This window comes from Streptomyces sp. NPDC021224 (assembly GCF_044332905.1).
In the GTDB taxonomy this organism is placed as follows: domain Bacteria; phylum Actinomycetota; class Actinomycetes; order Streptomycetales; family Streptomycetaceae; genus Actinacidiphila.
In genome coordinates this window covers 226,960-284,630 of the sequence record NZ_JBIRPW010000004.1, presented here as the reverse complement: position 1 = coordinate 284,630, position 57,671 = coordinate 226,960, and the positions used below count along the sequence as shown (strand labels likewise).

The 57,671-nt window shown below is 72.9% G+C and carries 41 protein-coding genes (2 of these 41 only partly in view); 16 read left to right on the top strand and 25 right to left on the bottom strand.

From position 1 onward, the window contains the following. The 4 genes from ACH4PY_RS12890 to ACH4PY_RS12875 all read right to left on the bottom strand — a co-directional run. Window positions 1–119, bottom strand: partial view of an SDR family NAD(P)-dependent oxidoreductase gene (locus ACH4PY_RS12890; protein ID WP_398180031.1) — the 5' end (the start) only. The gene continues 883 nt to the left of window position 1, outside the view; only the first 119 of its 1,002 coding nucleotides appear in the window; the start codon lies at window positions 117–119; its stop codon lies beyond the left edge, outside the window. A 59-nt stretch (window positions 120–178) separates the two neighbouring features. After that, complete coding sequence (locus tag ACH4PY_RS12885; RefSeq protein ID WP_398180028.1) at window positions 179–1,684, bottom strand: hypothetical protein; 1,506 nt, start codon at window positions 1,682–1,684, stop codon at window positions 179–181. Beyond that, window positions 1,681–3,228 carry a GT4 family glycosyltransferase PelF gene (pelF, locus tag ACH4PY_RS12880; RefSeq protein WP_398180025.1) on the bottom strand — a complete coding sequence of 516 codons (1,548 nt, stop codon included), beginning with the start codon at window positions 3,226–3,228 and terminating at the stop codon, window positions 1,681–1,683. Before pelF ends, ACH4PY_RS12885 begins: the two co-directional genes overlap by 4 nt. Before the next feature lie 184 nt (window positions 3,229–3,412). Further along, window positions 3,413–5,596, bottom strand: a complete 2,184-nt coding sequence (locus ACH4PY_RS12875) for a hypothetical protein (RefSeq protein WP_398180022.1) — start codon at window positions 5,594–5,596, stop codon at window positions 3,413–3,415. Window positions 5,597–6,404: 808 nt separating this feature from the next. On the opposite strand from ACH4PY_RS12875, the gene ACH4PY_RS12870 reads away from it, so the two are divergent. Then, on the top strand, window positions 6,405–6,656 hold the full coding sequence (locus ACH4PY_RS12870; RefSeq protein ID WP_398180019.1) for a hypothetical protein: 252 nt from the start codon (window positions 6,405–6,407) through the stop codon (window positions 6,654–6,656). A gap of 90 nt (window positions 6,657–6,746) precedes the next feature. Continuing rightward, complete coding sequence (locus ACH4PY_RS12865) at window positions 6,747–8,960, top strand: SpoIIE family protein phosphatase (protein ID WP_398180016.1); 2,214 nt, start codon at window positions 6,747–6,749, stop codon at window positions 8,958–8,960. 30 nt (window positions 8,961–8,990) lie between these two features. Here the strand turns inward: ACH4PY_RS12865 and ACH4PY_RS12860 are convergent, their stop codons facing one another. After that, on the bottom strand, window positions 8,991–10,493 hold the full coding sequence (locus tag ACH4PY_RS12860) for a hydrolase (protein WP_398180014.1): 1,503 nt from the start codon (window positions 10,491–10,493) through the stop codon (window positions 8,991–8,993). Window positions 10,494–10,859: 366 nt separating this feature from the next. Here ACH4PY_RS12860 and ACH4PY_RS12855 point away from each other — a divergent pair, with 366 nt between their 5' ends. Next, window positions 10,860–12,251, top strand: a complete 1,392-nt coding sequence (locus ACH4PY_RS12855; protein WP_398180011.1) for an NADP-dependent succinic semialdehyde dehydrogenase — start codon at window positions 10,860–10,862, stop codon at window positions 12,249–12,251. 146 nt (window positions 12,252–12,397) lie between these two features. Here the strand turns inward: ACH4PY_RS12855 and ACH4PY_RS12850 are convergent, their stop codons facing one another. Together ACH4PY_RS12850 and ACH4PY_RS12845 are read right to left on the bottom strand one after the other, a co-directional pair. Then, window positions 12,398–15,739, bottom strand: a complete 3,342-nt coding sequence (locus ACH4PY_RS12850) for a glycoside hydrolase family 3 C-terminal domain-containing protein (protein ID WP_398180008.1) — start codon at window positions 15,737–15,739, stop codon at window positions 12,398–12,400. A 106-nt stretch (window positions 15,740–15,845) separates the two neighbouring features. Continuing rightward, window positions 15,846–17,945 (bottom strand): discoidin domain-containing protein, encoded by a 2,100-nt coding sequence (locus ACH4PY_RS12845; RefSeq protein ID WP_398180835.1) that lies wholly within the window; start codon window positions 17,943–17,945, stop codon window positions 15,846–15,848. 477 nt (window positions 17,946–18,422) lie between these two features. Between ACH4PY_RS12845 and ACH4PY_RS12840 the strand changes: the two genes are divergently transcribed. The 6 genes from ACH4PY_RS12840 to ACH4PY_RS12815 all read left to right on the top strand — a co-directional run bounded on the left by ACH4PY_RS12840 (window position 18,423) and on the right by ACH4PY_RS12815 (window position 29,172). Continuing rightward, window positions 18,423–19,661 (top strand): FUSC family protein, encoded by a 1,239-nt coding sequence (locus tag ACH4PY_RS12840; protein ID WP_398180832.1) that lies wholly within the window; start codon window positions 18,423–18,425, stop codon window positions 19,659–19,661. A 361-nt stretch (window positions 19,662–20,022) separates the two neighbouring features. Further along, a complete protein-coding gene (locus tag ACH4PY_RS12835) occupies window positions 20,023–24,321 on the top strand; it encodes a discoidin domain-containing protein (RefSeq protein WP_398180005.1) in 4,299 nt (1,432 codons plus the stop codon). 229 nt (window positions 24,322–24,550) lie between these two features. Further along, a complete protein-coding gene (locus ACH4PY_RS12830) occupies window positions 24,551–26,020 on the top strand; it encodes an RICIN domain-containing protein (RefSeq protein WP_398180002.1) in 1,470 nt (489 codons plus the stop codon). A 252-nt stretch (window positions 26,021–26,272) separates the two neighbouring features. After that, the gene (locus ACH4PY_RS12825) at window positions 26,273–26,788 is read left to right on the top strand and encodes a DinB family protein (RefSeq protein WP_398179999.1); all 516 of its coding nucleotides are present in this window, start codon (window positions 26,273–26,275) and stop codon (window positions 26,786–26,788) included. 147 nt (window positions 26,789–26,935) lie between these two features. Beyond that, the gene (locus tag ACH4PY_RS12820) at window positions 26,936–28,645 is read left to right on the top strand and encodes an MFS transporter (RefSeq protein WP_398179996.1); all 1,710 of its coding nucleotides are present in this window, start codon (window positions 26,936–26,938) and stop codon (window positions 28,643–28,645) included. A 29-nt stretch (window positions 28,646–28,674) separates the two neighbouring features. Next, complete coding sequence (locus ACH4PY_RS12815; protein ID WP_398179993.1) at window positions 28,675–29,172, top strand: MarR family transcriptional regulator; 498 nt, start codon at window positions 28,675–28,677, stop codon at window positions 29,170–29,172. A 69-nt stretch (window positions 29,173–29,241) separates the two neighbouring features. Here ACH4PY_RS12815 and ACH4PY_RS12810 read toward each other — a convergent pair whose 3' ends face one another. Then, on the bottom strand, window positions 29,242–30,756 hold the full coding sequence (locus ACH4PY_RS12810; protein WP_398179990.1) for an MFS transporter: 1,515 nt from the start codon (window positions 30,754–30,756) through the stop codon (window positions 29,242–29,244). A 140-nt stretch (window positions 30,757–30,896) separates the two neighbouring features. Here ACH4PY_RS12810 and pgm point away from each other — a divergent pair, with 140 nt between their 5' ends. Then, window positions 30,897–32,537: a phosphoglucomutase (alpha-D-glucose-1,6-bisphosphate-dependent) gene (gene pgm, locus ACH4PY_RS12805; protein WP_398179986.1), complete on the top strand. Its 1,641-nt coding sequence runs from the start codon at window positions 30,897–30,899 to the stop codon at window positions 32,535–32,537. A gap of 48 nt (window positions 32,538–32,585) precedes the next feature. On the opposite strand, the gene ACH4PY_RS12800 is transcribed toward pgm, so the two are convergent. The 5 genes from ACH4PY_RS12800 to ACH4PY_RS12780 all read right to left on the bottom strand — a co-directional run bounded on the left by ACH4PY_RS12800 (window position 32,586) and on the right by ACH4PY_RS12780 (window position 36,995). Further along, window positions 32,586–34,352: an ABC transporter ATP-binding protein gene (locus tag ACH4PY_RS12800; RefSeq protein WP_398179983.1), complete on the bottom strand. Its 1,767-nt coding sequence runs from the start codon at window positions 34,350–34,352 to the stop codon at window positions 32,586–32,588. Window positions 34,353–34,536: 184 nt separating this feature from the next. Further along, window positions 34,537–35,622, bottom strand: coding sequence for an S-(hydroxymethyl)mycothiol dehydrogenase (locus ACH4PY_RS12795; RefSeq protein ID WP_398179980.1), 1,086 nt, complete (start codon window positions 35,620–35,622; stop codon window positions 34,537–34,539). Window positions 35,623–35,776: 154 nt separating this feature from the next. After that, window positions 35,777–36,193: a chaplin gene (locus tag ACH4PY_RS12790; RefSeq protein WP_398179977.1), complete on the bottom strand. Its 417-nt coding sequence runs from the start codon at window positions 36,191–36,193 to the stop codon at window positions 35,777–35,779. Between the two features lie 153 nt (window positions 36,194–36,346). Then, on the bottom strand, window positions 36,347–36,553 hold the full coding sequence (locus tag ACH4PY_RS12785) for a DUF5133 domain-containing protein (RefSeq protein ID WP_398179974.1): 207 nt from the start codon (window positions 36,551–36,553) through the stop codon (window positions 36,347–36,349). 259 nt (window positions 36,554–36,812) lie between these two features. Beyond that, window positions 36,813–36,995, bottom strand: coding sequence for a hypothetical protein (locus tag ACH4PY_RS12780; RefSeq protein ID WP_398179971.1), 183 nt, complete (start codon window positions 36,993–36,995; stop codon window positions 36,813–36,815). A gap of 435 nt (window positions 36,996–37,430) precedes the next feature. Here ACH4PY_RS12780 and ACH4PY_RS12775 point away from each other — a divergent pair, with 435 nt between their 5' ends. Further along, complete coding sequence (locus ACH4PY_RS12775) at window positions 37,431–38,645, top strand: MFS transporter (RefSeq protein ID WP_398180828.1); 1,215 nt, start codon at window positions 37,431–37,433, stop codon at window positions 38,643–38,645. Between the two features lie 288 nt (window positions 38,646–38,933). On the opposite strand, the gene ACH4PY_RS12770 is transcribed toward ACH4PY_RS12775, so the two are convergent. Together ACH4PY_RS12770 and ACH4PY_RS12765 are read right to left on the bottom strand one after the other, a co-directional pair. Next, window positions 38,934–39,578, bottom strand: a complete 645-nt coding sequence (locus tag ACH4PY_RS12770) for a hypothetical protein (RefSeq protein ID WP_398179968.1) — start codon at window positions 39,576–39,578, stop codon at window positions 38,934–38,936. Continuing rightward, the gene (locus ACH4PY_RS12765) at window positions 39,575–39,985 is read right to left on the bottom strand and encodes a YchJ family protein (RefSeq protein ID WP_398179965.1); all 411 of its coding nucleotides are present in this window, start codon (window positions 39,983–39,985) and stop codon (window positions 39,575–39,577) included. The genes ACH4PY_RS12770 and ACH4PY_RS12765 overlap by 4 nt, the downstream gene beginning before the upstream one ends. Before the next feature lie 116 nt (window positions 39,986–40,101). Here ACH4PY_RS12765 and ACH4PY_RS12760 point away from each other — a divergent pair, with 116 nt between their 5' ends. Beyond that, on the top strand, window positions 40,102–40,485 hold the full coding sequence (locus tag ACH4PY_RS12760) for a hypothetical protein (RefSeq protein WP_398179963.1): 384 nt from the start codon (window positions 40,102–40,104) through the stop codon (window positions 40,483–40,485). A 391-nt stretch (window positions 40,486–40,876) separates the two neighbouring features. On the opposite strand, the gene ACH4PY_RS12755 is transcribed toward ACH4PY_RS12760, so the two are convergent. Further along, window positions 40,877–42,418, bottom strand: a complete 1,542-nt coding sequence (locus tag ACH4PY_RS12755) for an ATP-dependent DNA ligase (protein WP_398179960.1) — start codon at window positions 42,416–42,418, stop codon at window positions 40,877–40,879. 159 nt (window positions 42,419–42,577) lie between these two features. On the opposite strand from ACH4PY_RS12755, the gene ACH4PY_RS12750 reads away from it, so the two are divergent. The 3 genes from ACH4PY_RS12750 to ACH4PY_RS12740 all read left to right on the top strand — a co-directional run bounded on the left by ACH4PY_RS12750 (window position 42,578) and on the right by ACH4PY_RS12740 (window position 44,774). Further along, window positions 42,578–43,201: an alpha-ketoglutarate-dependent dioxygenase AlkB gene (locus tag ACH4PY_RS12750; protein ID WP_398179957.1), complete on the top strand. Its 624-nt coding sequence runs from the start codon at window positions 42,578–42,580 to the stop codon at window positions 43,199–43,201. Window positions 43,202–43,678: 477 nt separating this feature from the next. After that, window positions 43,679–44,167, top strand: coding sequence for a DUF5709 domain-containing protein (locus tag ACH4PY_RS12745; RefSeq protein ID WP_398179954.1), 489 nt, complete (start codon window positions 43,679–43,681; stop codon window positions 44,165–44,167). 40 nt (window positions 44,168–44,207) lie between these two features. Then, window positions 44,208–44,774, top strand: coding sequence for a hypothetical protein (locus tag ACH4PY_RS12740; RefSeq protein ID WP_398179951.1), 567 nt, complete (start codon window positions 44,208–44,210; stop codon window positions 44,772–44,774). A gap of 93 nt (window positions 44,775–44,867) precedes the next feature. Here the strand turns inward: ACH4PY_RS12740 and ACH4PY_RS12735 are convergent, their stop codons facing one another. The 6 genes from ACH4PY_RS12735 to ACH4PY_RS12710 all read right to left on the bottom strand — a co-directional run bounded on the left by ACH4PY_RS12735 (window position 44,868) and on the right by ACH4PY_RS12710 (window position 54,657). After that, a complete protein-coding gene (locus tag ACH4PY_RS12735) occupies window positions 44,868–45,290 on the bottom strand; it encodes a hypothetical protein (protein WP_398179948.1) in 423 nt (140 codons plus the stop codon). A gap of 547 nt (window positions 45,291–45,837) precedes the next feature. Continuing rightward, window positions 45,838–48,474, bottom strand: a complete 2,637-nt coding sequence (locus tag ACH4PY_RS12730) for a discoidin domain-containing protein (RefSeq protein ID WP_398179945.1) — start codon at window positions 48,472–48,474, stop codon at window positions 45,838–45,840. Window positions 48,475–48,931: 457 nt separating this feature from the next. Then, on the bottom strand, window positions 48,932–49,630 hold the full coding sequence (locus ACH4PY_RS12725) for a maleylpyruvate isomerase family mycothiol-dependent enzyme (protein WP_398179942.1): 699 nt from the start codon (window positions 49,628–49,630) through the stop codon (window positions 48,932–48,934). A gap of 348 nt (window positions 49,631–49,978) precedes the next feature. Then, window positions 49,979–51,916, bottom strand: a complete 1,938-nt coding sequence (locus ACH4PY_RS12720) for an alkaline phosphatase family protein (RefSeq protein WP_398179939.1) — start codon at window positions 51,914–51,916, stop codon at window positions 49,979–49,981. Between the two features lie 219 nt (window positions 51,917–52,135). Further along, a complete protein-coding gene (gene efeB, locus ACH4PY_RS12715) occupies window positions 52,136–53,389 on the bottom strand; it encodes an iron uptake transporter deferrochelatase/peroxidase subunit (RefSeq protein WP_398179937.1) in 1,254 nt (417 codons plus the stop codon). Continuing rightward, entirely contained in the window at window positions 53,386–54,657 is a 1,272-nt protein-coding gene (locus ACH4PY_RS12710; RefSeq protein WP_398179934.1) for an EfeM/EfeO family lipoprotein, read from the bottom strand. The genes efeB and ACH4PY_RS12710 overlap by 4 nt, the downstream gene beginning before the upstream one ends. 225 nt (window positions 54,658–54,882) lie before the next feature. Between ACH4PY_RS12710 and ACH4PY_RS12705 the strand changes: the two genes are divergently transcribed. Continuing rightward, window positions 54,883–55,332 carry an RNA-binding S4 domain-containing protein gene (locus tag ACH4PY_RS12705; protein WP_398179931.1) on the top strand — a complete coding sequence of 150 codons (450 nt, stop codon included), beginning with the start codon at window positions 54,883–54,885 and terminating at the stop codon, window positions 55,330–55,332. A 29-nt stretch (window positions 55,333–55,361) separates the two neighbouring features. Here ACH4PY_RS12705 and narI read toward each other — a convergent pair whose 3' ends face one another. The 3 genes in view from narI to narH are tightly spaced (at most 5 nt apart) and all read right to left on the bottom strand, a layout consistent with a single transcriptional unit that may run on beyond the window. Next, window positions 55,362–56,081, bottom strand: coding sequence for a respiratory nitrate reductase subunit gamma (gene narI / locus ACH4PY_RS12700; protein WP_398179929.1), 720 nt, complete (start codon window positions 56,079–56,081; stop codon window positions 55,362–55,364). Next, complete coding sequence (gene narJ / locus ACH4PY_RS12695; RefSeq protein ID WP_398180825.1) at window positions 56,078–56,773, bottom strand: nitrate reductase molybdenum cofactor assembly chaperone; 696 nt, start codon at window positions 56,771–56,773, stop codon at window positions 56,078–56,080. Before narJ ends, narI begins: the two co-directional genes overlap by 4 nt. Window positions 56,774–56,778: 5 nt before the next feature. Continuing rightward, on the bottom strand, window positions 56,779–57,671 hold the 3' portion of the coding sequence (gene narH, locus ACH4PY_RS12690; RefSeq protein ID WP_398179926.1) for a nitrate reductase subunit beta. 778 nt of this gene lie beyond the right edge of the window; the window shows 893 of its 1,671 coding nt (coding positions 779–1,671); its start codon lies off the right edge, out of view; the stop codon is at window positions 56,779–56,781.

The window sequence follows — 57,671 nt, the reverse complement described above, 5'->3', positions numbered from 1 at the left end:
AAGGAGTTGTACTGCACCATCGCCCGCACCGGGCGGCCGGCGGCGACGAGCGCCTCGACCAGGTGCGAGCCGATGAAGCCCTCGGCGCCGGTGACGGCGACGGGAGTTGCGGTGGACACGGTGGATCTCCTCGGTGGGGTCAGGGGGATTGGGCAACGGGTGGGAACAGAGGGGAGGTTCAGCGGTGGGTGGTCACGCGCGCGGTGACCGTCGTGGCGGCGGCGAGCAGGACGGCCGCGGCGCCCGCGCTCACCACGCCGAACACCGCGCCCGGCGTGCCGATGTGCGCGGCCCGCAGCGCGATCGCCGCCGCGGCGGACGCCGACAGGGTGGCGGCGGCCGTCCACGGCCGCCCGCAGGACTGCAGCAGCAGGGCCAGCCACAGCGCGCAGCCCAGCGCGAGCAGGACGCCCAGATGCGGCGCGTCCCACGCGGCCGCCCCCGGGAGCACCGCGGACTCGACGCCCGCGAGCACGGCGAGCGCGGCCGCGTAACCGCCCAGGCAGCGCGCCAGCACCCGCCACGACCTGGCGAGCAGCCGCTCGGCCACCCCGGTCGCCCGCAGCGCGCCCAGGCAGCGGCTGCGGAAGCGGAAGAGCAGCCACTCGGCCACGCCCATGCTCACGGTGAGCGCCCCCACCAGCTCCCCGGCGAGCGCCGCGCCCACCACGAGCACCCCGGCGGCCAGCCCGCCGAGCCCGAGCGGCACCGACCGCAGCAGCGGCACGGGCGCCGCGTCCCGGTCCGTGCGTGAGGGTGCGCCGTCCACGCGGCCCGCGCGCGGCCCCGCCCACCAGGCCGCCGCCACCGCCGCGGCGACCGTCGCCGACAGCAGCGCGGCCGGTACGGCGGAGGGGAGACCGGCGGTGCCGAGGGCGGCGGCCGGGAGGAGCGGCGCGAGGACGTACAGCAGCAGCCGCTCGCGGTCCAGGACGAGCAGGGCGGTCGCGGCCGCCATGTACAGCGCCTGGCCGAGCGCGAAGAGCGGCGCGGCCGGGCGGGCGGTGCCGGTCAGGGCGAGGGCCGCGCCCGCGGCGGGAAGGACGCCGAGGGCCCCGCCGGTGAGCAGGCAGCGGGCGGCGGCGCGCGGGCGGCGGGCGAGCAGCAGCAGGCCCGCCCGGTGCGCGAGGGCCTGGTTCCAGCCCCAGCTGACCAGCGCCGCGGCGGCCCAGCCCGCGACCGCCGCGCTCACCCCGAAGGGGCCCGCGGGGCCGCCCGCCCAGCGCCCGCCGAGCAGGTAGGCCACGCCGGGCAGCGCGAAGGTCAGGCCGCGCAGCACGCAGCGCGCCAGGCCCGTACGCCACGGGTCGGGCAGCGGCTCCGGCTCGGGGTAGGCGCGCGGCACCCGGGTGAAGAGGGCCTCGGCGAGGGAGAAGAGGTCGCGGTGCCCGTAGCGGCCGGTGATCTGCTCGTCCGTCAGCCCCTCGGACTCCAGCAGCGCGGCGATCTCCTCGGCGTGCGCGGCGGCGGCGCAGCCCTCGCCGAGACGCTCGGCCAGTTCCGCGAGTTCGACCTCGGCGTCACCCGCCGCCCACCCGGGCGCGGCCCGCAACCGCACGGCCCGGCCGGGAAGCTGGCCCGTGTGCAGCCGTACGGCGCCGTCGGGGGCGTCCGCGGGGGCCCGGCCCGCGTCCGGCCGTGCGCCCAGGGCCTGGGCCTCGCCCAGACGTACCGCGCCGCTCATGCCGTGCCCTCCGCGGCGGAGGGGGACGTGGGGGCGGCGGTCGGGCGCCACAGGCGCGGCAGCCAGGTCACACCGGCGTAGCTGCGGGCCGAGCGCGGCTCCGTGTCGGACAGGCCCGTGTAGATGGCGCGGAAGGACTCGACGGTCCTGCGCAGCGTGAAGCGGTCGATGACCCGGATCCGTGCCGCCTCGCCGAGCGCGGCGCGCCGGGCCGGGTCGCGCAGCAGGGCGAGGGCGGCGAGCGCCATCGCGGCCGGGTCGCGCGGCGGCACGACCAGGCCGGTGTCGCCGACCGCCTCGCGCACTCCGCCGACGTCCGTCGAGACGGTGCAGCGTCCGCAGGACATCGCCTCGATGAGGGTGAAGGGGAAGCCCTCGCTGATGCTGGAGAGCATCACCACCTGCCCGGCCGCGTACGCGGTGCGGATGTCGTCGACGCGGCCCTCGAAGCTCACCGCGCCGCCCGCGCCCAGCTCCCGCGCCAGCTCCTCGCAGCGCGCCCGGTAGTCCTCACCGCCGCGCGGCGTGCCGCCGAAGACGCGCAGCCGCGCCTCGGGTATCTCCTCGCGGACCAGCGCGAAGGCGCGGATCAGCGTCTCCAGGTCCTTGATCGGGTCGATCCGCCCGGCCCAGCTGAGCGTCGGCACCTCCGGTTCGGGCCCGGCGACGGGGAAGGCCGAGGGATCGACGCCGTTGTAGACGGTGCGGATACGGTCCGGCGCGGCGCCGCCGTGCTCCTCCCAGCGCCGGTTGTAGCGGTTGCCGGGGGTGACGAGCGCGCTGTGCCGGTAGGCCTCGCGGGCGAGCAGCCGGAAGAAGTGCAGCAGCAGCGACTTGACCGGCCAGCGGTAGGGCCCGCCGCGGTGTCCGAGGTAGCGCTCGCGCTGGTAGACGCCGTGCTCGGTGAGCAGCAGGGGGACGCCGTCGCGGTGGTGGGCGAGCAGTCCGGGCAGTGTCGCGAGTCCGCCGCTCACCGCGTGCGCCACACCGGTGGGCGGGGTGGCGGCGAGCGGGCGCAGCGCGTGCTCCAGCAGATCGGTGCCGGTCAGCGCGTCGTACTGGCTCGGGCGGGCCGCCGCCGCGTCCGTGCCCGGCCGCCGCCACAGCCGGGCCAGGGTGCGTACCGCCGCTTCGGAGCGCAGGCCCGCCGAGAGTGTGCCCGCCTCGGCCCACCCGCCGAGTTCGTGGAGCGCGGGCCCGAACAGTTCGTCGTCGCCGCTGCCCTCGGCGAGCAGCGCGGTCAGCAGCCGCTCCCACGCGGTGAGCAGTGCCCGCCGGTCGCGCCCGCGCGGCTCGCGCCCGGCGGGGGTGTCGCCCCACACCGGCAGTTCGTCCAGCGCGGTGACGTTCGGCGGGAGCTGCCAGGCGAGCGGCTCGCCGCCGGTGGCGGTGACGGCGGTGACGCGGAATTCGACGTCGGGCATCGCGCGGACCAGCTGGTCGCACCAGACGCTCACCCCGCCCGCGCTGTGCGGATACGTTCCCTCGGTCAGCAGCGTCACGTGCGCGGGACGCGCCGCGGGCAGGCCGGAAGTTGCGTGCATGACGTGGTGTCCCCCTGGACGGGTCGGGACGGGCGGGTACGGGCCGGGGCGCGAGGGCGGTGCGGGGAAGGGGCGTCGGGGCGTCCGGGCGGCGGCGCGGACGGCGGTTGTACGGGTGGGTGCGCGCGGGACGCGGATCCGCGCGCACCCGCTCAGCCGTGCGGCCGGTCAGTCGGTCGGCCGGTCAGTCGCGGGCGCTGTCGCCCGGCCCTGCGGGCACCGCGTCCGTGACGCCGCGCGGCACCGGCAGCCGTCCGGCGGGGGCGGCGAGCCGGACGGGTGTGCCCGGCGCGGACGCCGCGGCGGCGGCGGGCACGGCGGCCGCGGGCAGCGCGAGCGTCACCGCGCTCTGGAGGAGCCCCGGCGTTGCCCAGCCGGAGGTGCGGCCCGCGTACGCGGTGCCGAAGGCGGTGGAGCCCAGCAGTTGGGACTGCCGGGTGCCGGCTGGCATCGTCGCGTCGATCTGGACCCCGGAGGGCGCGCTCACGGTGACGGTGCCGCCGATCCGGTAGGCGGTCACCTTGCCGCCCTTCCACGCCGCGCTCCACGCGGCCCTGCGCTGCAGCTCGGTGGCGATGTCCGCGGTGCGCAGGTTGACCGCCGGGGTGGAGGCGGCGAACAGGCCCGCGTAGTCGCCGAGGACGCGCTCCAGCACCGGGTAGGCGATGCGGTCCTCGGCGAGGTTGGACTGGTGGACGAAGTGCGGGCGCGGGTTGTTGCCGAGCACGTGCCCGAGGTCGATGCGTGCCTCCAGCGGCACGATGTACGAGGTGTAGCCGGTCGCCGGGTCCAGCGGGGCGGGCAGGCAGGTGGAGTTGCCGGACGTGGTGCACGCGCCGCTGCCGCCCTGGGCGGTGCTGGTGTAGATCCAGTTGTACTCGTCGGTCTCCTCCTGCGCCGTGCCGGCGTTGTAGAAGACGTTCATCGGGAAGCGCGGCACGGTGACCGCGGGGCCGACCGTCCGCTGGTCGGGCTCCCGGGAGTTGTCGCTCGCGAGGTACTTCACGCCGAGCGAGCTGAGCGCCGGGGCGAGGTTGGGGTTGTCGGCGGGCTGCTGCGGCAGCACCTTCAGGCCGGAGTGCTCGCCGGTCACCAGCTCGTCGTCGTCCAGGGAGAGCCCGTGGGCGGCGGCCCAGGCGCGGTTGTCCTTGACGGCGGCGGTGATGTCGGCCCTGCTCACCCACTGGGTGGCGCCGCTCGCGGTCGTCGCGCAGCGCCACGGCACCACGGTGACGTCCTGGACGCAGCCCAGGAAGGGGTGCAGATAGGTGTGGTTGACCCAGCGGTAGGACTTCTTGTCGGCCAGCAGCCGGGTCGCGAGCGGGTCGGTGGCCGTGTCGTGGTCGGACTTCCAGTCCTCGCTGCCGCCGCCGTTGAAGACGAAGTCGAAGGTGAAGCCGTGCGCGGCCGACCACTGTTCGGCGTAGGCGGCGTCGTCCGCGGTCATCCGGATCGGGTTGTCGTCCCCGCCGGTGCCGATCGGGCAGTCGACGTCGCCCGGGGTGCAGTTGAGGGTGGGGTTCCACCGGTCGTCGGCCAGGAAGACGTCGTCGACCTGCACCTCGAAGTAGTTGCGGTCGGCGCCGAGGTGGACACCCTGCGTCATCCACTCCACGATGCCGCGCGCCAGCAGCCGGAACTGCTGCTGGTACTGGTTGTAGACGAACGGCAGCACCAGCTCGCTGCGCCCGTCGTGGGTGTACTGCCCCACCAGCACCCCGCGCCGGGTGCTGCCGGGAACGGGCGCGTCCACCAGCGTGGTGAAGGACGCCCCCGCGGCCTGGTCGGTCAGCGGCGCGGCCAGGTAGCCGTAACTCTCCGCCTGGTAGGGGTCGTTGTCCTCGAAGGGCACCGCGCCCCTGAGATAGCCGAAGTCACCGGCGGCGCCCTGGGCGGTCACCTGCCCCTGAACGCCGTCGAGTTGGCCGATGTAGCCGCCGTTCTGCGCGTAGTCCAGCCCGACCGCGGGGGAGGCGTACGTGTACGCGTCCACCTGCCGTACGCCGTACGCCGTCTCGTACGCGGCGAGCGCCGCCATCTCGGCCGAGCCCGCCCCGAAGGGGTTCTCGTTCGGCAGCACCACGGCCTGGAACTTCGCCCGCGGGCGCCCGGAGACGGTGTCGCTCAGGAAACCCGCGGTGATCACCGGGCGTCCCGGCGCCGTGAGGTCCACCGTGGTGTACGGGGTCCCCGCGCCGTCCAGTTCCGCGGTGACCGCGGCGGTGGCCGGTCCCCCGTCGTCCACCACCAGCACCCGCAGGTCCACCCGCGGGGTGACGGCCGCCGCCCGCGCCGCCGACGGCGCGAGCACCAGGCCGACCAGTGCCGCGGCGGTCGCGACCGCCGCGGCACGCACACTTCTGCCCATGAATTTCTCCCCCGGCAGCCGCCGATTCCCCATCGGCGCACTCCCACTCGCAACGGCACTTTTCCGGCCGTATGTCCGGGGACCCATGGTGGATCATCGCGCGGAGGAATTGTGACCGTCCTGCGGAGATCGTCGGCAGGCACGGAAACGCCTTGCGGGGGATTTTCCGGGCGCGGCACGCTCACCTGCGGTGTTATGAGATGTCATGCTCGCGATACATGCGGATTATCGACCTGAATGATGAATGGTCGATTGTATTTTCGAAGTGCACACGAACGGGTGAACCGTTCGATTGCAGATTCGACACGAGCATGCGGGCGCGGTGCGGTCCCGGAGGTTTCCCGGGGACGAACGGGTCCGCGATCACCCGCTTTTCCGGAGGGTCGGCCGCGCCGGTCAGTCGATCGGCGGCGGTCCCGGCTGCGGGGTCGGCTCGGGCGTCGGCGGCACGGGGGCCGGCGGTGTCGGTGACGGCGGGGTCGGTACGGGTCCCGGAACCGGATGCGGCTCGGGCGTCGGCGTCGGGTCGGGACCCGGCACCGGTTCCTCGGGCGGCGTCGGTACCGGCGGATAGGTGTCAGGGAAGGGTGTGGTCATCGCAAGCTCCATAAGTTGCGTTCCGGTCGCCCTTCGCGTACCCGGCCCCCGCGCGCCCATGCCGTCCGCGCCCCCCGGTCCGTATCCCGCGCGCCCCCTGAAGCGCCCCGCGCGCGCCCCCGTGGGGGTGAATGCCGCCCCCGGCTGCAACTGCGCCCCCGTCCCCGTGGTCCCTCCCGGCGGAAGAGACCCCGGCGGGAGGAGCGGAAGGTTGCGGGAGGACTGGGAGTGCCTGCGGGAGCCTGGCCTGGTGCACGTGGTGGTCACGGCGGGTGACGCGGCGAGCGCGTACCGCGTCTTCGACGCGCTGGTCGACCGCTTCCCCGCGGTCGGTCCGCCCGCCCGTCTCGGCGCCCCGCCGGGCCTGGTCTCCCTCGCCTTCGTGGCTCCGACGGCTCCGAGGGCTACGGAGGCCCCGACGGCCCAGGCGGCGCCGCCCGCCCCCGCGCCCCCGCCCGCCTGATCCGGGCGGCCTGCGTTCGAACGCAATGCCGCATTCGGGGCATAATGGACAACCGAGGTCCATCGCAGATACGAGCTCCCCGGAGAGTGCGTGAGCGAAAGCAAGCCGCCGGCCCGCAGCGGGTACGACCCCCGGGTCGGACCCGTCGTCGAGGCGGACCGGGCCCCGGATTCGGAGATCGGTCTCGGGGAGCGGCTCGCCCTGAACGGCATGGGCAGCTTCGACTGGGATCTGGACCGCGGCGTCTTCGAACTGGACGACGCCGCTCTGGAGGTCTTCGACCTGCGGCCCGGCGAGTACGACTCCCGCCCGGAGTCCCTCGTGCTGCGGGTCGCGCCCGAGGAGGGCGCCCGGGTGGACTACGCGCTGCGCCGCGCGCTCCAGTCGGGCATGCGCAGCTACGGCGGCTACTTCCAGATCACCCGGCGGGACGGCGCCAAGCAATGGACGCACACCCAGGGCACGATCCTGCGGGACAGCCGCGGCAACGCCTACCGCATCGTGGGCATCGTCCGGGATGCGACCGACGAGCTGGCCCAGACCCCCGACGTGCAGGCGACCGAGATGCCCGCGAGCCGGGCCGCGGACGGTGTGCGGCAGAGCCTGGCCCCGGTGGTGCGGCTGACCACCGAGGCGCTGTCCCGGGCGGTGACGGTCGAGGACGTCACCGCGGTCGTCACCGGCGCGGGCGGGCTGGAGCGGTTCGGCGCCGACGCGATGCTGCTGGCCCTCGTCGAGGGCGGCAACCTGCGGGTCCTCGGCACCACCGGTGCGCCGAACGCGTGGACCGGCGAACTCGCCGTGCGGCGCTCTGACGGGTCGCTGCCGCTGGACGACGTGGTGATGACGATGCGCTCGCGCTTCGCGTCGTCCCTGGACAAGCTGGCCGAGCGCTTCCCGGCCGCGCGCGCCTACTTCGCCGCCTCCGGGATGGCCTCCGCGGCGTTCCTGCCGCTCATCGCGCAGGGCCGTTCGATCGGCGCACTCGGGCTGTTCTACCGCGAGGAGCGGGAGTTCGGCCACGACGACCGCGAGCTGTACGCGTCGCTCGCCGCGATCGTGGCGCAGTCCCTGCAGCGCGCGATGCTCTTCGACCGCGAGCGGGAGTTCGCCACCGGGCTGCAGTCCTCGATGCTGCCGCGCGACATCCCGCGCTTCGACGGTGTCGGCATCGCGGTCCGCTACCACGCGGCCTCCCGCGGCCGGGAAGTCGGCGGTGACTGGTACGACGTGGTGGCGCTGCCGCAGAACCGCGTCGGCCTGGTCGTCGGCGACGTCCAGGGGCACGACACGCACGCCGCCGCGGTCATGGGCCAGCTGCGGATCGCACTGCGCGCGTACGCCGCCGAGGGCCACGCCCCCGCGACCGTGCTGGCCCGCGCCTCCCGCTTCCTCGCCGAGCTGGACACCGAGCGCTTCGCGACATGCAGCTACGCCGAGCTCGACCTCGCGACCGGCGCGGTGCGCGCGGTGCGCGCCGGGCACCTCGGCCCGCTGATACGGCACACCGACGGCCGCACCGGCTGGCCCAATGTGCGCGGCGGCCTGCCGCTGGGCGTGGCCACCGCCGTGGACATGCACGAGTTCCCCGAGACCCGGCTCGACCTCGTGCCCGGCGAGACGCTGGTGTTCTGCACCGACGGACTCGTCGAGGAGCGCGGCCAGGAGATCACGGTCGGCATGGACGTGCTGGCCGAGGCCGTACGGGACGGGCCGCAGGACGCCGACGGGCTCGCCGACCACCTCGCGGGCAACCTGTGGGAGCGCTGGGGCTCGCAGGACGACGTGGCGCTGCTGGTGGTGCGCCGCGATCCGGACCCGGGCACGGGCCTGGCGCCGCGGATGCACTCCTACGTCCACCAGGCCGACCCGGAAGGGCTGGCCGAGGCGCGCGGGGCGCTGCGCCAGACGCTCGCCGGGTGGCGGATGTCCGACCTGGCCGACGACGTGGAGCTGGCGGCCGGCGAGCTGCTGGTGAACGTCCTGCTGCACACCGAGGGCGGCGCGGTGCTGACGCTGGAGGTGCTGCCGGAGCCGGTGCGCCGGATCCGGCTGACGGTGCAGGACCGCTCCAGCGCATGGCCGCGCCGCCGCTCGCCGGGTGAGGCGGCGACGTCCGGCCGCGGGCTGCTGATGATCGACGCGCTGTCCGTCCGCTGGGGCGTCGAGCCGCGCGGCGACGGCAAGGCCGTGTGGTGCGAGTTCGGCCCCGCGGAGGATCTGGCGGCGGACCGGACGGCGGACCGGACGGCGGAGGAGTCCGGGACCGGGGAGCGGGACGGGCGCGGCCCGGACGGCGGCTGACCGTCCGGGCCGCGGGTGGCGCGGTTCCGCTCAGTTCACGGTGAGCGCGGTGTCGTCGATGACGAAGGACGTCTGGAGCTTGGAGCCCTCGGTCCCGGTGAACTTGACCGTGACCGTCTGGCCCGCGTAGGCGCTCAGGTCGAAGGAGCGCTGCGTGAAGCCGGAGGCCGCCTGGACGTTGGTGTACGTCGCGAGCGTGCTCAGCACGGTGCCCGAGGAGTTGAGCACCTGGGCCGTGAGGGTGTCGTAGGCGGTGCTGCCGGTCTCGGCGGTGTCGATGTGCAGGTAGAAGCTCAGCTGCGCGGAGCAGCCCGCCGGGATGGCGGCCGACTGGGAGAGCGTGTCGGTGGTCGCGGTGCCGTAGCCGTCGAGCCAGGCCTTGTACGAGCCGCTGTGCGCCGCCTCGCCGCTGTCGTTGTTGATCACACCGCTGGACGCCGACCACGACGAGGCGCCCGACTCGAAGCCGGGGTTGGCCAGCAGCTGGCGGGAGGTGCAGGTGCCGCCGCCGGTCGGAGGCGTGGTCGGGGGAGTGGTCGGCGGGGCGGTCGTGGTGCCGCCGGAGCCGGACAGCCACGCCGTGGCGTTGAGCGCGAGTGCCGCGTCGGTGCCCGCGGGGTCGTTCCAGCCGTCGTAGAGGGTGTTGCCGGACTGGCCGGTGCCGTCGTCCACGGGGGAGCTGTCGCCCCAGATCGCCACCCGGCCGCTGCCGAAGGTGCTGGTGGCGAAGAAGGCACCGGTGTTGCCGGAGTAGCCGGTCCGGTAGAGCAGGCCCTTGACCGCGGAGTTGTCGGACGGGTTGAGCGTGAAGGTGGTGCCGTCGCGCAGGATGCTGCCGGTCACCGTGCCGAACGGGCCGTGCAGCACCGGGTCGGAGGCGTTGCTGACCGCCCGCGGGTTGTCGGTGCTGATGTCGAGCTTGTCGACGGTGAAGCCGAACGGGTCGGTGTTGTCGACGCCGTTGTTCGTCAGCAGGTCGCTGATGACGCAGGGCGAGTCGCAGCCGTCGTTGTTGCGGTCGCTGTTGTTGTGGTCGGAGATCAGGAACAGCCCGCCGCCGTTCTTGACGAAGTTCATGACCGCGGTCTTCTCCGCGGCGGTGAGCTTCACGTTGGGCTCGGGCAGCACGAAGGTGTCGAAGTTGCTCAGGTCCTGCGCGTTGCTGCTGTTGCCGTAGGTGATGGTGCGGCCGGACGGCAGGGTCGCAAGGCTGTAGCCGCCGGCCTTCTGCAGGGCCACACCCCACGAGGACAGCGCGCCGGTCCAGTCGGTCTCCTTGCTGGGCGAGCTGTTCTGGCCGAGCGGGTCGGGCTGGCTGGTGCTGATGATCCAGTCGGCGTTGCCCGCCGTCTCCGCCTTGGTGTTGTCGAACAGCACCCGGTGCGTGGTCGCGGCGGCGGCCGCGGCGCTGTCCGGTGCGGCCTGCGCGCTGCCGGTGGCGACACCGGCCGCGGCCAGGGCGGCGGCGCCCAGGAACGCGGTCGCGGCGAGCGCCGCCCTGCGGCGCGGGTTGGGGTTACGTGTGCCGGGCATCCGTCAACCTCCAGGTGGGGGGCGGTGGGTGGGGGTGCGGGGAGCGAGCTGCGGAAGAGATTCTGCGCGCGTAGATGTGGTGACTGATGTGGCGTGCGTTACCGGTGAATGAACGCTGCCGGTCGGCTCCCCGCCGCCGCAGGCAGACCGTGGGCGATTCACCCGCACGGGCGACCGGCGGGCCGCCCGGTTGCGCCGGGCGGGTGCCGTCGGCCGCCGTCCGGGCCCGGCTGGGAGTGGCGGGCGGCGGCAGCGGGAAGGATGGCGGCACCGCCGCATGGACCGCCTCCGCGCGGGTACCCGCGCCTGGTGGGCGCCCGCTCGCCGCGCCCGCCCGGTCAGGCCCGCGGCAGGAGGAGGAGCAGCATGCCGATCGCCACCGTGAACCCCGCGACAGGGGAGACGGTCCGTACCTTCGACGCCCTGGACGCGGCCGGGGTCGAGCAGCGGATCGCCACCGCGTACGACACCTTCCGGGAGTGGCGGACGACCGGGTTCGCCCACCGGGCCGGGCTGATGCGCGCGGCGGCCGACCTGCTCGACAAGGAGCAGGACGACATCGCCCGCACCATGACGCTGGAGATGGGCAAGACGCTGGCCGCGGCCCGCGCCGAGGCGGCCAAGTGCGCCAAGGCGATGCGCTGGTACGCGGGGCACGCCGAGGCGCTGCTCGCCGACGAGCACCCGGACACCGCCGACGTCGCCGACAGCGGCGGGAGCCGCGCGTACGTCCGCTACCGCCCGCTGGGCGTGGTGCTCGCGGTGATGCCGTGGAACTTCCCGCTCTGGCAGGTGGTCAGGTTCGCCGCCCCCGCGCTCATGGCGGGCAACACCGGGCTGCTCAAGCACGCCTCCAACGTGCCGCAGACTGCCCTCTACCTGGGCGACCTCTTCCACCGCGCGGGCTTCCCCGCGGGCTGCTTCCAGACGCTGCTGGTCGGCTCGGGTGCGATCGAGGCGGTGCTGCGCGACCCGCGGGTGGCCGCCGCGACCCTGACCGGCAGCGAGGGCGCCGGGCGCGCGGTCGCCTCGGTGGCGGGCGACGAGGTCAAGAAGACGGTGCTGGAGTTGGGCGGCAGCGACCCCTTCGTGGTCATGCCGTCCGCCGACGTGGACCGCGCGGTGGAGGTCGCGGTGACCGCCCGGGTGCAGAACAACGGCCAGTCCTGCATCGCCGCCAAGCGCTTCATCGTGCACGCCGACGTCCACGACCGCTTCGCCGAGCGCTTCACCCGCGCCATGAGCGCGCTGCGCGTCGGCGATCCGACGAGCCTGTCCACGGACGTCGGCCCGCTGGCCACCGAGCAGGGCCGCACCGATCTGGAGGAGCTGGTCGACGACGCGCTGGCGCGGGGCGCCGAGGCGCTGTGCGGGGCCCGCCGCCCCGAGGCACAGCCGGACGGCTGGTTCTACGAGCCCACGGTGCTGTCCGGGGTGACGGAGGCGATGCGCATCCACCGCGAGGAGGCCTTCGGGCCGGTGGCGACCCTCTACCGGGTGCCCGACCTGGACGCGGCCGTGGCGCTGGCCAACGACACGCCGTTCGGGCTCAGCTCCAACGTCTGGACGCGCGACGAGGCCGAGCAGCGCCGTTTCGTCCGCGACCTGGAGGCCGGCGGGGTCTTCTTCAACGGGATGACCGCCTCGCACCCGGCCTTCCCGTTCGGTGGCGTCAAGCGCTCCGGCTACGGGCGCGAGCTGTCCGGGCACGGGATCCGCGAGTTCTGCAACGTCACGACCGTGTGGTTCGGCCGCTGAGCCCGCCCGGCCTCGTCTTGTCATGTACATCTGCCTCCCCATGGGGCATCGGTTTCACCCATGGGGAGGCAGAATCCTGCGGTACGTACGCCGGATCTTCACAACCGGCCGGGGCCCGCCCTCGGGCCCCGGCCGGGGTCAGGCGGTCAGGTGACCGTCCAGACGAAGGTCGCGGTGTCCGCCGCGCCCCTGCCGTCCGAGGCCGTCACGCTCACCGTGCTGGTGCCCTTCGCGGTCGGCGTCCCGGAGATCACGCCGTCCTTGCCGATCACCAGCCCCGCGGGCAGGCCCACCGCGTCGAAGGACAGCGCCGCGCCCGTGGACGAGGCCGCCGTGACCGGCAGCCGCACCGAGGTGCCCTTCGGGCCGCTCATGCCCGCCGGGTTGGCCACGGTCACCGACGCCTTGGCGGTGGCCGCCGCGTCGACCGTCTTCGCGCTCATCGCGGTCGCCACGTTCAGCGTCCCCGTCAGCGGCAGGTTCCGCGACGAGTCCCCGACCATGATCTGGTACGCGCCCGCCGCCGTCGTCCAGGACGACGACGAGGTGTTCCAGTACGCCAGGTCGTGCGCGCTCACCGTGAACGTCACCTTCGCGCTCGCCCCCGGCTGGAGGTCCACCCGCGAGAAGCCCTTGAGCTGCTTGGCGGGCTCGCCCGTGGAGGCCGGGTCGCCGACGTAGAGCTGGGCGATCTCGGCGCCCGCCCGGCTGCCGGTGTTGGTGACGGTCGCGCTGACCGTCGCGTTGCCGCTGCCGTCCAGCGCGCCCACCTGGAGCCCCGAGAAGGAGAACGAGGTGTAGGACAGGCCGAAGCCGAACGGGAAGAGCGGTGCGATGTTCTGCGCGTCGTACCAGCGGTAGCCGACCTTCAGGCCCTCGCTGTACTGCACGTTGCCCTGGCCCGGCCACTGCGCCGCGGTGTGCGCCGGCACGTCGTTCAGTGAGGCGGGGAAGGTCACCGGCAGCTTGCCGGACGGGTTGACGTCGCCGAACAGCAGCGCCGCCAGCGAGTTGCCGACCTCCTGGCCCGCGTACCACTCCTCCACGACGCCCTTGACCTGGCCGAGCCACGGCATGGTGACCGCCGAGCCGGTGTTGAGGACGACGATCGTGTTGGGGTTGGCCGCGGCGACCTGCTGCACCAGCGCGTTCTGGTTGTTCGGCAGGTCGATGTTCGCCTGGTCGGTGCCCTCGTTCTCGCCGTAGCCGACGCACACGACCGCCACCTTCGCCGCCCGCGCCGCGGTCACGGCCGCGTTGACGTCCGTGCCGTCGTTGTACGTCACCGAGGCGCCCGTGCCGGCCCGCTTCTTGATCGCGTCGATCGGCGCGACCGTGCCCGAACTGGTCGAGGTGGCGCTGCCGCCGCCGACGCTGCGCACGCCCGCGCCGCCGTCCGGGCCGATGACCGCGATCGAGGTGGCGTTGGCGCCCGCGAGCGGCAGCACGTTGCCGTCGTTCTTCAGCAGCACCGAGCCCTGCTCGGCGACCTGCCGCGCGGTGGTCTGGTGCGCCGCGCTGGTCACGACCGAGTCGCGGTTGCCGGTCTTGTGCTTCTCGAAGATCCCGAAGGCGAACATCTGCGTCAGCACCCGGGTGACCATCGTGTCCAGCGTCGCCTGGCTGACCTGCCCGGCGGCCACCGCCTGCGCCAGGAAGTCGGCGTAGAAGTAGCCGCCCGGCATCTCCACCGTCATGCCGTTGTTGGCCGCGTCCACCGTCGAGTGCGCGCCGCCCCAGTCGCTGGTGACGAAGCCGTTGAAGCCCGCCTCCTGGTAGAGGCCCTTCTTCAGCAGGTCGGCGTTCTGGCACGCGTACACGCCGTTGACGGTCGAGTAGGCGCACATCACCGACGCCGACGCGCCCTTGCTCACCGCCGCCTGGAAGGCCGGCAGGTAGATCTCGTGCAGCGTGCGCTGGTCGACGATCGCGTTGTCGGCCGGCCCGTTGCGGTTGGTCTCCTGGTTGTAGACGGCGACATGCTTGGCCTGCGCCATCACCCCCTGGCTCTGCATGCCCTGGATGCTCGCGGTCGCCATCTGGGCGCTCAGGTACGGGTCCTCGCTGTACGTCTCGAAGGCCCGGCCCCAGCGCGGGTCGCGCACGATGTTCATCGTCGGGCCGAGCGCCACGTCCACGCCCTTGCCCGCGAACTCGTTGCCGGCCACCGTGCCGTAGCTCTTCTGCAGCGCGGTGTCCCAGGTCGCCGCGGACGACACCGCGGACGGCAGCTGCGTCACCCCGCCGAAGCCGTCGCCGACCCCGCTGGGCCCGTCGTGGTAGCCCATCGCCGGGATGCACAGCGACGCGATCGGGTCGGTGTTGCCGATGTACGGGTACGCCTGGCCGTTGCCGTGCAGCATCGTCAGCTTCTGCGTCTGCGTCATGTGCGACAGCACCTGCGCCACCCGGTCGGCGACCGGCGCGGTCGAACCCACCCACGGGCACACGCCGTTGCCGCCGTCACCGCCCGTGCCGCCGCCGGGCGGCTCGGTCTCCCCGCCGCCGGGCGAGAGGACCTGCACCTCCCACAGGGAGTAGCCCCACTGCGTGGCGCGCTGGGTGCCGTAGACCCGCACGTAGCGGGTGTGCGCGGTGAAGTCGTGGGTCTCCACGCCGCCCTTGCCCGCGGTGGTGGAGTAGGCGGTGCTCCAGTTGGTGCCGTCGGCGGACGTCTGGATCTGGTACGCCGTGCCGTACGCGGCCTCCCAGTTGAGCGTCACCCCGCACACGTCCTGGGCCGAGCCGAGGTCCACCTGGATCCACTGAGGGTCGGACGCCGCCGAGGACCAGCGGGTGCCGGCGTTGCCGTCGAAGGCCGCCGACGCCGGGAAGGTGCCGGCGTCCTGCGTGGAGGAGGCGGTGGCCGGCTTGCCGGTGGCCGCGCCGGAGTTGCCGCACGCGCCCGGTGTGGTGCCGCCCCCGCCGGTGGTGCCGCCGGTGCCGCCGCCCGAGCTGCCGCCGTAGACCTGGAACTCCCACAGCGAGTAGCCGTACTGGGTGGCGCGCTGGGTGCCGTACACCCGGACGTAGCGGCCGGTGCCGGTCACGTTCAGTGACTGGTTGCCGCCCGTCGCGGTGGTGGTGGAGTACACGTTCGTCCACGCGCTGCCGTCCGCGCTGACCTGGATCTGGAAGGCCTTGGCGTAGGCGGTCTCCCAGTGCAGGTCCACCCGGCTGACGGGCTGGCTGGAGCCCAGGTCCACCTGGATCCACTGCGGGTCGGTGAAGCCGCTGGACCAGCGGGTGCCGTCGTCGCCGTCCACCGCGGCCGACGCGGGGGTGCCGGCGTTCTCGGCGGAGGACGCGGTCGCGGGCTTGCCCTGCGAGAGCAGGACCGGGTCGGCGGCGTGCGCGATACGCGGCGCCGCGACCAGCGCCAGCGCCATGACCAGGACGAAACCGACGAGGGCGGCGAGCCGGGCCTGCGCGGCGGACGGCCCTCTGCGGGCGGACGGTGGGGGAGTGCTGTACGGGGTGTGCAGCATGGGGAATGCCTCTCTCGCGCGGCGTGGGGGCCGTCGGAGGTGGGGGGTGGGGCAGGCCGCCCGGGTCCCGCGGGAGGCGGGACCCGGGCGGCCCGGGGTGGCGCGGCTACTGCGAGACGCGCACGTAGTCGACGAGCATCTTCTGCGGGAAGACCGTGCTGGCGTCGGGCGCGCCCGGCCAGTCACCGCCCACCGCGTTGTTGAGGATGATGTAGAACGGGTGGTCGTAGACCCACGGGCCGCGGGTCGACTCCACCGTGGCCTTGTCGGCGGTGAAGAACGCGTGCCCGTCCACCGAGAAGGTCATGTGGGTGGAGTCCCAGTCCACCGCGTAGGTGTGGAAGTCGTTCGCGAAGTCGCCGCCCGCGATCTGGTAGGGCTGGCCGTAGCCGTTGCCGCCGTTGTACGCCGGGGCGTGCAGCGTGGAGTAGACCGAGTCCGGGACCTTGCCGACGTGCTCCATGATGTCGATCTCACCGGAGTTCGGCCACGGCGTGCCGGTCTTGAAGTTCGACCCCAGCATCCAGAACGCCGGCCACAGGCCCTGCGTGCCGGACACCTTGATCCGCGCCTCGACGTGCCCGTAGGTGAAGTTGAAGTGGTCGGAGGTGTTGATCCGGCCCGAGGTGTACTGGTGACCCTGGACGTTCTCCTTCCGGGCCTCGATGACGAGGTTGCCGTTGCCGTCCATCGTGGTGTTGTCGCCGTTGGTGTAGTACTCCAGCTCGCCGTTCTGGCCGCCGCCGGTGTCCTGGGTCCACTTGCTCGTGTCCGGCTTGGAGCCGGCCGCGCCGTTGAACTCGTCGCTCCACACCAGGTGCTCCGGGTTGCCCGGGTTCGGCGGCAGCGCGGGCGGCGGGGTGGGGTTGCCGCCGGTGCCGTAGACGTCGAAGGTCCACAGGCTGTAGCCGTAGCCGTTGCTGCGCGCGGTGCCGTACATCCGCACGTAGCGGCCGGTGCCGTCGACGTTCAGGGTCTCCTTGAAGCCCTTGCCGGTCGTGGTGGAGTAGATGGACGTCCAGTTGTTGCCGTCGGCGGACGTCTGGATCTGGTACGCCGTCGCGTAGGCCGGGTCCCACTGCAGGACGACCTGGGTGATGTGCGCGGTCGCGCCGAGGTCCACCGCGATCCAGCCCGGGTCGACCCAGCCGTTGACGTCGCTGGTGGCCCAGCGGGTCGCCGGGTCCTCGTCGAAGGCCTTGGCCGGGGTGCAGCCGGTGCAGCTGTTGGCGTCCTGGTAGGTCGAGGCGGTGGCGGGCTTGTTGTACGACAGCAGCTTCGAGTCGCCGGGCGGGGTCGTACCGCCCGTGCTGCCGCCGTTGTCACCGCCCCCGTTGGCGCCGCCGTTGCTGCCGGTGCCGCCGGTGAAGACCTGGAACTCCCACAGCGAGTAGCCGTACTGCGTGGCGCGCTGGGTGCCGTACATCCGCACGTAGCGGCCGGTGCCGGTGAGGCTGATCAGCTCGGTGGCGCCGGGGCCGGTCGTGGTGGAGTAGGCGGTGGTCCAGTTGCTGCCGTCGGCCGAGACCTGGATCTGGTAGGCCTTGGCGTAGGCGGTCTCCCAGGTCAGCTGCACGCCGCAGATGTTCTGCGACGAGCCGAGGTCGACCTGGATCCACTGCGGGTCGGACGCCGCCGAGGACCAGCGGGTGCCGTTGTCGCCGTCCACCGCGGAGGAGGCGGGGGTGCCGGCGTTCTCGGTCGAGGAGGCCGTCGCGGTCTTGTGCAGCGCCGCGTTCGCGGTGCCGCAGGCGGCGTTGCCGGTGCCGGTGGCGCCGTAGACCTGGAACTCCCACAGCGACACGCCGTACTGGGTGGCGCGGGCCGTCGTGTAGATCCGGACATAGCGCCCGGAACCGTTTACGGTGAGGTTCTGGACGCCACCGGTCGCGGTGGTGGTGGAGTAGATGTTCGTCCAGTTGGTGCCGTCGGCCGAGGTCTGGATCTGGAAGGCCTTGGCGTAGGCCGTCTCCCAGTTGAGGGTGACGGAGCTGATCGAGTCGGTGGCCCCGAGATCGACCTGGAGCCACTGCGGGTCGCTGGCCGCGGAGGACCAGCGGGTGCCGGTGTTGCCGTCCACCGCGGCCGAGGCCGGGGTGCCGGCGTTCTCCGTGGAGGAGGCGGTCGCGGTCTTGCCCTGCGACAGCAGGGTGCCCGCGGCCCGAGCCGGGCTCTGGGTGACCGCGAGGGCGAACGCCGCGAGCATCGCGGCGACGAACGCGAAGACGAGCGAGCGGGGTAGGCGTCTGGACAGAGGTGGGGGGTTGCCGGTCACGGCGTCTCCTGGGTGCGTGTGAGAGCGCTCTCTGATGGCAGCGATGATTACGGCGCTGTTGCTGACACGTCAAGAAAGTGAACGAGATTGGTACCGCTGTTTCACGACGTTCCACGTCGCCGTCGAGATTCGAACGATCAGCGAACTCCTTGCCCGCATAGACGCGTTATGCGGCATCTCGCTGTGTGCAAGATCTTGACGGGCGATCACCCAGGCCTGCGGCCGGTGGCGCCGGGGGTGTGAACCCGACGCAGCGGGACGTGCCGTACGGCCGCCGCGGCGGCTTCCGACCCTACGCTGGGGCCGTCGCCCCGGCGCCGGAAACGGGCCGGAAAGCGCCTTGACGTGACCCGGCGCCCGGCGCCGGGACCAGACCGACAGGAACGGGGGAGGCCGCAGATGCCCGCGATGCCCGATGTGCCCGAGCCCGTCGTCAAGCTCGTCCGGTGGACGGCGGAGCCCGCGGCGGTGCAGATCCTGCGGTCCGCCGCGGCCGCCGTCATCGCCTACGTGGTGGCCGTGTGGCTGCTGCCCAACCCGGCGCCGCTGACCGCGCCGCTCACCGCGCTGCTGGTCGTCCAGGTGACGCTGTACTCGACGCTCACCACCGGGATCAGCCGCGTCAACGCCGTCGTGGCCGGGGTGCTCGTCGCCGTCGGCTTCAGCGCGCTGGTGGGGCTCACCTGGTGGAGCCTGGGCCTGATCATCGTGACCTCGCTGCTGATCGGCAGGTTCGTGCGGGCCGGCGACTTCGAGATCGAGGTGGCGATCTCGGCGATGCTGGTACTCGGGGTGACCCGGGTCGCCAACACCGCCTGGGACCGCGTCTTCGAGACGCTCATCGGCGCGGTGGTCGGACTGCTGTTCAACGCGCTCGCGCCGCCGGTGTGGGTGCAGTCGGCGGGGGAGTCCATCGAGTCGATGGCCCGCCGGATGGGCGCCCTCTTCCGCGACATCGGCGGCCAGGTCGCCGGACACCTGCCGGTCGAGCGGGCCGCCGCCCGGCTGCACGAGGCGCGGCAGCTGGACCACGACATCGCCGAGGTGGACGCCTCGCTGCGGCAGGCCGAGGACAGCCTGCGGTGGAACCCCCGGGTCCGCGAGGGCGCGCTGTCCCGGATCGTGCTGCGCACCGGGCTCGACACCCTGGAGATCTGCGCGGTCGTGCTCCGCGTGCTCTCCCGCACCCTCACGGATCTGGCCAAGCACCGCACCACCGAGCATCTCTTCCCCGACGAGGTGTCCGACGAGCTGGAGCAGCTCATGGACCACATCGCGCACGCCATCGAGAGCTTCGCGGTGCTGATCACCAGCCAGGTCACCGCCAATGCCCAGGCGGCCGAGGACCGCCTCGCGCAAGCGCTCTCCGACAGCACCGAGAGCCGCGACACCATCGCCCGGCTGCTGCTGGCCGGCGTCCAGGAGCACCCCCGGCAGTGGCAGCTGTACGGTGCGCTGCTCGCCGAGGTGGACCGGATCCTGGACGAGCTGGGGCTGGAGAAGCGCTCCGAGCGGCTGGTGGAGGAGCTGGACCGGATCGGCGGCGAGCCGAGCGACCGGCACCCGCGGATCGCCATGGTCAAGCGCCGGCTGGCCGCCACGGGCATCTACCGGCACGCACCGGACGTGCGCAAGATCTTCAAGTAGCCGGTCCGCGCCCGCTTCCTGACCGGGCCTCCCCGGCGGTACGGGCAAGCGCTTCCCGTCACCGGGCCGTCCCCGCCCCGCCGTCCCCGCGTCGTCCCCGCGCGGGCGCGCGATCCAACTCCCGCCGTCCGCAAGCGAATCGTTGCCGTCCGGGGCGTAGACGCCGCCGTAGCGCGTCTGTAACACTCTGCCAACACGTACGCAAATAATGAGCAGAACGGCGATGGATACGCATGAGATGAGCGCAACTTCAGATGTTCATCCCGCACGTTTCGAATAGATCGTCTGGACTCCTCTCGGCTGCTCTTCTCCCGGTTCTCCTCCCAACCCCCTGATCCCCCACACACCACAGAGGGACGTCATGAGAACGAAGCGCTCGATACCACGGCTGATGGCGGGGGTGGTCTCCGGCAGTCTGCTGCTGCTCGGCGGCACCACAGCGCTGCCGGCCGTGGCGGCCGCGGCAGCCCCCGACCTGGCCTCCGGCAAGGCCGCGGCGGCCAGCAGCACCAGCGGCAAGAACACCGCCGACCGGATCGACGACGGCGACCAGAGCACCTACTGGCAGAGCGGTGCGGTCAGCGCCGCGGCGCCGCAGTGGGCGCAGGTCAACCTGGGCGCCGGGCGCCTGGTCGACACGGTGCAGCTGAAGGTGCCCGCCTCCTGGAAGGCCCGCACCCAGACCCTGTCGCTGCAGGCCAGCGACGACGGCACGCTGTTCTCCACGATCGTCGGGTCCAAGTCGTACACGTTCACGCCCGACAAGAACAACACGGTCACCATCGACTTCCCGGCCACCAAGGCGCGGTACGTGCGCGCCGAGGTCTCCGCCAACTCCGCCGCCGACTCCGCGCAGCTGTCCGAGATGACGGTCGCCGCCGCCGCGGTGGGAGCCAACCTCGCGGCGAACAAGCCCACCGCCGAGTCCGGCCACGCCGACGTGTACGGCTCGGGCAACGCCGTCGACGGCAACGCGAACACCTACTGGGAGAGCACCAACAACGCCTTCCCGCAGTGGCTGCGCGTCGACCTCGGCTCGGCCGTGCCGGTCAACACCGTGGTGCTCAAGCTGCCGCCGGCCACCGCGTGGGCGAGCCGCACCGAGACGCTCGCCGTCCAGGGCAGCCAGGACGGCAACACCTTCTCCGACCTCGCCGCGTCCAAGGGCTACACGTTCGACCCGTCGAGCGGCAACACGGTGACGATCACCTTCAACACCGCCACCACCCGCTACGTCCGGCTGAACATCACCGGCAACACCGGCTGGCCGGCCGGCCAGATCTCGGAGTTCGAGGTCTACGGCCCCGCCACCGGCGACACCCAGGCGCCGAGCGCGCCGTCCGGCCTGGCGTACACCCAGCCCGCGTCCGGCCAGGTCAAGCTGACCTGGAACGCCGCGACCGACGACACCGGCGTGACCGCGTACGACGTCTACGCCAACGGCCAGCTGCGCACCTCGGTCGCCGGCAACGTGCTGACGTACACCGACAGCCAGCCCGACACCGCCACCGTCGCCTACTACGTGAAGGCCCGCGACGCGGCCGGCAACCAGTCGGCGGCCAGCAACACCGTCACGCGCACCGGCACCTCCGGCGACACCCAGGCCCCGAGCGCCCCCACCGGCCTGGCCTACACCCAGCCCGCGTCCGGCCAGATCAAGCTGACCTGGAACGCCGCGAGCGACAACACCGCCGTCACCGGCTACGAGGTCTTCGCGGGCGGCACCAAGATCGCCACCACCGGCGGCAGCACCCTCACCTACACCGACAGCCAGCCGGACACCGCGACCGTCACGTACTTCGTGCGGGCGATCGACGCGGCCGGCAACGAGTCGGGCAACAGCAACACGGTGACCCGTACCGGCACCACCCCGCCCACCGGCGGCACCAACCAGGCGGTCGGCAAGCCGATCACCGCGACCTCCACGGTGCAGAACTTCGTCGCCGCGAACGCGAACGACGACGACGTGAACACCTACTGGGAGGGCACCGGCACCAGCTCGCTCACCGTGCAGCTCGGCGCCAACGTGGACACCAGCTCGGTCGTGGTCAAGCTCAACCCCAGCTCCGCGTGGGGCCCGCGCACCCAGACCATCGAGGTCCAGGGCCGTGAGCAGAGCGCGAGCGGCTTCACCCAGCTCGTCGCGCCCAAGAGCTACTCCTTCAGCCCGTCCAGCGGCGGCAACACCGTCACCATCCCGGTGACCGCCCGGGTCGCGGACGTACGGCTGGTCTTCAGCAGCAACTCCGGCGCGGGCGGCGGCCAGGCGGCCGAGTTCCAGGTCATCGGCACCCCCGGCCCGAACCCCGACCTCACCGTGAGCGCCCTGACCGCGTCGCCCGCCGCCCCGGTGGAGACCGACCCGATCACGCTCAACGCGACGGTCAAGAACATCGGCACCAACGCCTCCCCGGCCAGCAACGTCAACTTCTACCTCGGCACCGTCAAGGTCGGCACCGCCAACGTGGGTGCGCTGGCCGCGGGTGCGAGCACCACGGTGTCCGCGTCGATCGGCGCCAAGGACGCCGGCAGCTACCAGCTGACGGCGAAGGTGGACGAGGCGAACACGGTCGTCGAGCAGAACGACACCAACAACTCCTACACCAGCCCGACCGCCCTGGTGGTCAAGCCGGTCGACACCTCCGACCTGCTCGCCTCCCCGGTGGCCTGGTCGCCGGGCAACCCGTCGGCGGGCAACAACGTCAACTTCTCGGTCGCCATCAAGAACCAGGGCACCGTCGCCGCCGCCTCCGGCGCCCACGGCGTCACCCTGACCATCGCGGACGCCGCCTCCGGCGCCGTGGTGAAGACCCTCACCGGCTCCTACAGCGGTGCGATCGCCCCCGGCGCCACCACCAGCCCGGTGAGCCTGGGCAGCTGGACGGCGGCCAACGGCAAGTACACCGTCAAGACGGTGATCGCCACCGACGCCAACGAGCTGGCCGTCAAGCAGGCCAACAACACCAGCACCCAGTCGCTCTTCGTGGGCCGTGGCGCGAACATGCCGTACGACGTCTACGAGGCCGAGGACGGCGTCACCGGCGGCGGCGCGAGCGTGCTCGGGCCGAACCGCACCATCGGCGACCCGGCGGGCGAGGCCTCCGGCCGCAAGGCGGTGCACCTGGCGGGCAACGGCCAGTACGTCGAGTGGACGACCAGGAACCCGACCAACACCCTGGTCACCCGCTTCAACATCCCCGACGGCACCGACTCCACGACGCTCAACGTCTACGTGGACGGCACCTTCCTCAAGACGATCTCGCTGACCTCGAAGTTCGCGTGGCTGTACGGCGACGAGGCGAGCCCGGGCAACTCCGCCGGCTCCGGCGCCCCGCGGCACATCTACGACGAGGCCAACGTGCTGCTCGGCACCACGGTGGCGGCCGGTCACAAGATCCGGCTGGAGAAGGACGCGGCCAACACGGCCTCGTACTACAACATCGACTACATCAACCTGGAGCAGGCCACCCCGGTCGCCAACCCGGACCCGACGAAGTACGTCGTGCCGGCCGGCTTCACCCAGCAGGACGTGCAGAACGCGCTGGACACCGCGCGGCAGGACACCACCAAGCTCGGTGTCTACCTGCCCGCCGGCGACTACTCCACGGCCAACAAGTTCACCGTCTACGGGCGGGCGGTCAAGGTCATCGGCGCGGGCCCCTGGTTCACCAGGTTCTACACGCCGCAGACCCAGGAGAACACCGACGGCGGCTTCTCGCTCCAGTCCGGCTCGGGCGGATCGAGCTTCTCCGGCTTCGGGTTCTTCGGCAACTACACCAGCCGGATCGACGGCCCCGGCAAGGTCTTCGACCTGACCGGTGTCGCGAACCTGACGATCGACAACCTGTGGATCGAGCACACGATCTGCGGTGTGTGGGCGACGAACGTCGACAACTCCACGATCAGCAACCTGCGGATCCGCGACACCTTCGCCGACGGTGTGAACCTCACCAACGGCTCGACCGGCAACACGGTGACCAACACCGAGGCCCGCTCGACCGGTGACGACAGCTTCGCGCTCTTCCCGGCCATCGACAACCACAGCGAGCAGGAGACCGGCAACACCTTCAGCAACCTGAGCGTGCAGACGGTCTGGCGGGCCGCGGGCCTGGCGGTCTACGGCGGCGGTGGCAACACCTTCAGCAACCTCTACATCGCCGACAGCCTGACCTACCCGGGCATCACGATCGGCTCGCTCCAGTTCGGCGGCATCCCGGCCCTCGGCTTCGAGGCCTCGCCGACGAGTAACTTCTCCAACATCTCGCTGGTCAGGGACGGCGGCCACTTCTGGGGCCAGCAGGCCTTCCCGGCGCTGTGGATCTTCTCCGCGGAGTTCGACCTCCAGGGGCTGCGGATCAGCGACGTGGACATCTCCGACCCGACCTACCAGGGCGTGATGTTCCAGACCAAGTGGAACGGCAGCACCTCGCTCAAGCCCATCAAGGACACCGTCATCACCAACCTGTCGGTGACCGGGGCGCACAAGAGCGGTGACGCCTTCGACGCCAAGTCCGGCTTCGGTCTGTGGGCCAACCCGCAGCCGGAACCCGGGCAGGGCCCGGCCGTGGGGTCGGTGACCATCAACGGGTTGCACGAGAGTGACAACGCCGTGGACATCCAGAACACCACGACCACCTTCACGATCAACGTCACCAACTGAGGTTCCGCAGGCCAGCGCGGGTGCCCGTGTTCGAATCCTGAACACGGGCACCCGCCCATGCCTGCTGACAGCCGGTCAACAGCGGGGTTTCGTATTCAGTTGGTGAACGCGGGGTCTTGACGGGGTATTGGTCTAGTCCTACGGTCACCGATGCGTCGACAGTCAGGTCGGCGTCCATCGTTCCGCCATGTGAACGATGCGGTCTGTCCGCCACGGAAGGCCTCCCCCCATGCAAAGACCGCGCATCGGGCTCAAGCAGCTCGGCGCTCTCACCGCAGTCCCCGCGCTGGCCGCCGGCCTGCTGCTCGCCGCCGGCGGCACCGCCCAGGCCGCGGCCAACGCGGGCCCCGGCTTCCCCGCGCAGTTCGCCGCCCCCTACGCCGAGGTCTGGAACTCGCCCTCGGCCCTGACGACCGTCCGCAACGCCACCGGCCTGAAGTACTTCACGCTCGCCTTCGTCATCGACGGCGGCGGCTGCAACGCCACCTTCAACGGCGACACCTCCATCACCGACGCGAGCTGGACGTCCGCGATCAACACCCTGCGGGCGGCCGGCGGCGACGTCATGGCCTCCTTCGGCGGTGCGTCGGGCACCGAGGAAGCCCTCGCCTGTACGTCGGTCTCCGCGCTGGAGGCCCAGTACAAGCGGGTGATCGACGGGCTGAACCTCACCCGGATCGACCTCGACATCGAGGGCAGCACCCTCAACAACACCACCGCCAACGACCGGCGCAACGCCGCGCTCGCCGACCTCCAGCAGCAGTACGCCGCCCAGGGCAAGCGCCTGGACGTGCAGTACACGCTGCCGGTCTCGCCCAGCGGCCTGGAGTCCAACTCGATCAGCCTGCTGAACAACGCCAAGAGCCACAACCTGAACGTCAGCCTCGTCAACATCATGACGATGGATTACGGGTCGGCCATGGACATGGGCAACGCCGCCATCAGCGCCGCCCAGGGCCTGCACACCCAGCTCGGCCAGATCTGGACGACGAAGTCCTCCGCCCAGCTGTGGGCCATGGAGGGCAACACCCCGATGATCGGGGTCAACGACACCTCCAGCGAGATCTTCAGCACCTCCGACGCCCAGGACCTGGAGAACTTCGCCAAGGCCAACGGCATCCAGGAGCTGACCTTCTGGTCGCTCGGCCGGGACAAGGCCTGCGCCACCAACGGCGGTTCCGCGCAGGACAACTGCAGCGGCACCCCGCAGTCGGCCTGGCAGTTCTCCAGCATCTTCAACGCGATCACCGGCACCGGCGGCGGCACCACCCCGCCGCCCTCCGGCGCCACCGGCCCGGTCCGCTCCGGCTACGCCAACAAGTGCGTCGACGTCGCGGCGGCCGGCACCGCCAACGGCACGGCCGTGCAGCTCTACGACTGCAACGGCACGACGGCGCAGAACTGGACGGCGGCATGGGGGTCCCCCCAGGACGGAGGCTCTGGGGGAAGTACGCTGCGGGCGCTCGGCAAGTGCATGGACGTCGCTTCGGCCGGCACCGCCAACGGCACGAAGGTCCAGCTGTGGGACTGCAACGGCACCGGCTCCCAGGTGTGGCAGAAGGGCTCGGGCAACACCCTGGTCAACCCGCAGTCCGGCCGCTGCCTCGACGCGACCGGCCCCAGCTCCGCCAACGGCACCCGGCTCCAGATATGGGACTGCTTCGGCAGCACGAACCAGCAGTGGACACTGCCCTCCTGACCGGACGGCAGCGGTGAACGCCCGGCGTCGGGCGGGTCGGCGGACCCGCCCGGCGCCGGGGCCGTCGTCCGGACCGGCACCTCACCACCCGTCACCTCCTCATCATCTGTCACCTCACCGCCCCCGTCACATCCCCGCCCGGATATCCCCGCCCTCACGGCGTTCATCGGCGAAGATCGGATCATCAGGCCGCCCCGTGAGGCCCTCAGGCCCCGCGCACGCGGCACCGCCCCGCAGCCGCGAGGAGCCCCGATGAACACCGCAGAACTCCTGGCCGACGCCTTCGACCGGATCAAGGACGCCGTCCACGAGGCCGTCGACGGCCTCACCCCCGACGAGCTGGCCCACCGCGTCGACCCCGCCGCCAACACCGTGGGCTGGCTGATCTGGCATCTGACCCGGGTCCAGGACGACCACGTCGCCGACGTCGCCGGCCGCCCGCAGGCGTGGACCGAGGACGGCTGGGACAAGACCTTCGGGCTGCCCTTCGACGCCGCCGACCTCGGCTACGGCCACAGCGCCGACGACGTCGCCGCGGTGCGGCCCGCCTCCGCCGACGTGCTCACCGGCTACTACGACGCCGTCCACGAGCGCAGCCTCGCCTACCTCGGCACCCTGACGGACGCCGACCTCGACCGGGTCGTGGACCGCCGCTGGAACCCGCCGGTGACGCTCGGCGTACGGCTCGTCAGCGTCGTCAACGACGACCTCCAGCACGTCGGCCAGGCCGCGTTCCTGCACGGGCACCTGCTGCGCCGGCGCGGCTGAGGCGTGCGGTGGCGGGCGGGGCGCACTCCAAGACGGGCGAGGGCGCCCTCCGTGCAGGATGCAGCCGTTCATGTCCCGATGGTAGAGTTACTTAACCTAAGTTAAATAACTTGAACCCACTGACCCGGGCGGGGTGTGAAGGGCCTGATGGCGACACAAGACGCGACCAAGCGAATACCGCGGACCCCGCGGATCGCTTCCGACCACCCGCGGTACAAGTGGGTGGCACTGTCCAACACGACCCTCGGCATGCTGATCGCCACGATCAACTCCTCGATCGTGCTGATCTCGCTGCCCGCGATCTTCAACGGCATCAGGCTCGACCCGCTCCAGCCCGGCAACGTCAGTTATCTGCTCTGGATGCTGATGGGCTACATGCTCGTCACCGCCGTCCTGGTGGTCACGCTCGGACGGCTCGGCGACATCCTCGGCCGGGTCAAGATCTACAACGCCGGCTTCCTGATCTTCACCATCACCTCGATAATCCTGTCCGTCGACCCGATGCACGGCGGCGGCGGAGCCCTGTGGCTGATCGGGTGGCGGGTGGCCCAGGCGGTCGGCGGCTCCATGCTGATGGCCAACTCGGCCGCGATCATCACCGACGCCTTCCCGGCCCGGCAGCGCGGCATGGCGCTCGGCGTCAACATGGTCGCCGGTATCGCCGGCTCCTTCATCGGCCTGGTCCTGGGCGGCCTGCTCGCCGAGTGGAACTGGCGCTCCATCTTCTGGGTGAACGTGCCCATCGGCATCATCGGCACCGTGTGGGCCTACCGCTCGCTGCACGAGACCGGCGTGCGCCGCCCGGCCAGGATGGACTGGTGGGGCAACATCACCTTCGCCGTCGGCCTCACCGCGCTGCTGGCCGGCATCACCTACGGCATCCAGCCCTACGGCGGCCACACCATGGGCTGGACCAACCCGTGGGTGCTCGCCGGGCTCATCGGCGGCGCCGCGACGCTCGTCGCCTTCTGCGTCATCGAGAACCGGGTCGCCGAGCCGATGTTCCCGATGAAGCTCTTCCGGAACGCCTCCTTCGCAGGCGGCAACGCGGCCACCCTGCTCGGCTCCATCGCGCGCGGCGGCCTGCAGTTCATGCTCATCATCTGGCTCCAGGGCATCTGGCTGCCGCTGCACGGCTACAACTACGACGACACCCCGCTGTGGGCCGGCATCTACCTGCTGCCGCTCACCGTCGGTTTCCTCGCCGCCGGACCCATCGCGGGCGCGCTGTCCGACCGCTACGGCGCCCGGCTGTTCGCCGCCGCCGGCTTCGTCGTGATGGCCGGCTCCTTCGCCGGGCTGCTGCTCATCCCGACGGACTTCAGCTACTGGCTCTTCGCCCTCGTGGTCTTCCTCAACGGCCTGGGCGGCGGCCTGTTCGCCGCACCGAACACGTCGATCATCATGGCCAGCGTGCCGGCGGAGTCCAGAGGCGCGGCCTCCGGTATGCGGGCCACCTTCCAGAACGCCGGCATGGTGCTCTCCATCGGCGTGTTCTTCTCGCTGATGGTCGCCGGGCTCGCCCGCTCGCTGCCGCACACTCTCAGCACCGGACTGATGGCGCAGGGCGTGCCCGCCTCCAACGCGCACGACGTCGCCAACCTGCCCCCGGTCGGCACGCTCTTCGCGGCCTTCCTCGGCTACAACCCGATCCAGCAACTGCTCGGCCCCGACCTGCTCGGCAAGCTGCCCGCCGCCAACGCGCACACCCTCACCGGGCGGGAGTTCTTCCCGCACCTCATCTCCGGGCCCTTCCACGACGGCCTGGTCGTGGTGTTCTCCCTCGCGATCGTGATGTCCTTGGTCGCGGCGGGCGCGTCGCTCATCCGCAGCCGGCGCACCGCCCAGGACAGCTGACCGCGGTACGACCAGGAGGCGCCCCCGCCATGACCGAGACCGACGGGCGCGGGGCGCCCTCCTCCGCGGCCGTCGCCCGGCTGCGGCTCGTCATCGCCCGGCTCTACCGGCAGCTCGCCCAGGCCTCCGGCGACGACCTCAACCTCACCTACGCCCAGCTCTCCGCGCTCGCCAGGACCCAGCAGCACGGCCCCCTGCGGATCGGCGAGCTGGCCGCGCACGAGCAGGTCGCCGCCCCCTCGCTGACCCGTACCGTCGCCCCGCTGCTCGGCGCCGGGCTCGTCGTCAAGCAGCCCGACCCCTCCGACGGCCGCTCCTGGCTGGTCAGCATCACGCCCGAGGGCGCACAGGTGCTCAGCCGGATCCGCCGCACCCGCTCGGAGCTGCTGGCCCGCCGGATGGCCCGGCTGGACGCCGACCAGCTCGACGCGCTGCTGGCCGCCCTGCCCGCGCTGGAGCAGCTGCTCACCGACCCGCAGCCGGACGAGCGGCCCGCGGACACCGCGGCGCAGCAGACGCGGGCCTGACGCCCCCGCCGGGCCGCTCCCCGTACGCCGCCCGCCCGTACGCCCGCCGGGCCGCTTCCGTACGCCCCGTCAGCCCGCCGCCTTGCGGCCCGGTCCGCCCGGCTCCAGCGGCGGGGCGGAGAAGCCGCAGTTGGACCGGCACTCCGGCTGGGGGGCCGGCTCCGCGCCCTCCTTGCCCAGCGCCTGCCGCGGCACCAGCGTGAAGGCCAGCAGCGCGGACAGCCCGCACAGCCCGGCGCAGATCAGCATCGCCCTGCCGAAGGCGTCGTTCACCTTGTGCGGCGAGCGGTACGCCTGGTTCGACAGCCCCACCGCGAGCGGCAGCGCCGCCACGATCAGCAGCTGCGCCACCCGGGCGGCCGCGTTGTTGACGCCGCTGGCGATGCCTGCGTGGTCGACGTCCACCGAGGCCAGCACGGTGGCCGTCAGCGGCGCCACGAACATGCTCATCCCCAGCCCCTGCACCACCACCGCGGGCAGCACGTCCAGCAGGTACGACGACGAGCCCGGCCCCAGCCGGATGAGCAGCAGCAGCCCGGCCGCGGTCACCAGCGGCCCCACGGTGAGCGGCAGCCGCGGCCCGATGCGCTGGGCGAGCCCGCCCGCCGGGGCCGACAGCAGCAGCATCAGCACGGTGACCGGGAGCGTCGCAAGTCCCGCGTGCAGCGCGCTGTACCCGGCGGCGATCTGCAACTGCACGGGCAGGATGAAGAAGACGCCGCCGATCGCCGCGTACAGGCACAGCGTCACCACGTTCATCGACGTGAACAGCCGTGAGGAGAAGACGGACAGCGGCAGCATCGGGTTCTTCACCCGGCGCTCGGTGCGCAGGAAGGCCACCCCGCACGCCACGCCGACGAGCGCGGGCACCACCACCGTCGTCCACGACGGGTGGCCGGACGCGGCGATCAGCGCGTACGTGACACCCGCCAGGCACAGCGCGGCCAGCGCCGCGCCCCGCACGTCGAAGCTGCCCGAGGCGTTGCGGTCCCGGCTCTCGGGCACATGGCGCACCGCGATCGCCACCACCACCGCGGCGATCGGCAGGTTGACCAGGAAGATCCACCGCCAGCCGGGCCCGTCCACCAGCCAGCCGCCCAGGAAGGGCCCGACCGCGCCCGCCACGCCGCCCAGGCCCGACCACGCGCCGACCGCCTTGGCCCGGTCGTCCTCCCGGAAGGTCGACTGCACGAGCGCCAGCGAACCCGGCGTCAGCAGCGCCCCGCCCACGCCCTGGAGCGCCCGCGCCGCGATGAGCACCCCGTCGTCCGGGGCGATCCCGCACAGCGCGGAGGCCAGCGCGAACCACACCACCCCGGTGACGAAGACCCGCCGCCGCCCGTAGCGGTCGCCGAGCCCCCCGCCGAGCAGGATCAGCCCGGCGAGGGTGAGCATGTAGCCGTTGACCGTCCACTGCAGCGCCGACAGCGGGGCGTCCAGGTCCTCGCCGATCCGCGGCAGCGCGATGTTGACGATGGTGCCGTCCAGCAGCGCCATCCCCGAGCCCAGCACCGAGCACGCCAGCACCCACCGCCCGGTCGCCGACGACAGCGGGACGCCCACCCCGTTCTGATCCTGGTCCATGACGCCAGATTAGGTGCTGGGGTGCCACATGGCCGGGTAACAACGGGTGGCCGCGGGGCAGGGATGACAATGGTCGGCGGGCCCGCCGCACACACCGGGCCCGGACCGACCGACGCGACCGAGCAGCCGAGGAGACGTGAATGGCGCACCAGCGTGCCGGGAAGCCCGCCCGTACCGAGGATCTGGTGGACGTGCCCCGCCTGGTCACGGCGTACTACGCGCTGCGGCCCGACCCTGCCGAGCCCGTGCAGCGGGTGGTGTTCGGGACCTCGGGGCACCGCGGCTCGTCACTGGCGACGGCCTTCAACGAGGACCACATCGCCGCCACCAGCCAGGCCATCTGCGACTACCGCGGCCGGCAGGGCACCGACGGGCCGCTCTTCCTCGGCGTGGACAGCCACGCCCTGTCCGAGCCCGCCCGGGTGACGGCGCTGGAGGTCTTCGCCGCCAACGGGGTGACGGTGCTGCTCGACGAGAACAGCGGCTTCACGCCCACCCCCGCCGTCTCGCACGCCATCCTCACGTACAACAACGGCCGCACCTCGGGCCTCGCGGACGGTGTCGTCGTCACCCCGTCGCACAACCCGCCCTCCGACGGCGGCTTCAAGTACAACCCGCCGAACGGCGGCCCCGCCGCCTCCGACGCCACCTCCTGGATCCAGGACCGCGCCAACCAGCTCATCACCGACGGCCTCAGGGGCGTCCACCGCGTCGGCTACGCGCGGGCGCTGGCCGCCGAGACCACCGGCCGCTACGACTTCCTCGGCCGCTACGTGGACGACCTGCCCTCGGTGCTCGACCTCGTCGCGGTGCGCCGGGCCGGCGTCACGATCGGCGCCGACCCGCTGGGCGGCGCCTCCGTCGACTACTGGGGCCGCATCGCCGAGTGGCACGGCCTGGACCTGACGGTCGTCAACCCCACGACCGACCCCACCTGGCGCTTCATGACGCTGGACTGGGACGGCAAGATCCGCATGGACTGCTCCTCGCCCTACGCGATGGCCTCGCTCATCGACCGCAAGGACGACTACGCCGTCGCCACCGGCAACGACGCCGACGCCGACCGGCACGGCATCGTCACGCCCGACGGCGGGCTGATGAACCCCAACCACTACCTGGCCGTCGCGATCTCCTACCTGTCCGGGCACCGCGAGCAGTGGGGACCGGAACTGGCGATCGGCAAGACCCTGGTGTCGTCCTCGATGATCGACAAGGTCGTCGCCGACCTCGGCCGGCCGCTCACCGAGGTGCCGGTCGGCTTCAAGTGGTTCGTCGACGGCCTGCACGGCGGCACGCTCGCCTTCGGCGGCGAGGAGTCGGCGGGCGCGTCCTTCCTGCGCCGCGACGGCTCGGTGTGGACCACCGACAAGGACGGCATCCTGCTGGCGCTGCTCGCCGCCGAGATCACCGCCGTCACCGGCAAAACGCCCTCCGAGCACTACACCGCGCTCACCGAGCGCTTCGGCACCCCCGCCTACGCCCGGATCGACGCCCCCGCCGACCGTGAGCAGAAGGCCGTCCTCGGCAAGCTGTCGCCCGGTCAGGTCCCGGCCAAGGAACTGGCCGGGGAGCCGGTCACCGCGGTGCTCAACGAGGCGCCCGGCAACGGCGCGCCGCTCGGCGGCATCAAGGTCTGCACCGACAGCGCCTGGTTCGCCGCCCGCCCGTCCGGCACCGAGGACGTCTACAAGATCTACGCCGAGTCCTTCCTCGGCGCCGACCACCTCGCCGAGGTGCAGCAGGAGGCGAAGTCGCTCGTCGACTCCGTCCTCGGCGGCTGACCCCGCGAGCGGGGCGGGGACCCGGCGTACGGGCCCCCGCCCCGGCGCTCACGCGAGCTGCGCGGCCTGCAGCCCCGCGTACGCGCCGCCGCTGCGCAGCAGCTCGGCGTGCGAGCCGACCTCCGCGACACGGCCCTCGTCCATCACCACGATCCGGTCGGCGTTCCGGATCGTCGACAGCCGGTGCGCCACCACGAAGACCGTACGGCCGCGCACCAGCCGGGTGAGCGCCTGCTGCACCAGCGCCTCGGAGCGCGAGTCCAGCGCCGAGGTCGCCTCGTCCAGGACCAGCACCCGCGGGTCGCGGATCAGCGCGCGGGCGATGGCCAGCCGCTGCTTCTGCCCGCCGGACATCCGGGCGCCGCGCTCGCCGACGACCGTGTCCAGGCCGTGCGGCAGCCGGTCGATGAACTCCAGCGCGTTGGCGTCCCGCAGCGCGGCCCGCACCCGCTCCTCCGGCACCCCGTCCATGCCGTAGGTGACGTTCTCCCGGATGCTGCCCTCGAACAGGATCGACTCCTGCGGCACCACCGACAGCCAGTTGCGGTAGTCGCGCAGATCCAGTGTCTCCATGTCGACACCGTCCAGCAGGATGCTGCCCTCGCTCGGCCGCAGGAAGCCGATGACCAGGTTGAGCACCGTCGACTTGCCCGCGCCCGACCCGCCGACCAGCGCGATCGTCTCACCGGCCCGCACGTCCAGGTCGAAGCCCGTCACCGACGGGCGGTCCGCCTCTGGGTAGGTGTGGCCGACACCGCGGAACTCGAACCGGCCGGTGACGCCCTGGACCGTCGCCTTGCCGTCGTTCTGCTCCAGGTCAGGCGCCTGGAGCACCTCGCCGATCGACCGCACCGACTCCAGTCCCTTGCCGATCTGCGGAGTCAGCGTCAGCAGCGTGGTGACCGAACCGGTGAGGCTGGAGAAGTACGCGCTCAGCATCACCACGGTGCCCGGTGTGACGCTCAGCCAGCCGTAGTACGCCACCAGCGCCGAGCCCGCCAGGCACGCCACGCCGATCGCGTTGAGCAGGATCCAGGCGATCGAGCCGAACCAGCCGTTCAGCCGGTCCAGCCGCAGCCCCGCGTGCAGTACCTCGCCGAGCGTGCGGTCCACGCGGTGCAGCGCGGTGTTCTCCAGACCGTGCGCCCGGGTGATCGGGATCAGCGCCGTCATCTCGTTGACCCGCGACGACAGCTGCTCCACCTGCTGCCGGAAGGACTCGTTGCGGTGCCGCAGCCGCCGCCGCAGCTTGACCACGAGCACCGCCGAGGCCGGCACCACGACCAGGTACACCGGCAGGAAGGCGGGCGCCTGGATGCCGATGACCACCAGACCGCCGCTCAGCGTGGCCAGCGCCGCCAGCCCGTTGTCGGCGGTCTGCTGCGCCGCGGTCTCGATCGTCTCGACGTCCCGGATCACCTTGGCCTGGAGCACACCGGCGCTCACCCGGGAGTGGTAGCCGATCGACAGCTGCTGCATCCGGTGGCATAGCGCGCTGCGCAGCCGGGTGCCGGTGCGGCGTATGGAGCCCTGCATGCAGCGCACGTACGTCAGGTGCAGCGGCAGGTTGAGCACGAGGATCACCAGCAGGACCGCCGAGTTCCACCACAGGATGTGGATCGGCCGGTGCTGGACGACGACGTCCACGACATTGGCGGTGATCAGCGGCAGCAGCCACACCGGTGTGTGCTTGCCGAAGAAGGCGGCGACGGCCAGGGCGACCCGCCGCCGGTCGGGATGGAAGAGGTAGAGGAGGGTTCGTACGGGGTGCTCGCCACGGTAGCGGTGGCTGAGCGTGCCTTGCGGCAACGCCATTGCAGGCTCCTCGAATCACGTCTTCGCGGTGGTGCGTGCGGGCGCGCCGAGCAGCACCTCAACGCTGAGGTGCTGCCCGTAGTCGATTGCGCGCGCAACCACCCTAGGGCGTGTCCGGGCTGCCGCGCCCTGGCGTTTTCCGCCGGGCGCGGTCGCGCCGCTCACCGCACGGTCGCGCGGGGCGTCACATCACCACGACGGACCGCAGCACGTCCCCGGCCTGCATCCGGGCGAAGGCGTCCTCGACCTCGTCCAGCGCGACGGTCTCGCTCACGAACGCGCCCAGGTCCAGCCGCCCCTGCAGATGCAGGTCGATGAGCATCGGGAAGTCGCGCGAGGGCAGGCAGTCGCCGTACCACGAGGACTTCAGCGCCCCGCCGCGGCCGAAGACGTCCAGCAGCGGGAGTTCCAGCGTCATCTCGGGCGTGGGCACCCCGACCAGCACCACCGTGCCGGCCAGGTCCCGGGCGTAGAAGGCCTGCTGGTACGTCTCCGGGCGGCCCACCGCCTCGATCACCACGTCCGCGCCGAAACCGCCGGTCAGCTCGCGGATCGCGGCCACCGGATCGCCCGCCCGCGCGTTGACGGTGTGGGTGGCACCGAGCGCGGAGGCGGTCGCGAGCTTGCGGTCGTCCACGTCCACCGCGATGATCCGCGCGGCCCCGGCCAGCCGCGCCCCGGCGACGGCCGCGTTCCCGACCCCGCCGCAGCCGATCACCGCGACGGAGTCGCCGCGGCCGACCGCCCCGGTGTTGATCGCGGCGCCGATCCCGGCCATCACCCCGCAGCCGAGCAGCCCGGCGACCGACGGCGACACCGACGGATCGACCTTGGTGCACTGCCCCGCGGCGACCAGGGTCTTCTCGGCGAAGGCGCCGATGCCCAGAGCGGGGGAGAGTTCGGTGCCGTCGGCCAGCGTCATCTTCTGCCGCGCGTTGTGGGTGTCGAAGCAGTACCAGGGCCTGCCGCGCAGACAGGCCCGGCAGCGGCCGCACACCGCGCGCCAGTTGAGGACCACGAAGTCGCCCGGCCGCACCTCGGTGACGCCCGGCCCCGTCTCCTCGACGACACCGGCCGCCTCGTGCCCGAGCAGGTAGGGGAAGTCGTCCCCGATGCCGCCCTCCTTGTAGTGCAGGTCGGTGTGGCACACCCCGCACGCCTGCACCCGCACCACCGCCTCGCCGGGCCCCGGATCGGGCACCGTCACCGTCTCGACGCGCACCCGCTCGCCCCTGCCCGGCGCGATCACCCCGCGGACTTCCTGTGCCATGCCTGCCGCCCTCCTGCGCCGTCGTCCGGCGCCCGTCACGCTGCTGTCACCCTTTGCCGTGCCGCTGCCGACCCTAGGCGCCCGCGGGCCGCCGGGGGCAGTACGCGGCAGCGGCCGACCGGGTGGTGCCGCGGCCGGGCGCGGGCGCGCGCGGTCAGCGGCGCGCGGCGGGCCTGGTCCGGCGGTAGAGGATCGTTCCGCCGAGCAGCAGCAGTGCTCCGCCCGCCGCCATCGCGGACGCGCCGCCCGCTCCGGTGTGCGCCAGCGCGGGCGCCGGGGGAGCGGGCGCGGCGGGCGGCGCCGGGACGGGGGTGTGGACGGGCGGCGCCGCCGCGGTGTTCGCGCAGTCGTTGCCGAACGACGGATTGAGCAGCCCGGCCACACCGACGCTGTTCCCGCACGCGTTCACCGGCACGTGCACGGACACCTGCACGGAATTGCCCGACAGGATCCCCGGCGAGCCGGTGGCGTCACCGGAGGCGGCCGAATCCGCCTGCGCGTACCCCGCGGAGGCCAGCACGCCGCCGACGACCACTGCGGAGACAAGGCCCTTCCGGGCGAGTCCGTTCACTTCGATTCCTGCCTTCCGGGCATCGTCACGGGCCGTGCGCCCGCTGTTCGTGACAACGCCGTCGGAGGGCCGAACGGGTCATGCCGCCGGGGGATTTCATCCCAACGTGTTTCTTCACATGGTCATGCGAACTGCTCGGAAAATTGTGCGCGATCAGGCGGCCGCGCCCTCCGCCGCGATATGGGCACGCGCCGCCGACAGTGCGTCGGTGACGTCCCGGGTGCCCGTCGACACGCACAACGTGTAGGCGGTGTCCCGCAGTTGCCCGGCGATGCGCGGATCCGTGGCGTCGGTGACCGAGGCGAGCAGCTCGTAGCGTTCCACCAGGTTCCGCAGGACGGTCGGGTGGGCCATCAGCATCGTCGTACTCCTCGAAGATCGGTGCAGTCGACCGGCGTATGCCCGCTCCCCGCTGGCACATGCGCGACGCACAGGGAATGTCGCGCACGTCTCACCGCGGCGCGGCTCCCGACCGGCGCGCCGTGCTCGGGTGTCACGACTGCGGGCCGGGCGGGGACCTGGGTGAACGTCCCCGCCCGGCCCGGGAGCCTGGCGCTGTTCGCCGGTCCGGCGAGAAGAGTGCGGGAAAGGCGCGAGGTGCAGAAAGGGGATGTGTCGACTAGTCGATACTGCGCAGGATGTGCGTCTCGGACGGGTCGTCCTCGTATCCGGCGAGACGGATCGGGGCACACCGGGACCACGTCTTCAGCGGTCCCTCCTCGCCGAGCCGGACGATGCGCCGTTCGCCGCCGTAGCCGCGTTCGGTTGCCGGTTCGTCCTGCGTGAGCTGATCTCCAGACACCGCGTTCTCCTTAGCGTCGCGTCGACCGGGGTCGCCCTGGCGCGGTCGTTTCCCAGCGTCGGGCGCCCGGCGGGATTTCTGACTTCGGGCGGTACGGACGCGGTGGCGCCTGTTGCGATAGCCGGAAGGGGGCCGAGGTGGCGACTCGTTCCGGGACGGGCTCAAGGGGCCGGTACATCCCCTCCGGGCCTTTTCGTCCCGCACAGCGTATTCCGGCCAGTGCGATGGTCACCAGCCGGTTTTTCCCCAGATTCGGATTCCGGCAACCCCGGGTTCGGCTGCCCCGGAACGCCCCGGCCGCGGCAGCGCTGGGCTGCGTTGCTACCGTTTGCCGTGCTCAAGAGTAAGAAAGACAGCAGAAACCGGACTGCGCCATCCGGGTCAGGGGCGGCCCCCGGCGCCCCCGGCGACGGCCGCCGGCGACTTCTCGCCGACATCGGGCCACTGCGGGACAGCCCCGACTTCCGGCGGCTCTGGTTCGGCAACGCGGTGTCCTACATAGGCCAGCAGATGACGGCCATGGCCGTCGCCCTCCAGGTCTACGCGATCACCGGCTCCAGCTTCTACGTCGGCCTCGTCGGACTGTGCTCGCTCGGCCCGCTGATCGTCTTCGGCCTCTACGGCGGCGCCGTCGCCGACGCCGTCGACCGCCGCCGGCTCGGGCTCGTCACCGCGAGCGGCTCCACCCTGCTGTCCGTCGCGCTCGCCGTCACCGCCCTCGCCCACCTGCGGGTCGTCGGCCTGCTCTACGCGATCGTCGCCCTCCAGGCGGTGTGCTTCGCCATGAACTCGCCGGCCCGCTCCTCCATGATCCCCCGGCTGCTCACGCCCGAGCAGCTGCCCGCCGCCAACGCCCTCGCCTCGCTGTCCGGCGGCGTCGGGCAGATGGCCGGGCCCATGCTCGGCGGCGTCTTCGTCGGCCTGTGGGGCTACCAGGCCGCCTACCTCATCGACGCCGCCGCCTTCACCGCCTCCCTGTACGCGATGTGGCGGCTGCCGGCGATGCTCCCCGGCGAGGGCGAACCCGGCGAACGCCGCCGCCCCTCCGTCGTCGAAGGCCTGCGCTACCTCGCCGCCCGCCCCAACCTGCGGACCACCTTCGTCACCGACCTCGCCGCCATGGTGCTCGCCCAGCCCCGCGTCCTCTTCCCCGCCATCGCCGGCCTCTGGTACGGCGGCGACACCCGCACCGTCGGCCTGCTCGCCGCCGCACCCGCGGTCGGCGCCCTGCTCGGCAGCGTCTTCTCCGGCTGGCTCGGCCGCGTCCGCCGCCAGGGCTTCGCCGTCCTGCTCGCCGTCGCGTCCTGGGGCGCCGCGGTCGCCGTCTTCGGACTGACCCGCAACCTGCTGCTGGGCCTGCTCTTCCTCGCCCTCGCCGGGTGCGCCGACACCGTGAGCATGGTCTTCCGCAACACCATGCTCCAGTCCGCCGCGCCCGACGACATGCGCGGACGCCTCCAGGGCGTCTTCCTCGTCGTCGTGGTCGGCGGCCCCCGCCTCGGCGACTTCCTCGCCGGCTCCGCCGCGGACCTCTTCACCCCCACCGCCGCCATCGTCGGCGGCGGCCTCGCCTGCATCGCCGCGATCACCTGCGTGGGGCTGTTCCAGCGCGGCTTCCTCTCCTACGACGCGGGTCGCCCGACGGCCTGAGCCGTCGGTCTGAAGCGCTTCCCGCTGCGCGGGGCGGCGCGTTTCGCGCTGCCGCGCCGGGCAAGCACCAGGGGCGCGGGGAACCGCGCGCGCAACCCACCACCGGCCGGTGGTCCGGAAACCACAGCAACGGCCCCTCCGGGCCGGTGACGCCCCGCGCCCCGGTGGGGGCCGAGCGCTCCGTTCTCCCCCACAGCTCCGCCTGGGCGGCGCCCAGGGCGCGTGCCCGGCGGGGGACGGGCAGGGTCGGAGGACGCTCACCCCCGTGAGCAGGGGAAGCGCAGAGGCTCAGCGCGGGAGGAGTTCGGAGGCGAGAGCCTCCACCGCGGAGGCGAGCCGCTGCTGCGCCGGATCCGCGGCGACGGACGCGGCGACGAGCCGCGCGACATCCGTCCGCCACACGCCCGTGAGGGCGATGCGCACGCCGACCCGGCGCAGGCCCCGGTCGATGAGCCCCCGCGCGTCGTCCGGCCGGTCCCGGCGCAACGCCTTGATCGCGCCCACCGCGTTGGCGAGCGCGCTCGCCGCGGGCGACCAGGGGTCGGCCACCTCGCCCTGCGGCACCGTGGCCGCCTCGGGCACGTCCGCCGAGACGACGAGGTCGAGCCGCCAGAAGAGCGGCAGGCCGCGGAAGGCCGCGAAGAGCAGCCGCTGCCCGGGCTCCGCCGCGGAATCCGGGTCGCAGCGCAGCGACAGCAGCGGCCCGACCCGGCCGAGTGTGCGCCGGGCCCCCTCCACGCTCCGTGCGAAGTCCGCGGCCGGTGTCCGCCAGGCGATGTCGATGTCGCTGTACGCGTCGGCCGTCCCCGCGGCGAGCGATCCGCGCAGCTCCGCGGTGGAGCCGGGGCAGGCGGCGGGCAGCGCGGCCAGCAGCTCCTCGGCGAGCGCGGCGCGTACCGCGGGGTCGAGCCCGTTCCCCCGTGCCGCGGTCACCGGCCGGGCCGCCCGGCCTCGCCGACGTACACCCACAGCCCGTCCTCGCGGGCGAAGCGGCTGTCCTCGTGCTGCGCCCCCTCCTCGCCCCGGTGCCGGAAGTGCGCGCGGAACTCGACGGTGCCCTCGGTGTGGAAGGCGCTGCCGCCGGTGCCGCCGAGGATGTCGAGGCCGGTCCACCGCACGTCCCGGTCGAGGTCCAGTTCGCGCGGCCTGGTCGTCGAGTGCCAGCTGCGCAGCAGGTAGCCGGTGTCGCCCACGGCGAAGGCGGCGTAGCGCGACCTCATGAGCTGCTCGGCGGTGACGGCGGAGGAGCGGCCCTGGTGCAGGGCGCCGCAGCAGTCGGCGTAGGCGGCGGGCAGGCCGCAGGGGCAGGGGAGCGGGGTGCGGGCGGCGCGAGACGGCATGCCCCATTGTCGCGGACGCGCGCCCCGCTGTTCGGGTGACCCGGTGTTTCGTCCGCGTAGCAGCGGAAATGCGCTGAGCGGGGCAGCGGTACCCCCATGCGACGGAAGGACATCCCGTGAGTACGGCACCTGAACAGTCCGCAGAGCCGACGGCGCAGGTCACCGTCATCATCGACGGCTGCGCGAAGGAGGACGCGAAGACGGTCCTCGACGCGCTGCACACCAGTTTCGCGGGCGACCGCGGGCCCGACGACGAACCGGCGGAGCCCGCCGAAGGCACCCCGATCGTCTGGTCGGCGACCTTCGACGTCTCCCGCACCCTCGCCCTCCCCGGCGGCCCGGCCCCCCTGACATCCCCGGTGAAACTCACCGCCCAGGGCGGCTACCACGCCGTCGACCGCCTCCGCGAGGCCCTGGCGGAGTCCTTCACGGTCAAGGTGACCGGCACGGCCTCCGGCGACCAGGAAGAAGAAGCCGCCTTCCGCCTGACCTCCCGCTGACCCCCTCTCAGGGGCGCGGGGAACTGCGCGCCGAGCCCCCACCGGGCGGAAGGCCCACCGGCGACCCCGGCCGCCCCGGCGCCGGGGGCAGCCCCCATCGGCTGGGGGCCGGCCACGGACGTCAGCGATTCCCGGGGCGCGGGGAACTGCGCGCCGAGCCCCCACCGGCCGGAAGGCCCACCGGCGACCCCGGCCGCCCCGGCGCCGGGGGCAGCCCCCATCGGCTGGGGGCCGGCCACGGACGTCAGCGAATCCCGGGGCGCGGGGAACTGCGCGCCGAGCCCCCACCGGCCGGAAGGCCCACCGGCGACCCCAGGCACCCCCCGGGGGCAACCCCGCCAGCGCGAGGCCGGACGGGACCGGCACCCTCACAACAGCCCCCGGCGGCCGCTCAGCCCGCGTGCGCAGCGCGCAGCGCGGACACCGTGTCCGCCTCGTCCGCCCGCTTGTCCTCCCGGTACCGAACCACCCGCGCGAACCGCAGCGTGAGCCCCGCCGGGTAGCGGGGCGACCGCTGCACCCCGTCGTAGGCGATCTCGACGACGAGTTCGGGCCGCACGGTCACCACGTGGCCGTCGTCGCGCACCGCGAGCCCCAGCAGGCGTTCGGTCTGCCAGGCCAGCATCGCGTCCGTCAGGCCCTTGAAGGTCTTGCCGAGCATGACGAGGCCGCCGTCGTCCGTCCGTGCCCCGAGGTGCAGGTTGGACAGTTTGCCGGTGCGCCGCCCGTGGCCCCATTCCGCGGCGAGGACGACGAGGTCGAGGGTGTGGACGGGCTTGACCTTGATCCACGAGGCTCCGCGGCGCCCTGCCGCGTACAGACCGTCGTCGGCCTTGACGACGACGCCCTCGTGGCCGCGGTCCAGCGTCGCCGCCATGAAGTCCTCGGCGGCGCGCACCGCCGCCGGGTCCGCCGGGTCGGCGAGGGCCGTGCGCCGGACCCGGATCGACGGCGGCACGATGGCCTCCAGCTCCGTGTGCCGTACCCCGTACGGCAGGTCGAGCAGATCGCGGTCGCCCGCGGCGAGCACGTCGAAGAAGACGGCGGAGACCGGCAGCGTGGCCGCGGCCGCCGTGACGTCGACGCGGGATCCGACCCGGCCGGCGGTCTCCTGGAAGGGCCGCGGCCGTCCGTCGGGGCCGAAGGCCAGCACCTCGCCGTCGAGGACGAACCGCGTGCCGGTCAGCGTGCGCACGGTGGTGACGATCTCCGGCAGCCGGTCGGTGACGTCGTCGAGCGTGCGGGTGAAGAGCCGTATGTCGTCGCCGTCGCGGTGCGCCTGGATGCGGATGCCGTCCAGTTTCTCCTCCACCGCGCAGGGTCCGTCCGCCTTGCCGACGGCCTCGGCCACGGACTTCGCGGAGGCGGCGAGCATCGGCAGCAGCGGGCGCCCGACGGTGAGCCGGAAGTCCGCGAGTGCCTCGGGGCCGCGGGCCAGCAGGGCCTGCGCGACGGGTTCGAGCGCGCCCGCGAGCATGACCGCCCGCCGGACCTCCGCCGGCGGCGCGCCCGTCGCCGCCGCCAGGCCCTCCGCGGCCGCGGCGTCCAGCGCGCCCTGCCGGACCTCGCCGGTGATCAGGCCGATCAGGTACTCCTGCTCGGTGGCGGTGGCCGCGCCCATGAGGTCCTGGAGGAGCGCGCGCCGCCCGGCCTGGGCGCCCTGCCCCGACACGGCGGCGACCGCGGTGAGCGCCGCGTCGACCTCGGCGACGATGAGCCGCGGAGCATCGGCGGGTGCGGCCCGGTCGCGCAGCGCGGCCCAGCCGACGCCGAGCCTGCCCTGGGGCAGCCGGCCGGCGAGGTAGGCGATGGCGACCGGTACGTCGCCCGCTTCCGCCTCCCGGAAGAAGCCCGCGAGCAGCTCGGTCTTGCGCGAGCGCGACGCCGTGCCCGCGACGTCCCGTGAGACCCGGGCGACTTCCGCGAAGAGCATGCCTCCATCGTGCGCCGTACGCGGCGCGGGCGCGCGGCTTCCTGCGCGGTGGGGTCCGGACTCGGGGGAGTGGGCGTCCGGCGGCCACGGTCCGGGCTCCGCGCGATTCACTCGAACGGGGAATCGAAAAGGTGTGCGATCCGGCGTTATGGTGGATGCATGATCCATCAGCAGACATCACTCTTCGCCACCGGCGCCCCGGTCCTGGGCGGTCTCGACGGGCTGCGCCGCACCCCGCTCGGCCAGGGGGCGTGGATCGACGTCCTGCCGGGATGGCTCAGCGGCGCCGACGACCTGTTCGCGGAGCTGGCCGCGGGTGTGCCGTGGCACGAGGAGCGCCGCAAGATGTACGACAACGTGGTCGCGGTGCCCCGGCTGCTCGCCCACTACCCCGCGGGCGCCCCGCTGCCCGACGCGCTGCTCACCGAGGCACGTGAGCGCCTGAGCGAGCACTACGCGGCCGAGCTGGGGGAGCCCTTCGTCAGCGCGGGGCTGTGCTACTACCGGGACGGACGGGACAGCGTCGCCTGGCACGGCGACCGCTTCGGGCGCGGCGCCACGCACGACACGATGGTGGCGATCCTGTCGCTCGGCGAGCCTCGCCCCTTGCTGCTGCGTCCGCGCGGCGGCGGGTCCCCGGCCCGCAAGGTCCCGCTGGGGCACGGGGATCTGATCGTGATGGGCGGCAGTTGCCAGCGGACGTGGGATCACGCGATACCCAAGACGCGGGCGGCGGTGGGCGGCCGGATCAGCGTCCAGTTCCGCCCACGCGGCGTGGGGTGACACCGGGCGGGACATCCCGTGCGACGGCGTCCGGGCGGGGTCCGGGCTGCCCGTGAGAGCGTGCGTGACGGCGCGTACGACGGCGTGCGGGCGGGCCCCGGCCCGGGTGCCGCCACACACGCCCCGCGGCAGGCGCGGAGGCCCCGGCACGGCCGCCGGTGTGCGCCGCCGGCATCCGCCGCCGGTCCGCCCGCAGGCGCCGGGCGGGGGGCCGCCGCATGATGGAGGTGGGCCGTCCGGAGCAACCGCGGACGGCGCCCCGGCCGGTTTCCGCGCCGGCCGGACGGGCAGGCGTGCGGGTGGACGACCCGCCGAGCCGCCGCACCGGCGCGGCGGCAGCGCGGGCCGTACCGCTCCTGAGCAGGGAGGACGGTGGTCAATCGTGCGACGTGCGCTCCACGCGGCAGGTCCGGCCGCCGTTGCGCGGGCCGCGGTCCGCGAAGAGGCCAGGCCGGCGGACGAGGCAGGTGCGGCGACATGACCGAGCGGATCGACGGCACGATGGGCGACGACGTCTACCAGCCGCAGTCGGACGGCAGCGGTGTCCAGGAGGACGCCGGGCCGCTGGAGCCGGAGGACACCCTGGTCGTCGGCGGGCCCGACGACGTCCTCGACGAGGGGTACTCGCCCCCGGAGAAGCCCCGCGCGGTCGACGAGTACGGCACCACCGCGGCCGAGCAGGAGGCCCGGGAGAACCTGGACGAACGGCTGCCCCGCGAGCGCCCCGACGTCTCGCCGCCCGGCGGCGACGGCCTGGGCGACACCCCGGACTCCGACGGCGAGCTGATCGACGTGGAGGCGGGGGAACGGCGTTCCGGGCGGCTCGTCGCCCCCGACGAGGGGGTGCACGTGCGCCGGGACGGGATGGTCGGCGAGGACGTCGGCATCGACGGCGCCGGTGCGTCCGCGGAGGAGGCGGCCATGCACACGGTGTCGGACGCGGACTGGCCCGAGCCGGAGGAGTAGCCCCCGGCGCCCGTTGCAGCGAAGGCAAGGAGCAAGTGCGATGAGCGAACTGATGAGGCCCGAGAACACCCCGGGCGCGCCCCCGGAGCACGACCGCATCGCCGGCCCGGCGAACATCCGCGGCCAGGCGGCCTACTTCGACGAGCGCGCGAAGGCCGACGCCGACGCGGAGGTCGCCGCCCGGGAGCACCACGAGGGGCTGTCCGCGCGGATCCAGGAGTCGGCCGGGGAGATCCACGCGATGGTGGACCACGTCCGGCACGACGACACGCGTATGCCCACCCGGGCGGATCTGCGCCCGGTGGCCAACGCGCTGGCGCGGCACTTCGAGGCGACGGAGAAGACCGCCCGGCAGGCGCTGGACGAGCGGCACGCGGCCGCCGACGTCGTCCGGGAGGACCGGGAGGAGGGCGAGCGCATCCAGCGGAATCTGGACGACCTGCTCCGGCGCGACCAGCCGGAGGACACCTTCAACGTGTCGGCGTCCGGAGTGCTCGGCGAGCTCGACCTGTACATGGCGCACGAGCGGCGCGACCTCATACCGGCGGTCGACCGCGAGCTGTCGCCGACCCAGAGCGCCCGGCTGGCCCGCGCCTTCGCCGCCTGACACCGGGCGCGGCCGCCACGGGCCGCCGCCCCCCGGGTCCGCGACGCCCCCGCGCGGGCGCGGCGCCGGGGGGCGGCGGCCCGTGGCGTACGGTCACAGGCCGATGAACTGGTAGTCCGTGGCGATCCTGCCGTCCGGGGCGAGCAGCAGGACCTGGAGGCCGCCGCCCCGCGGTTCGCCGCCGTCGCGCGGGACGTAGGCCCAGTGGAAGCGGACCACGTCGTGCAGCCGCTGCACGTCACCGTGGACGCGGAAGTCCGCCTCGCCGGGGGCGACGAACTCCTCGTAGGCGGTGCGGACCCGGAACTCCAGCGCGTCGTGCCCGCGTGCCTCCAGGACGACGGTGCGCATGCCGATCCTCTCCGCCTCCTCCCGCATCGCCTGCGGCGGCTGGAGGACCTGGAGGGCGTCGTCGGACCAGAGGAGTTCGACGGCCTTGCGGCGCTCGCCGGGGTCGGGCTCGTTCCAGACCGCGATGTAGCGGTCGGCGAAGGCGTCGAGAGCGGTGTCGGGCATGGGGTTGCCACCTCACGGGGGAGTCGCGGTGCGCGGTGCGCGGGTACGTCCGAGAGCCTGCTGCGGCCCGACGGCCCGGACAATTCCCGCCGGGGAATGGCCCGCAGGAGCCGCGATCCGGGCCGTCCGGCCAGCCGCCCGCCGACTCGACGACGTTCGCAGAACAGGTGCCGGACAGGTGCAGAACAGCTGACCGCGCGTGCGTTCATTTCATGAAGCCAGGACGGAGTCTTGACGCCGAACGGGCAGCTGGCTTCCATGTGTTGCGGTGCCGTGTACGACCGTGGCCCCGAGAGTCGACGTCCGGTGCCGCAGCAGAGCCGCCCCTGTGTAAACCCCTTGGACTCACCGAAGTCCGGGGGCTGAGCCGCCCTCAGCGGTTGGGAGCGCTCCCACCGCGAACGGAACCACTGCCGCGCCGCCGTGTCCCCGCCCCCCACCGGGGACAGGGCAGGGGCCGCCGCCCCGGTCTCCCGGGACGGCGGCCCCCTCGGTCCTTCAGGTCGTCGCGACCGACGACCGCGTGGCGGCCCTCACCGCCGCGCGGTTACGGGTACGAGGTGACCGTCGAAGGCACCGTGCTGGTGCCCGACGTGCCGGGACCGGTGTTGTTGATGACGTGGGCGTATTGGCCCATGCCACCGAGCGACACCACCAGCAGGTCGTGGAACTTCACGCCGGGCGTGTTCGGGGCCTCGAAACCGTGGTCCTGGACGATCGTCGGGTCGGCGGTGAAGTTGCAGTAGCTGCCGAGCCCCCAGCCCTCGTGCGAGGTCACGTTGTCGTCGACCTTGTAGGCCGCGTAGCCGCGGATGCTGCCGTTCTGGATCGCCGCCTGGTTCGGCGGGTCGTAGGCGATCTCGTTCTGGAAGAAGATCGTCTTGCCGTTCTGGCCGTGCCACTCGACGTCGTACTTCTCGAAGTGCTCCACGAACAGACCGGTGGCCAGCACGTTGTTGCCGTTGACCTTCATGCCGTAGTTGGCCGGGTTGGTGGTCCAGCCGACTCCGGCACCGTGGTCGGCGCGCCACAGCCAGGTGTGGTCGATGATCACGTCGTTGCTGTTGATCTCGAACGCGGTGTCCGCCTTGCCCGGGCCCGCGCCGCCGATCCGGGCGAAGACGTCCTGGATCGTGGTCGGGTTGGACGCGTGGCTCGCGGACGAACCGGGAGCGCCCACCTGGAGCAGCTGCGCGGAGTTGCCGGTGCCGGCGTCGATCAGGAAGCCGGCCAGCCGGACACCGTCGACGTCCGCGACCTTGACCGCGTCGACGCCGTTGTCCGGGATGACCGTGGCGTAGCCCAGGCCCAGGACGACGGTGTTGGCGCGGGTCACGTTGATCGGCTGGTCCACGTGGTAGATGCCCGGGGTGAGCAGCAGGTTCAGGCCCTGGGCGAGCGCCGCGTTGATGTGCGCCGCGGTGTCACCCGGGTGGGCCACGTAGAACTGCGACAGCGGGATCGAGGTGCCCGGGGTGTTGGGCCACGACACGCCGCTGGCGTTGGTGCGCAGGCTCGGCACGAACACCGAGTAGTTGTTGCCGTCCAGGTACATGTACGGCTTCTCGCGCGACTCGGGGGTGGTGTTCAGCGTCGTGTAGACCGGGTTCGGGAAGCCCTGCGCCGGAGCGCCCTGGACACCCGAGAAGACCATGTTCCACACGCCGTTGGTCCAGCCGCCGATGGAGCTGTCGCGGGTGTACCACTGCTGCTGCGAGTACGGGCCGACGGTGCCGTCGATCTTGCTGTCGGCGATGTAGCCGCCGGACGCCCAGCCGTAGCCGTTGGGCGCCAGGTTCAGGCCGCCCTCGACGTGGATGCGGCGGAAGGGCGCGGCCTGCGCGACGGCCCAGCGGTCGTCGCCGCTGACCGGCTTGACGGCCAGGTTCTCCACCGAGCGCCAGAAGTTCTGCGTGGCGTTGCCGTTGAACCAGCCGGCGTCCACGGTGATGTCACCGTTGATCTGGACGTCGTCGGGGTTCTTGCCCAGGCCCGAGACCGAGGTGTAGAAGCCGACCTGGTCGTTGAGGCCGTTGTAGGTGCCGGGCTTGAAGAACACCTGGTAGCGGGCGTCGCCGAACTGGTTGCTCTCCTGCTGCTGGAAGATCTGGTCCAGCTGGCCCTGGATGTTCGAGGTCGACGGGTCGAAGACCTTGACGTTCGGGCCGAGGTCGCCGCCGCCCTGGATCGGGCCGCCCGGGTCGGTGGTGGGCGGCGTGGTGGGCGGGGTGGTCGTGCCGCCGCCGCCCGCGGTGCCGTAGACCTGGAACTCCCACAGCGAGTAGCCGTAGCCGGTGGCGCGGACCGTGCCGTACATCCGCACGTAGCGGCCGCTGCCCGAGACGTTGAGCGTCTGGGTGCCGCCGGTGCCGGTGGTGGTGGAGTAGACGTCGGTCCAGTTGCTGCCGTCGGCCGAGGTCTGGATCTTGAAGGACTTGGCGTACGCCGTCTCCCAGTTGAGGGTGACGGAGCTGAGGGTCGCGGTGGCGCCGAGGTCGACCTGCAGCCACTGCGGGTCACTGGCCGCGGAGGACCAGCGGGTGCCGGTGTTGCCGTCCACCGCGGCCGAGGCCGGGGTGCCGGCGTTCTCGGTCGAGGAGGCGCTCGCGGTCTTGCCCTGCGACAGCAGGGTGCCCGCGCCGGGGTTGGAGCCGCCGCCGGTGGAGCCGAAGACCTGGAACTCCCACAGCGACACGCCGTACTGGGTGGCGCGGGCCGTCGTGTAGATCCGGACATAGCGCCCGGAACCGTTTACGGTGAGGTTCTGGACGCCACCGGTCGCGGTGGTGGTGGAGTAGATGTTCGTCCAGTTCGAGCCGTCGGCCGACGTCTGGATCTGGAACGCCTTGGCGTACGCCGTCTCCCAGTTGAGGGTGACGGACGTGACGGTGTCCGTGGCGCCGAGGTCGACCTGGAGCCACTGCGGGTCGCTCGCGGCGGACGACCAGCGGGTGCCGGTGTTGCCGTCGACGGCCGCGGAGGCGGGGGTGCCGGCGTTCTCGGTGGAGGACGCGGTCGCGGTCTTGCCCTGCGAGAGCAGGGTGTCGGCCGCGTGCGCCGAGCGCATGGGCACGAAGAGCAGCAGCGAGGCGATCAGCGCCGTGATCAGCGCCGCGGCCACCTTGCGCCGGTTCGACAGCACCGAGGATCTCAGTGCGGCCGTCCCGGTGGGGGGAGCGAGCATGGGCAACTCTCCTGGTTCCACAGGTGGGGGGCAGAGGGTGCGTGTCCGGACGCGTGCGCGCACGGACGGTTCATCAGGTGCCGGGGGACGCTACGGTGAGCGCTCTCCCAGGGGAAACCCGATGGAAATGAGAGCGCTCTCCCGACACACACGGCGATGTTTCTCCCTGTGTTTCATCCATGTCAAGAGTTGTGCACAAAGCCGCTACGGCGAAAAGGTGAAGGGCCAACAAGTCCGGCAAATGGCCCGTAACTTGCGACAGATGTTGAACTTGACGCGTTGACCAGCGCGTATCGCGCTCGGTGTTCGGCGCGCCGCGCCGCCGTCCCCCGTACCCACCTCGCTCGCCCAGGCGCCGGGCGGCGGCCGGAGCGTGAGACGCCTTCAGATCATGAACGCGGAAGCGGTAAGTCCCCTTCCGCGCCTTCGGGAGTCGGGGGGGAGCGACGGCCCGCCGTCACGGCACCAGCGGGTCGCCCAGCGACGCCTGCGCCGCCTCCCGGTCGCCCTTCCACACCAGCCGCGGGTCGCCGGCCGGCAGCCGCCGCCACAGCATCAGCAGCAGGTCCTCGGCCCGCCCGGTGACGGCCGCGGCGGGCGCGCCCGGCCCGTACGTCCACGAGCCGCCGGTGTCGGTGGCCTCGAAGACCACCGCGCAGCGCGGAGCCGCCGCCCGGCCGACCGCGATCTGCCGCGGCGCGAAGGTGTCCAGCACCTCCGCAACCCCGTCGGCGGCCAGCTCCGGATCGAGCGGCCCGGGCGTGTCGCCCGCCGCGAGCTGCGCGTCCCAGCGGTGCACCAGCGTCTCCAGGCAGCGCCGCCGCTGCCAGAAGCCCACCGTGCGCGGCGGGTGGAAGGTCCACGCGGGCCCGGCCGGATCCGCGTCCAGGGCGGTGCCCAGCGCCGCGCAGCGCTCGTCGAACCAGCGCAGCAGCGCCGCGGGTTCGCGCGGCGGTACGGGCGAGCGGTGCGCCGGGCGGCGGGCCCTGATCGCGGTGACCGCCTTGGCGTGCCCGGCACCCACATGGCCCGCGAGGTCGTGCAGCGTCCAGCCGGGGCAGTGCGGGACCGGCGCGGCCGGGTCGCCGCCGGCCAGGCAGCCGCGCAGGGCGGCGCTCTCACGGCGCAGCGCGGGCAGGTATCCGGCGGTCTCCATGGCGCGACCCTAAGCCTGCTCCGCCGCCCCGCCCGGCTGCGACGCGGCGCCGGCCACCCGGCTGCCGCAGCGGCCCGTCCGGGCGGCCGTCCGCGGCCCCGCCCGGTGTGCCCGGTCCGCCGTCCGGCGGCACGGTCGCTCGTCCGCCGCCGCCGCCCGCGGCCCCGCCCGGTGTGCCCGGTCCGCCGTCCGGCGCCCTGCGCGGCGTCCCGAAGGCACGGCGCCCGCGCCCGTGGGTGTGCGAAGGCCGCCCCGGCGGTGTGCCGGGGCGGCCTCGGGTGGTGAACCGGGGTCAGGGGGTCCGGTTCAGCCGTGCGGCCGGGTCAGGGCCGCTCGCGCGGGGTGCGGTCAGGCCGCGGCGCCCGTGCGGCTGCGGTGCCTGCGGGCGTACCAGAGGGCGCCGCCGCCGACCAGCAGGACGCCGGCGGTGATGCCCAGGGGCAGCGCCGGGGAGGTGCCACCGGTCTCGGCGAGCGTCTGGGTGTCGGCGTTGTTGCCCTGCCCGTTGCTGCCGCCGTGGCCGCTGCCACCGCTGTTGGCGTTGCCGCCGCCGTTGGCGTTGCTCCCGCCGTTCCCGTTGCTGTTGCCGTTGCCGCTGTTGCTGATCGGCTTGACCGACTTCACCGAGCCGTCAGCGTTCAGCAGCACCTGCTTGTTGTTCGGGTGCTTGAAGTCGAAGGCGCCGTCCAGCGAGTTCGCGCGGGCGTCGAAGGACCCGTCACCGATGCGGCCGGTCTTCCAGTTGTCCTCGATGAACTTGGTGATCGAGGTCTGCTCGGTGCGGGTGTGGTCGACCGAGTTGGTCTTGCTGTAGGGCGAGATCACCAGCAGCGGCTGCCGGGTGCCGGGGCCGCAGCGGTCGGCGTAGCCGCCGGCCGCCTTCGGGCCCGCCTGGCAGGCCGGGCTGTCGGTGGCCTTGCCGTTGGAGCCGACCTTGGTGTCCGTCGAGCCGTTCTGCGGCTTGGCGTAGGCGTGGTCGTACCAGCCGTCGGAGTCGTCGTAGGAGACGACGACCGCGGTGTCCTTCCACTCCGGCGACTGCTGGAGCTGGTTGATCTCCTTGATCAGGAAGTTCTGCTCGTCGATCGGGTCGGAGTAGGCGCCGTGGCCGTCCTGGAACTCCGCGGCCTTCAGGAAGCTGACGGCCGGCAGGTTGCCCGCCTTGAGCGCGGCGTCGAAGTCCGTCAGGTCGTAGTTGTGGTTCGCCTGACCGTCGTGGCCGATCTCGGCGGTGTTCTTCGGCGCCAGGTGGTGCGGGTTCGACGTCGACTTGTAGTACTGGAACGGCGAGTGGTGCGGGCTGTAGTCCACCGAGGACGCGCCGGCCACGTTGGTGTGCGTGCTGGCGGCGCAGGAGGCGTAGTCACCCTGCTTGCCGTCCCACGCGGTGGCCGGGCGGAAGCCGCCCTGGAACCAGCCCCAGCTCACCTTCTGCGCGTTGAGCAGGTCGCCGATGTTCTTGCCCTGCATCACGGCCAGCGCGTTCTTGCTGGTGTGGCTGTTGTCCGAGCAGTCGTCGAACGCCGGGTCGGGGTCGTTGATGACCGTGCCGACACCCTTGGCGTCGGGGGAGACGACCGTGTACGCGTCCGGCGTGGCGGTCTGCGTGGGGTTCTCCGTGCCCGAGGCCGGGTCCACCGAGATCACGCCGTGCGTCTGGCCGGAGACCAGGTTCAGCGCGCCCGGGGTGGAGGGGCCGTAGACGGTGCTGTAGGAGTTGTCGCCGAGCGAGTAGTGCTGGGCGTAGTTCCACAGTCCCGTGACGGTGTTGCCGTCGTAGTAGTCCATGACCAGGCCGGGCTCGCCGAACAGGCCGCCCGAGCAGGTGCTGGTCTCGGTGTTCTGGACGTACAGGTCGGCCTTGCCGCCGTTGGCGGCGTACTGCTCCGGACCGTAGTTGTGGTTCTGGTCGCAGGTGACGGCCTGGTCGGGCGTCAGACGCTTGGGCTGGTACTGGTTGGGGTTCTTCTTCAGCAGGCCCGCGTGGCTGAGGGTGTCGATGTCCTTCGGCGTGTTCTTGGCCGCGGTGAACTTCGTGCCGTCGGTGTTGGCGGCCACCGGGTAGCTGCCGAAGTAGTGGTCGAACGAGATGTTCTCGTCGAAGATGACGACCAGGTGCTTGACGGGCGTGGCGGTGGAACCGCTGCCCTTCCCGTGGCCGTTGGAGTCGGCGAACGCGGGCGCGGTGCCGCCCGCCAGAACGAGCGCTGCCGCCCCCGCGAACGCGGCCCAGCGGGCCGGACGCGCTCCCCTTCTCCTGCTCGTACCGCCGCCTGTGGTGCTCATGCTTTCTCAGCCTCCGCTACGTGGCGCTTTACGCGTGCCGCTGTCGATTCGTGCACGGTGTCGAACGAGATCGTCCGGGCGGTTCGCGACATGACAACGGCCCGGTGGTGGCGGCAGGGTGAACAGCGGGTCAGTAAATCCTTGGGAAAGCTTGACTCTTCTTTTACCGGTGACGGCCGGTGCCCGGCCAGGTGCGACACGCCCGGCCGGGAGACGCGGTCAGCCCAGCAGCGTACGTCCGAGCCAGTCCGAGCGGTCCTTCACCCCGGGCAGCGCGAAGAAGTACCCGCCGCCGAAGGGCGAGATGTAGTCCACCAGCGGCTCACCGGCGAGCCGCTGCTGCACCGCGGCGAACTGCCGCTCCAGGTCCTGCTGGTAGCAGACGAAGATCAGCCCCATGTCCAGGTTGCCGTTGGTGTCCATGCCGCGGTCGTAGTTGTAGCCGCGGCGCAGCAGCCGGGAGCTGTCGGTCTTCGGGGTGCGGGGGTTGGCCAGCCTGATGTGCGCGTCCAGCGGGATGATGTCGCCGGTCGGGTCCTCGGCGAACTTCGGCGCGTCGAACTCGTGGCTGCCGTCCAGCGGCGCGCCGGTGTCGCGGGCGCGTCCGAACATCCGCTCCTGCTCCATGATCGAGACCCGGTCCCAGAACTCCACCAGCATCCGGATGAGCCGGACCACCTGGTAGGAGCCGCCCGCCGTCCAGCCGGGCTCGGCGCCCGCGCCGACCCACACCAGGCTGTCGGCCGTCCGCGGGTCCGTCACGTCGGGGTTGGCGGTGCCGTCCTTGAAGCCCATGTGGTTGCGCGGGGTGCCGCTCGGGCGCGGCGGGCTGTTGAAGCCGTCCATCCGCCAGCGCACCTGCATGCCGCCCCGGGTGTGCCGGGCGATGTCGCGCAGCGCGTGCAGCACGGTGTCCGTGTGCGGGGCGCTGAGCTGGAGGCTCAGGTCGCCGTGGCACCACGCCGGGTCCAGGTCGTCGTCGTCGAAGGCGGGCATCGAGGTCAGACGCAGCGGCTTGCGGTCGGCGAGGCCGAACCGCTCGTCGAAGAGCGACGCGCCGACACCGACCGTCACCGTCAGCCCGTCGCTCGGCAGCCGCGGGCCCAGCGTGCCGCTGTCGGAAGGGGCGTCGGTGATGCCCAGCGGGGCCGGTGTGCCGCCCGCCGTCAGGAAGCGTGCCCGCTCGGTGACGGCGTGCAGCAGCTCGGTCAGCTCACGCCGGTCGGCGGCCGTCACGTCGAAGGACAGGAAGGCGGTGGACACCTGGACGTCCTCGACGATGCCCGCCTGGTGTGCGCCGTGGAAGGAGGCCGTGCGCGCGGCCTCCGGGGCCGCGGACGGGGCCGCGGCCGCCGCCGAGCCGGTCAGCGCGCCGGCGCCGCCGGCCACCGCGCCGACCGCGCCCACGCCCAGGGCCGCGCCGCGCAGGAAACCGCGCCGCCGCAGGTCGCCGCCGTTGTCGGTGCCGGTCATGCCGTCCTCCGTACTTCGAAGATCGTCGCCACCGGGGCGAGTTGTTCCAGCAGGTCGCCGAAGTCGGCGTCGATCCGCTCGCGCTGGGCGAGCGTCAGCTTGCCGACCGGCGTCCAGACGGCGCCGTGGTGCTGCGCGTCGAGGTCCTTCTGCGCGCGGTCCAGCGCCGCGTCGAGCTGCGCGACCGCGGGGTCGCGGGGGACCAGCAGCGGGCGCAGCCGGGCGAGGATCGCGCGGGTGCCGTCGAGGTTGGCGCGGGCGGTTGCGAGGTTGGTGCCGCTGCCGTAGTCGGTGCGGGCGGTGAGCTCGAACTGCTCGGCGTTCTCGATGATCTCGTGGGCCCGCAGGCCCATCGCCGCCGGATCCATCCGCTGGTCCGGCCAGCCCGCCCTGAGGCCGGCCACCGCGCCCGCGAGCGCGGCCGCCGGGGCGCGCAGCGAGGCCGCGGACTCGCCGTGCCACAGGCCGTACTCGACGCGGTGGAAGCCGGTGAAGTCCGGGTCCTTCGCCGCGCCGGGGGTACGGGCCGCGGTGCCGTTGATCAGCCCGTCGGCGTCGCCGAAGGTGTCGTAGGCGGCGCCCATCCGCTCGTAGACCAGATGCGCGGCCAGCCAGTCGGTGCGGGCCGCAGCCAGGTCGCCGCGGTCGATGTCGGCCTTGAGCCGGGTGGTGCCCGCCGCCAGCTCGTCGATGCGGCCGCCGACCCACTTCTGGTAGTCGAGCGTCGGCGGGATGAGGTCGTGCTGGTTGACCGGGGCGGCGGCCGGGCCCTGCGGCAGGCTGCCGGGCACCGTGACGGTCGGGCCGGTCACGGCGTCGGTGTCGTTCTGCAGGCACTTGAAGGCGTACGAGCCGCTGCCCAGGTCCACCGTCAGCGGGCGGGTGGTGCCCGGCGCGAGGCCGTCGACCTCGCCGAAGATCTTCCCCGTGCGCGGGTCGTCGAGGTAGACCTCGGAGGCGGTGTCGGAGGTGTTGTGCAGGTCGAAGACCTGGCGGCCGGGCTTCGGCGCCGACCAGCCGCTGCCGCAGGTGCCGGGGGCGATCTCGATCGCCGTGTGCCGCAGCCCGTCGGCCGGTGCGGTGGCGGCGGCCTTGGTGTCGTCCTTCGACGAGCCCCCGGAACCGGCAACCAGCACGGTGGCAGTGACCGCCGCGGCGACCGCGACGACCGCGGCGCCCACCTGCAGGCGCCGCCCCGGCCGGAAGCGCGGACCGGAGGGGACCGAGGGCGGGGGCGGGGTTTCTATGCCGTCGGGTTCGGCGGACACACCGGACCTCCAGTTTCGTGCAAGTGATCGGGGCGCGGCTCACTCTAGGCACGGTCCGGCGGGGTCATACGGCTGCTGGGCGCAGGGAATCCACAATTCCGCGCCAGTTCACCCGTCGGCCACCTAAGGGTACCCTTACCGGTTTTTCCCGGCCGGAAGGCCCCTCGCGGTGCCCGCCGGAAAAGGGCGCGATACGCGGGGCGCCGCCGCGTTAGGCTCGGCGGCATGGCAGCGGACGGAGAGCGCAACCCGCACGGGAACGGCAACGCGGGCGTGACCGGTGACGCGGGCGCCGGCGCCAGGGTGGACAGCTGGATCTGGTGCGTCCGCCTGACCAGGAGCCGGTCGCTGGCCGCCGCCGCGTGCCGCGCGGGCCACGTGCGGGTCAACGGTGAGCGCGCCAAGCCCGCGCAGACCGTCCGCCCCGGGGACGAGGTGCGATTGCACCACGCCGGGCGCGAGCGGGTCGTCGTGGTCTCCAAGGTGCTCAGCAAGCGCGTCGGCGCCGCCGTCGCCGCCGAGTGCTTCGTCGACAACAGCCCGCCCCCGCCGCCGCGCGAGGACGTCCTCGCGATGGGTGTGCGCGACCGCGGCACCGGCCGCCCCACCAAGCGCGACCGGCGCGAGATGGAGCGGCTCTACGGCGGCTCCGCCCGCCGCACCCCCGGCCGCTGACCCCGCACCGCCCGGGCCCGGGCGCGGGCTCACACCCCGAGGCGGTCCCAGCCGCGCGGCTGCTCGCGCTCGGTCAGCGGGCCGCGGCTGCGGTAGACGAGGTAGGGGCGGAAGAAGTACTGGAGCGGCGCGCTGAACATGTGCACCAGACGGGTGTAGGGCACGAGCGCGATCAGCACCATGCCCATCACCGCGTGGATCTTGAACTCGACCGGGATCCCCGCCATCAGGTCGGTGCGCGGGTCGAGCCGGAAGAGGCTGCGCGCCCACACCGCGATGGTGGTCCGGTAGTCGTAGCCGGTGCCGAAGCTCGCGTGCGACAGCTTGGCGTACAGCCCCATCGCGATCTCGCCGACCAGCAGGACGTACATCGCCTTGTCGTTGCGGGTCGTGGCCAGCAGCACCGGAGCGTTGGTGCGCCGCCGGTAGACCAGCAGCGCGATGCCCGCGACGGCCAGCAGCCCGGCGAGGGTGCCGCCGATGAGCGACAGCAGGTTGTACGCGTGCTCGTCCACACCGATCGCGTCCGTCCACGACGCGGGCACGAACAGCCCCAGCAGATGGCCGGCCAGCACGAACAGGATGCCGTAGTGGAAGACCGGCGAGGCCAGCGACAGCAGCCGCGACTCGTAGATCTGCGAGGAGCGCGTCGTCCAGCCGAACCGGTCGTAGCGGTGCCGCCAGACCAGTCCGCTGACCAGCAACGCGAAGGCGACGTAGGGCAGCGCGCCCCACAGCAGGGTGTTCACCGTCGGATCTCCGTTCCGTACGCGTCCTCGTCCGCGGCCGGGCCACCGGTCAGGAGCGGCAGCAGCCGCAGGTGCCCGTACGGCGACAGCCCGACGTCCTCGTGCGGCGGACCGCCGCGCGCCATCGCGAGCGCCTGCGCGCGGTCCGCGGGCGAGGCGCCCGGCAGCGCCGCGCACACCGCCCGCAGCGCCGCCGCGTACGGGGTGCCGCTCTCCTCCAGCGCGAGCCGCAGCAGTTCCAGCGCCGGGCGGTGCTCGCGCAGCAGCGTGTCGTCGCGGGTCGCGGCGCAGAACTCCAGCACCGCGGGCAGGAAGTCCGGCAGCTCGCCGCCGCGCAGCGTGAACCCGCGCGCCCGGTAGGCCTGCTGGAAGCGCAGCAGGGCCGTCCCGCGGCGGCGCGTGTCGCCGTCCGTCCACCACGTCAGGTGCAGGCAGTGCCGGCCGGTGAAGTCGAAGACCCGCACGTAGTCGGCGGCGAGCGCCGCGGGCTCGCCGGCCGCCAGGTGCGCGGCCAGCGGCGCGAGCAGCGCGCCCGGCGCGCCCGCCTCGGGCAGCGCGGCCCGCAGCAGCACGAGGTCGGTGTGCAGCGTCTCGTCCGGGCAGGTCAGCAGCCGGGCCGCGGCCTGGTGGAGCACCGCCGCGGGGTGGCTCACCGCGGGTCCGGCGGGCCCGGCGGCGGGCCGCCTGCGCAGCGGCCTCACCGTTCGGTCTCGCCTTCGCCGGGTGCCGCCCTGCCCGTGGAGGTGCCGGCCGCCGCCTCGTCGTCGCCGGTCTGCCGCCTGCGCAGGACGTGGAAGGTCTCCAGGCTCACCAGCGGCAGCCGCCGGTGCCCGGAGTCCTCGCCGAAGGGACCCTTGCCGCCGTCGCCGCCCATGCCGGGGCCGCCGTCGCCGTCGAGCGAGCAGCCGGGTGCGAGCACCGACTCCTCCAGGCCGCGCGCCTCGCCCATCGCGGCGGTCGGGATGACGTACCGCTCCTCGTACTTCGCGATCGCCAGCAGCCGGTACATCTCCTCGATCTCGCGCCCGCTCATCCCGACCGCGTCCGCCGCGTCCGAATCGGCGCCGGAGTCGGCCTCGCCGAGGCTGACGGCCCGCATGTGCGAGCGCATCGCCGCGAGCTTGTCCAGGCTCGCCCGCACCGGCACCGGGTCGCCCGCGGTGAAGAGCCCCGCCAGGTATTCGACGGGGATGCGCAGCGCGTCGATCGCGCCGAACAGGTGGCCCGCGTCCTCGCCGTCGAAGCCGCTCTCGGTGAGCGCCTCCACCACCGGCGACAGCGGCGGGATGTACCAGACCATCGGCATCGTGCGGTATTCCGGGTGCAGCGGCAGCGCCACCCGGTAGCGGCTGATCAGCGCGTGCACGGGGGAGCGGCGGGCCGCGTCGATCCAGTCCAGCGGCACCCCGTCGCGTTCGGCCGCCGCCCGCACCCGCGGGTCCTCCGGGTCGAGGAAGACGCCCAGCTGCGCCGCGTACAGGCCCTGCTCGTCCGGTGTCTCGGCGGCGGCCGTGACCCGGTCGGCGTCGTACAGCATCACCCCGAGGTAGCGCAGCCTTCCCACGCACGTCTCGGAGCACACCGTGGGCA

What these genes read in the sequence shown, in the direction of transcription:
- ACH4PY_RS12745 (WP_398179954.1), top strand. Translation starts at nt 43,679, where the DNA reads ATGACCGAGCGGATCGACGGCACGATGGGCGACGACGTCTACCAGCCG.
- ACH4PY_RS12750 (WP_398179957.1), top strand. Translation starts at nt 42,578, where the DNA reads ATGATCCATCAGCAGACATCACTCTTCGCCACCGGCGCCCCGGTCCTG.
- ACH4PY_RS12850 (WP_398180008.1), bottom strand. Translation starts at nt 15,739, where the DNA reads ATGCTGCACACCCCGTACAGCACTCCCCCACCGTCCGCCCGCAGAGGG.
- ACH4PY_RS12730 (WP_398179945.1), bottom strand. Translation starts at nt 48,474, where the DNA reads ATGCTCGCTCCCCCCACCGGGACGGCCGCACTGAGATCCTCGGTGCTG.
- ACH4PY_RS12845 (WP_398180835.1), bottom strand. Translation starts at nt 17,945, where the DNA reads ATGCTCGCGGCGTTCGCCCTCGCGGTCACCCAGAGCCCGGCTCGGGCC.
- ACH4PY_RS12875 (WP_398180022.1), bottom strand. Translation starts at nt 5,596, where the DNA reads ATGGGCAGAAGTGTGCGTGCCGCGGCGGTCGCGACCGCCGCGGCACTG.
- ACH4PY_RS12720 (WP_398179939.1), bottom strand. Translation starts at nt 51,916, where the DNA reads ATGAGCACCACAGGCGGCGGTACGAGCAGGAGAAGGGGAGCGCGTCCG.
- ACH4PY_RS12755 (WP_398179960.1), bottom strand. Translation starts at nt 42,418, where the DNA reads ATGCTCTTCGCGGAAGTCGCCCGGGTCTCACGGGACGTCGCGGGCACG.
- ACH4PY_RS12825 (WP_398179999.1), top strand. Translation starts at nt 26,273, where the DNA reads ATGAACACCGCAGAACTCCTGGCCGACGCCTTCGACCGGATCAAGGAC.
- ACH4PY_RS12735 (WP_398179948.1), bottom strand. Translation starts at nt 45,290, where the DNA reads ATGCCCGACACCGCTCTCGACGCCTTCGCCGACCGCTACATCGCGGTC.
- pelF (WP_398180025.1), bottom strand. Translation starts at nt 3,228, where the DNA reads ATGCACGCAACTTCCGGCCTGCCCGCGGCGCGTCCCGCGCACGTGACG.
- ACH4PY_RS12840 (WP_398180832.1), top strand. Translation starts at nt 18,423, where the DNA reads ATGCCCGATGTGCCCGAGCCCGTCGTCAAGCTCGTCCGGTGGACGGCG.
- ACH4PY_RS12810 (WP_398179990.1), bottom strand. Translation starts at nt 30,756, where the DNA reads ATGGACCAGGATCAGAACGGGGTGGGCGTCCCGCTGTCGTCGGCGACC.
- efeB (WP_398179937.1), bottom strand. Translation starts at nt 53,389, where the DNA reads ATGACCGGCACCGACAACGGCGGCGACCTGCGGCGGCGCGGTTTCCTG.
- ACH4PY_RS12785 (WP_398179974.1), bottom strand. Translation starts at nt 36,553, where the DNA reads ATGCTGATGGCCCACCCGACCGTCCTGCGGAACCTGGTGGAACGCTAC.
- ACH4PY_RS12830 (WP_398180002.1), top strand. Translation starts at nt 24,551, where the DNA reads ATGCAAAGACCGCGCATCGGGCTCAAGCAGCTCGGCGCTCTCACCGCA.
- ACH4PY_RS12740 (WP_398179951.1), top strand. Translation starts at nt 44,208, where the DNA reads ATGAGCGAACTGATGAGGCCCGAGAACACCCCGGGCGCGCCCCCGGAG.
- ACH4PY_RS12795 (WP_398179980.1), bottom strand. Translation starts at nt 35,622, where the DNA reads ATGGCACAGGAAGTCCGCGGGGTGATCGCGCCGGGCAGGGGCGAGCGG.
- ACH4PY_RS12800 (WP_398179983.1), bottom strand. Translation starts at nt 34,352, where the DNA reads ATGGCGTTGCCGCAAGGCACGCTCAGCCACCGCTACCGTGGCGAGCAC.
- ACH4PY_RS12855 (WP_398180011.1), top strand. Translation starts at nt 10,860, where the DNA reads ATGCCGATCGCCACCGTGAACCCCGCGACAGGGGAGACGGTCCGTACC.
- ACH4PY_RS12705 (WP_398179931.1), top strand. Translation starts at nt 54,883, where the DNA reads ATGGCAGCGGACGGAGAGCGCAACCCGCACGGGAACGGCAACGCGGGC.
- ACH4PY_RS12860 (WP_398180014.1), bottom strand. Translation starts at nt 10,493, where the DNA reads ATGCCCGGCACACGTAACCCCAACCCGCGCCGCAGGGCGGCGCTCGCC.
- ACH4PY_RS12765 (WP_398179965.1), bottom strand. Translation starts at nt 39,985, where the DNA reads ATGCCGTCTCGCGCCGCCCGCACCCCGCTCCCCTGCCCCTGCGGCCTG.
- pgm (WP_398179986.1), top strand. Translation starts at nt 30,897, where the DNA reads ATGGCGCACCAGCGTGCCGGGAAGCCCGCCCGTACCGAGGATCTGGTG.
- ACH4PY_RS12835 (WP_398180005.1), top strand. Translation starts at nt 20,023, where the DNA reads ATGAGAACGAAGCGCTCGATACCACGGCTGATGGCGGGGGTGGTCTCC.
- ACH4PY_RS12820 (WP_398179996.1), top strand. Translation starts at nt 26,936, where the DNA reads ATGGCGACACAAGACGCGACCAAGCGAATACCGCGGACCCCGCGGATC.
- ACH4PY_RS12725 (WP_398179942.1), bottom strand. Translation starts at nt 49,630, where the DNA reads ATGGAGACCGCCGGATACCTGCCCGCGCTGCGCCGTGAGAGCGCCGCC.
- ACH4PY_RS12815 (WP_398179993.1), top strand. Translation starts at nt 28,675, where the DNA reads ATGACCGAGACCGACGGGCGCGGGGCGCCCTCCTCCGCGGCCGTCGCC.
- ACH4PY_RS12885 (WP_398180028.1), bottom strand. Translation starts at nt 1,684, where the DNA reads ATGAGCGGCGCGGTACGTCTGGGCGAGGCCCAGGCCCTGGGCGCACGG.